Source organism: Nostocoides jenkinsii Ben 74 (assembly GCF_001046875.1).
Lineage (GTDB): Bacteria > Actinomycetota > Actinomycetes > Actinomycetales > Dermatophilaceae > Nostocoides_A > Nostocoides_A jenkinsii.
Genome location: NZ_HF571038.1, coordinates 2292553 through 2333580, shown reverse-complemented (window position 1 = coordinate 2333580; position 41028 = coordinate 2292553). Strand labels below are relative to the sequence as shown.

The following is a 41028-nucleotide window of genomic DNA, read 5'->3' as shown; positions in this document are numbered from 1 at the left end:
CCGTCGCGGCTTCATCGGCGGGGCGCTCGGCGTCACGGCGCTCTCGGTGCTCGCCGCCGTCGGTGGCCAGCTGCGCAGCGGGGCCCAGACCATCAAGAAGATCGTGCTGCCGGCCGCTGCCGATAAGGCCAAGCCGCTGCCGACCGGCCTCGAGGGCACCGTGCCCGGCATCTCGCCGCTGCGGACCCCGACCGACAAGTTCTACCGCGTCGACACCAACCTCACCGTCCCCAAGGTCGACGTCGACACGTGGACGCTCGAGATCGACGGCATGGTCGAGAAGCCCTTCACGATGACCTTCGCCGAGCTCTCCGAGATGCCCCTCATCGAGCGCGACATCACCATGACGTGCGTCTCCAACGAGGTGGGCGGCGGTTACATCGGCGCCGCGCGCTGGCTCGGCGTCCGCCTGACCGACGTCCTCGACCGCGCCGGCATCACCGGCAGCCCGGACCAGGTGCTCAGCACGGCCGTCGACGGCTTCACCATCAGCACCCCGCTCGCCGTCGTCCGCGACGGGCGCGACGCGATGATCGCCATCGGCATGAACGGCGCCCAGCTCACCGACACCCACGGCTTCCCCGCGCGACTCATCACGCCCGGCCTCTACGGCTTCGTCGGCGCCACGAAGTGGCTCACCAAGCTCACCCTGACGACGTATGCCGCCGAGCAGTCCTACTGGACGAAGCGGCAGTGGGCGACGGACGCCCCGATCAAGACGAGCGCCCGCATCGACACCCCGGAGCCGCTCTCGACGATCAAGGCGGGGATGACCGCCATCGGCGGCGTCGCCTGGGCCCAGCACCGCGGCGTCGGCAAGGTCGAGGTCAAGATCGACGACGGCGACTGGCAGGAGACCAAGCTCGGCCCGGACGTCAACATCGACTACTGGCGCCAGTGGTACCTCCCGTGGGACGCCAAGCCCGGCCTGCACCGCATCGCCGTCCGCGCCGTCGACCGCCAGGGGCGCGCCCAGATCACCGAACGCGCCACGCCCTTCCCCAGCGGGTCGAGCGGCATCCAGGAGGTGGTGGTGACCGTCGCGTGATCCCGGCCGTCGAAATCTCCTCGAAAAAACTTCTCCGACAAGCAATCCGGAGCCACAGCAGCTCCGAATCCCACATGACCGTGCACCACACAGCCACAAGGAGTGACTGACATGAAGACCATGAAGACCCGCACCGGCCTCGTCGCCCTCGCGATCGCCCTGCCCCTGAGCCTCGCCGCCTGCGGCAGCTCCAGCGACAACACCACGTCGCCCGGCGCCGGCAGCACGCCCACCGCGACGTCGTCCGACTCGATGACGAGCAGCACCCCGTCCGACACGATGACCTCCTCCGAGTCGATGGACGCCGCTGCGTCCGTCTTCGGCGAGGGTTGCGCCGCCGTGCCGAAGGACGGCGCCGGCTCGTTCAACGGCATGGCCACCGCGCCCGTCGCGACCGCCGCGAGCGCCAACCCGCTGCTCTCGACGCTCGTCACCGCCGTCAAGACCGCCGGTCTCGTCGACACCCTGAACTCGGCTCCCGAGATCACCGTCTTCGCGCCCGTCAACGACGCGTTCGCCAAGATCCCGGCCGCCGACCTCAAGAAGGTCCTCGCCGACAAGCCGACCCTGACGAAGCTCCTCACCAACCACGTCGTGGCCGGCAAGCTCTCCCCGGAGCAGCTCGCGGGTGACCACAAGACCCTCGCCGGCACGACCATCACGGTCATGGGCTCGGGCGAGAACTTCACGGTCGGCAAGGCCGGCGCCAAGGTCATCTGCGGCAACGTCCCGACCGCCAACGCCACGGTGTACATCATCGACGGCGTGCTGATGCCCTGATCGTCTCCCGACCAGGCTGACGCGGAACACGACGACGGGCGACACAATGGACCCCATGTCACGGTTCTCGGTGGTCCCTTCCGGTGATGAGTCACCGGAGGGGGCCACCCGCCCAGTCCCCCTGGAGCAGCTGCTCCGCAGAGCGGCGACCGGCGACGAGACGGCGTTCGCAGAGCTCTACGACGCAGTCTCCTCCCGGCTCTTCGGTCTGGTCCGCCGCGTCGTGCGCGACCCCGCCCAGGCGGAGGAAGTGACCCAGGAGGTCTTCCTCGAGATCTGGCGGCACAGCGCACGCTTCGACCCGAGCAAGGGTGCAGCTCTCTCGTGGATGCTCACCATCGCTCACCGCAAGGCCGTCGACCGGGTCCGGTCGGCGGAGGCCTCCCGCAACCGCGACGAGGGATACGGCGCCAGCAACCAGGACGTCACCCACGACTCCACGGCCGAGGCCGTCGTCGAGCGTCTCGATGCGGAGCGGGTTCATCGGGCGTTAGAGACGCTCACACCGGTCCAACGGCAGGCCCTCGAACTGGCCTACCTCTCGGGATACACCCACACGGAGGTGGCCACGATGCTCGACCTGCCACTCGGGACCGCCAAGACACGCATCCGTGATGGACTGATCAGACTACGAGACACGTTGGGGGTGACACTGTGAGCGAGGACATCCACGCACTGTCCGGTGCCTACGCCGTGGACGCTCTCGACGACGTCGAGCGGGCCCGGTTCGAGCGACACCTCGCCGGCTGCCCGGCCTGCCGCGCCGAGGTCGACGGCCTCGTCGCCGCCGCCTCCGAGCTGTCGGTGCTCACCGAGGCCGCACCGCCGGCCTCGCTCCGCGCCAAGGTGCTCGCCGAGATCGCGACCGTCCGTCCGCTGCCGCCCCTCACGGCCCCGCAGGCGGAGTCGGGTGACGATGCCGTCACGTCGGCGCCGCCCGCCCCATCCCAGCCCGCTGCCGAGGCCGCCCCGGCCGAGTCGCACGGCGACCAGGGCCGGCACGCCGACGAGCTCTCCGAGCGCCGCCGGTCCCGGTCGGCCCGCGGTCTCGCCCGCGGTTGGCGGGTCGTCGTCGCGGCCGCCACGGTCGCGGTGCTCGCCATCGGTGGTTTCACCGTCTGGCGCCAGATCGACAAGGACCCGTCGCGGGCCCTCGCCGACCAGGTGCTCGCCGCCCCGGACGCCACGCGCTACGGCGCACGGCTCGCCGGCGGCGCCACGGCCACCATCGTGCGCTCCACCTCGCTCCAGAAGGCCGTCATCGTCACCTCCGGCATGGCGCAGCCGCCGACGGGCAAGGTCTTCCAGCTCTGGCTGCAGGACGCGACCGGCCACATGACCTCCGCGGGGCTCATGCCCGGCGGTGGCGACCAGGTCGTCGTGCTGAGCGGCGACGCGAGCCACTCGAAGGGCGCCGGCATCACCGTCGAGCCCGCCGGTGGCTCCGACCAGCCGACCACCAACCCGATCGCCTTCGTGGCCTTCGCCTGAGGCGCAGGACCGCAACCGGTCGCCACGACGTCGGACGGTCCCGAGCTCGCTCCCGGCTTCCCCAGCTGGAGCTCGGGACCGCCCGACCTCGTGGCCGTCCGCCGATCGCGTGGACGACGTCGCCCCCGTCGGGTCACGGCAGCCTTCCGGACCTAACCTGCCACGGTGAGCTCCCACCCCGTACGTGACGCGTACTCCTCCGCGTCCGAGCAGTACATCGATCTCTTCGACGACATCCGACAGGGCGAGCAGGACGACACGGCCCTCGTGCGACGTCACCTCGGCGGACTCCCCGGACGCGTGCTCGACCTCGGGTGCGGCCCCGGGCAGTGGACCGCGTACCTGCACTCCCTGGGCGTCGACGTCATCGGCGTCGACCTCGTGCCGGAGTTCATCGCCCATGCCCGCGCGACGCACCCGGGCTCGTTTTGGGCGAGTGCTTTTCGCTGATGTGCACGATGGCAAGGCGATCATCATCTCGGCAAACGACCAGTTCCAGACGGATCCAGAGGACGCCGTCAAGTTCTCGGCATTCGTCGGCGACCCGGGCACGCCTTTCCCCGCTGACGGCGAAGATCTCGGCACCTGGGAGGTGTATGACGGGGTCCGCCCGACGCCCGCCGCGATCGCCTTCGCGGGCGCGGCAGATGCTCGCTCGGATCTGCTGGTCCTCGCTGCCCCCGGGACGAGCAGTGTCGACATCTCGACGATGGCCATTCCGGCGCCGGACGGCACGATCCAACGGCAGTGGCAGACGCTGCCCATGGCCGATGGCGTCTCCTGGTCCCGCACGGCCGACACCGGCGGTGAGACGGTGCGCTTCCGGGTGGGCACGGCATATGACGGGCCGGTGACGATCGAGGGCAAGCTGACCCGCGAGGTCACTCCCTTCTGCATGGGGTGCGCCACCGGTGAAGACGATGTGGTGACCTTCCGGCAGCGGGTCGCGTCGGCATACGGCTATGAGCTGGAGTCCTTGCAGGGCCAGATCACCTACAACGAGACGGTGCCGGTGGTGGACTTCCAGGACGGCACGGGTAATGCCACGCGCATCACCGTCGTCGATGTCGTCGAGCCAGGCGGGCGGCACTTCCGCGGCTATGTGGCGCGCACCGAAGGCAAGGAGCAGGGCACGGGCTCGCTCAGCGGCGGATCCGCATACCCCCTGAGCCCGAAGTGGAACGACAAGGCCCCGCTGGTCCTGGCCGGCGAGAACAACACGCAGGTCGTGATCGCCCCCGGTGCCGCGACGATCCGGTGGGAAGCCGGCGGCAGCCACGGGACCGAGCAGGTCAACGCCAAGGGGTATGCCGTCCTCCCCTCCCCCGCCGCCGGCCTGGCGGACCTTCGGGTGCTGACCTACAACGCCGCGGGCACCACGCTGGGCGAATACACCGAGGCGATCGACGGCGAGGTCATGGGTGACCCGCTCGACCTGCAGCCCTGAGGCGCCACGGGGGGCTTTGTAACCTCTGCTAACACCACTTAGTGAACTGTGCACACCCTGCAAGGTGTGCACAGTTCACTAACGTGTGCAAGGTTGGCGCGGCGCGGCCGTCAAGGGCGGTAGGCCACAACCTGCACAGCGTCCGGGACGAAGCCGGCCCCGCGGTAGAGATGCAGTGCGGGGTTGACGCTCTCGGTCACGATGACCCACCTGCTGGCCCCGCGCGCATTCGCCCAGGCACCTGCCTCCGCGAGCAGGTGCCGGGCGAGACCACGGCGCCGGTGGTCCAGATGGGTGCCCACCGCCTGATAGCGCGCCAGGCACGTGCAGAGCACGATCCCGAGGTATGCCGCGAGGTCGCCGTCCTCGGTGAAGGCACCAAACCACTGGGCAAGTCCCCGCTCCACCAGGTCCCGTCGGGTGGCTTGCTGGGCCACCAGGAAGGTCCGGTGCTCGTCCTCGGGGTAGCGCGCGTCGAGGCGATTCTCCCCCTCGTTCGCCGCGAGCAAGGCGCCCCAGTCCTCGGGGGTGAACGGCCGCGATGAATAGCCGACCGGCACCGGGACCTGATCCGGACAACAGTCCCGGATCAGCACCTCGTCTGTGCTGACGGCGAGCCCGAGGCGCCGATACGGCTCCCCCACCGGCAGGCGCGGCAGCCCGATCGCACGGTGGGAAGCTCCCGGGAAGGCGTGCGCGAAGGTCCGCGTCCAGCGCGCGGCGTCATCGGCCGTCTGCGGATCCGTGACCAGGACGAAATTGCCCCAGTGAAAGGTCGGATTGTGCGGCGACCGCACGATCAGGTGGTCGCCGTGGTCCTCGACCAGTGACCCGGCGTGCCGCAGGATCGCCAGATCCGTATGCCAGCCCGCCGAGAGATCGGGCAGTGGAGCCGTGGCTACTTCTTGCCCTGGTTCGCAACCGCCTCGGCGGCGGCCGCGGCGGCCTCGGGGTCGAGGTAGCGGCTCGGGCCGGTCGGCATGAAGTCGTCGCCGAGGTCGTAGACGAGCGGCATACCCGTCGGGATGTTGAGGCCGGCGATGTCGTCGTCGGAGATGCCGTCCAGGTGCTTGACCAGGGCGCGGAGGCTGTTGCCGTGCGCGGTGACCAGCACCGTCTTGCCGTCACGCAGATCAGCCTGAATGTCGTTTTCCCAGTAAGGCATCAACCGTGGGATCACGTCGGCGAGGCACTCGGTCAGGGGGACGTCGATCCCGGCATACCGCGGGTCGCTGGTCTGGTCGAACTCACTGCCCTGCTCGATCGGCGGCGGCGGGGTGTCGAAGGAACGGCGCCACAGCATGAACTGCTCGTCGCCGTACTTGTCGCGGGTCGCCGCCTTGTCGAGCCCCTGCAGCGCGCCATAGTGCCGCTCGTTCAACCGCCACGACCGGCGCACCGGAATCCAGTGCCGGTCACACGCATCCAGGGCGAGGTTGGCCGTCGTGATCGCGCGGCGCAGCACCGAGGTGTGCACGACATCCGGCAGCAGCCCGGATTCCTTGAGCAGCGCCCCGCCGCGCGCGGCCTCCGCGCGGCCCTTGTCGGTCAGGTCGACATCGACCCAGCCGGTGAAGAGATTCTTCTGGTTCCAGTCCGACTCGCCGTGGCGCAGGAGGATGAGCGTGTACGTCATACAACCAGCCTAGCCAGGCTCGCCCGGCGCCACGTCCCGGTCCAGCAACGGGCGGAACGCCTCCAGGTTGCGCAGTGACTCCCCGCGCGAGACCCGCCACGCCCACTCCTTCTTCATCGAGGAGAGGAAGCCGAGGGCGAGGAGTTCGTTGAACGGGCCGTCAGCCGCCTCCAACACCACCCCCAACACCTGATCGACGTATGCCGCGTCCACCAGCCGCGCCGGAATCCGTCCCGTCACATAGACATCGCCCGAGGCGTCGATCGTGTACGCCAGCCCGGGCAGCCGCAGGTTGCGCTGAAGCAGCCAGCGATAAACGCCGAGGTGGTTCTCGTCGGGATTGCGGATGACGAACGCCGAGACGACCAGCCACTGCCCCGTCGTCACCAAGGAGGTCACGGTCTTGAGCTTCTTTTCCCCCGGCAGCGTGACGACGAACTCGCCGTCGCGCAACCCGGGCTCCCACTCGACGCCGAGATCATCGATGGCGTTGCGGACGAGGTCGGCCAACTCGGCATTCATGAGGCGCGCGCCTTCCCAGGCGCGACCGCCTGCTCGTAGACGGAGATCAACCGGTCGACCGTGGCATCCCAGCCGAAGCCGCGGGCGTGCCCGACGCCGGCCCGGCCGAGCTGGGCTCGGTGCGCCGGGTCGCTGAGCAGATCGCCGACCACCCCGGCCCATACCGCCGGGTCGTGGCCGCCGACGAGCACCCCGCCGGGGCCGACGGCGGTCGGCAATCCCCCGACATCCGCCGCGACCACGGGCGTGCCGCACGCCAGCGCCTCGATCGCCACGAGGCCGAACGACTCGCTGCGTGAGGGCACCCCGACCACATCCGCGGCGCGAAACCAGTCGGCCAGCACCGTCCGATCGACGGGCGGGAGCAGCTCGACGGCGCCGGCCAGGCCGAGCCCGGCGATGAGGTTCGGCAGCGACTCGGGGTCTCGGGAGCCGGTGCCGCTGACCCCGCCCAGGATGACGAGGCGGGCGGAGGCCAGGTCACCGCCCTCGCGGCGCAGGCGCGCCAGCGCGCGGACGAGAACGTCGGGGGCCTTGAGCGGCTGGATCCGCCCGACGAACAGGATCAGCGGCGTCGTCGGGTCGAGGCCCAGCCGAGCCCGGGCCTCGGCACGCGGGCCGGGGGTGAACACATCCAGATCCACCCCGGGAGGCACGACATGGACGCGGGCGGGATCCGCGGCATACCACCGGATGAGGTCGCGCGCCTCGTCCTCGGTGTTGGCGACGAGCGCGTCCGCCGCCTCGACCACCTGGGCCTCGCCAATCTCGCGCCCAGGGGGTTCGGGGCGGTCATCCGCGCCGACGTGGGCGTTCTTGACCCGGGCCATCGTGTGCATCGTATGAACGAGCGGCACGCCCCAGCGCTCGGCGGCGAGGAAGCCCACCTGCCCGGACAGCCAGTAGTGCGAGTGCACGGCATCGAAGTAGCCCTCCGGCGATCGGGCCACCAGCCGCATCAGGCCGGCCGCGAACGCGCACAGCTGCCCGGGCAGGGCCTCCTTGTCGAGGCCCTCGAAGGGCCCGGCGACCAGATGCCGCACGAGGACCCCGTCGCCGATGACGACCTCGGGAGGCTGCTGCGAGGAGGTCGAGCGCGTGACGATCTCGACCTCGATCCCGCGCCGCCCGAGCCGGCGTGCCGTCTCCAGGACATAAACGTTGAGCCCCCCGGCGTCCCCGGCACCGGGCTGGGCCAGGGGCGAGGTATGCAGGCTGATCATCGCCATCCGCCGCAGGCTCGGGCTTCGGGTCATGGTTCGGAGTCTTCCACGGGCGGGCGCAGCCGGGTCAGCCCGAGTTCGGCCCTTCCCGACCAGATGTGGACATCGGTGCGGCCGGTCTCGCGCAGGTCCAGGGCGCGGTTGACATCCGCCGGGCCCATCGCCACTGACGTGCCGCGCACCGTCGTGAACACGGGAGTCGAGGCGGGCCAGAGGTTGCGCAGCCAATAGGCGCGGTTCTTGAGGTTGGTGTCGGGCACGGTCGGCGCGTAGCCGATCGTCTGCGCGTCATGGCGCAGATGGATCACGACCGCGTCGGCGCCCTTGACCGCCACGATGAACCGGAAACGGCCGTAGGCCTCGGCGATGTCGATGGTGAGCGGGCGCTCGAGGCGACGGTCATCGTCATACACAATCCCGGTGTAGCGCACCAGGTCGTCGGTCACGAGCCGCTCCGTGAGGTGGACGTTGCCGACCGCGGTCGTGAGGTTCTCGCGGCGCTTGCCGCCGGTGCCGGTGACGTCGCCGGTGAAGGCGGTGACCGGGGCCCCGCGGGTGACCGTGTCCACCAGCACGCCACCAGCATCGGCGAGGCGCAGGCCGCTCGCATACAGGGTGACGCTCGCGCCGTCGGGGAAGTCGACCGTGCCGGTCACCGCGTCATCGACCGTGAGCAACCCCGGGCGGGTGACGTTAACACCGCTGTCCTTGCCGATGAGCGGGGGAATCCAGGTGATCCCGGCAAGGACTAGGACAGCCAACATCGCCAGGGCGAAGGCCACCATGCTGCGGCTGATGTCCCGACGTGCACTCATCGGGGTCAGGCTATCCGGCGCGGCCGAGTCGGCACCGCGGTTGAGTGGGGGGCACTGGTTAGGCTCCGTCGAATGAGCGCGGGCAAGAGTTCTGCCGGGCCGAACCCGGGGAAGGTGGTCGGTGCGATCACGCGCGGCACGACGAACCCCAATCGCCTGCGCCGCTGTGATCGGTGGCTCGTCGGGCCCCAGGCGTGGCGGCTACGCGTGCCGGCGGCGGCCCCCATCGTCGTCGATCTCGGATATGGCGCGTCGGGCGTCACCGCGCGCGAACTCCGGGACCGGCTGCGCCACATACGGCCGGATGTGGAGGTGGTGGGCATCGAGATCGATCCCGCCCGCGTCGCCGCCGCGCAGCCGCTTGCCGGGGAGGGGCTCACGTTTCAGCGCGGCGGGTTCGAGATCCCCCTGCCCGGAGGTGCTCGCCCCACGATCGTGCGGGCGTTCAACGTCCTTCGTCAGTATGGCGAGCAGGACGTCCCGAGCCACTGGAACCTCGTGCGCTCCCGCCTCGCACCGGATGGGCTGTTCGTGGACGGGACGTGTGACGAGATCGGGCGCCGCGCGTGTTGGGTGGCGTTGACGCCGGACGGGCCGCAAACGCTGACGTTGGCGTGGCGGCTGCGGGATATCGGCGACCCGGCGGAGATCGCCGAGCGGCTACCGAAGGCGCTGATCCACCGCAACGTCCCCGGGGAGCCGGTGAACGCCTTCTTGACTGCGGTCTCGGATGCGTGGATCCGGCAGGCGCCGCAGGCGAGTTATGGTGCGCGCCAACGCTTTATTGCGACGGCGGGCGCGGTGGCCGCCGCGGGGTGGCCGGTGCGGCATACGCATCGTTGGCGACTGGGGGAACTGACCGTCGACTGGGCGGCCGTGGCTCCCCGGGACGCTCAGGGGGTCACGCGGGCGTGACAGCCTCGTCGTCGGCGGCGCGGGCGTAGTCGTCCTCAAGGCGGACGATGTCGGACTCATCGAAGGTGCCCAGCGCGATCTCGAGGATGCGCGCGGGCCGCTCGCCGGAGTTGCCCATGCGGTGCACGGCGCCCTGGGGAATCCAGATCTGCTCGCCCGGCTCGGCCACCCAGTCGATGCCGTCGACGTGGACGTCCATCGGGACATCGAGAACCTGCCAGAACTCGCCACGCGACGTGTGCGACTGCAGGGACAGGCGGTGGCCAGGGTCGACCGTGATGACCTTGACGGTCACCGGAGTGTTGGCGACGAACTGCTCGAACTGGCCCCACGGGCGCTGCTCGCTGAACATCGCTCCGCGCGGGTCTTGCAGACTGGACAACACAACTCCTAGCACCGAAAAGACTTTCAGTTTCCAATTGTGCCATCCTCGCGGGCGTGACCCTTGCCGACGAGGTGGCTGGCGCTGGCGCAGCTGGCGCTGGAGCTGGCTCGTCGCGCGGTGCGATTATGCTGGCCGGGGGGCGATCAAGTCGGCTCGGTGGCGCGCGCAAAGTGACGCTGGACGTGGGCGGGTCGGGGTCCTTGGAGCGGGTCGTTCGGGCGTGCACGGGGTGGTGTCCTGTGTCGTCGATGCTGGTCGTCGGGCCGGCGGATTTGCCCGTCCCCGACGGGGTTGTGCTGGTCACGGACGACCCGCCGTTCGGTGGACCGGTCAGTGGGCTGCGCGCGGGCCTGGCCCGACTGCCGCTCGGGTCTGATCCGGTCGCCGTGCTGGCCGGGGACCAGCCGTTCGTCACGTCGGCGACGTTGGAGCGACTGGTGGCTGCAGTGGGTTCTGCCGAGGTGGCGGCGTTGGGGGATGCAGGGCAGGTGGGTGACGCAGGGCAGGTGAGCTACCTCACGGCCGTATGGCGCGGCCCCGCCCTTCGCCGCCGCGTCGCCGCCGCGGGGGCGTCGATGCGGTCGGTCTACGCAGGGGCGGAGGTGGTGCTAGTCCCGGACCCGGAGGGTTGGGCCGCCGACATCGACACCCCCGACGATCTGCGCCGCGCCCGCCGCCGCGCCGCCACGGAGGGGTGATCCCCGAATCCGGACGCAATAGCCGGTGGTGGACGCAATAGCTATTGCGTCCACCACCGGCTATTGCGTCCGGCGAGGGTCGGGCGGGCAAGTGGGAGACCGATGGGGAGAGCTCCAGGCTGGTCATCCGGGCCGGCGGGGGGCGGGGGGCTCAGTCCGTGACGCGCTCGAAGCCGGAATAGACGTTGCAGCGGTCGCCGCGGGCGAAGGCGATCAGCGTCATACCGAGCGTGGCGGCAGTCTCCACCGCCAGCGAACTCGGCGCGGACACCGTGGCCACGATGGCGATACCGGCCATGGCGGCCTTCTGGACGATTTCGAACGACGCGCGCGACGTCACGACGAGTATGGCGTCCTCCCGCGGCAGGGACCCCGCCCGCAAGGCGGCGCCGATCGTCTTGTCGACGGCGTTGTGGCGGCCCACGTCTTCGGCATGCGTATGAATGTGCCCCGTGACATCGGCCACCGCGGCGGCGTGCAACCCGCCCGTCTTCTCGAAGACCGACTGCCGCTCGCGCAGCGCGCCCGCCAACGTGAGGACGACATCGGCGGCGACCCGCACCTCGCCCCGGCCCAGGTGAGTGGGCACCCGGGCGGAGATGGCGTCGATGCTGGCGGATCCGCATACGCCACAGGCACTGGTGCTCATGGTGACCCGGGAGACGCCGGTGGGGACGCGCGCGGGGTCGAGGAGATCGACGTCGAGGACGTTGTAGGTGTTCTGCTCGACGCCCTCCGGCCCCGTGGCGACCGCCCCCGCGCAGTAGCGCGCGCCCCGCACCTGGTCGGCGGCGTCGATGATGCCCTCGGCGAGGAGGTAGCCGTGGACGAGGTCGAGGTCGGCGCCCGGGGTACGCATGGTCACGGTGATCACCTGCCCGGCGGCCCGGATCTCCAGGGGCTCCTCGACTGCGAGCACGTCGGGTCGCCGCGTGCGCATGATGGCGCCATTGGAGGTATGAAGGCGCTCCACCGGCACGCGGACGGTCACCCGACCCAAGGGGTCACCAGGGCCCGTAGGGACCCATCCGGCCGCCACCGCGCGTGACCTCGTCGAGGGCGGGGCGGACGTCGGTCAGATAGACGGCCGCCGCGACGACGGCGATTAGGCCGAACAGCGTGAGCGGCGAGAAGAGCACGACGAAGCCGATCGCGGCGGCGGCCGCGAGCATTAGCGTCCAGAACTGCTTGGTCCGCTTGCCGGACGCCGCGAACGCGTCGGGGCGCCGACGCAAGGCGTCGACCAGGGCAAATACCTCAAGCCCGAACGCGCCGATGCCGAGGACGAGCGCGACGCTCTGCTGGACGGTGGCGAACATGTGCACACGATACGGGTCGGAGATTGGGGCACTGGTGGTTTTGCGATTGCTAACTCGAGCAAGCATAATTAGGGGGTATGAATCGCAATCCCCTGAGTGACCTCGGCAGCCTGGGTGACTACTTGCGGGAGCAGCGCCAGACTGCGCGGTTGTCGGTGCGTCAGCTGTCCGAGCTCGCGGGCGTCTCGAATCCGTATCTCTCCCAGATCGAACGCGGCCTGAAGAAGCCGAGCGCCGAGATACTTCAGCAGATCGCCAAGGGGTTGTCGGTGTCGGCCGAATCGCTCTATGTGCGCGCCGGCCTCCTTGACCCCGACGACGCCAGCGACCCGGGCTTGCCGGACACGAGGGCTGCGATCAACAGCGACCCGCGCCTGACGGCACGCCAGAAGGACACCCTGCTCTCGGTGTATGACAGCTTCGTCAGCGGTGCGGCCGAGGAGATTCAGGTCGCGCCGACGCCGGAGCGGAAGCCGAGTGCCTCGAAGAACGCCGCAACCGCCGACGATGCCCCGACCAAGTCCGCCACAGCTCGCAAAGCGACCACACCCCGCAAGACGACCTCAACGCGCAATCCGGCCAACCCACCTACCGACTAAAGGAGTCACCATGGCACGCAAGAAGAAGAACCCCGCCACGTCGCCGGAGGTCCACGTTTACGCCTCGATCGGCGCCACCGACCTCGCAGTCGAGAAGATCCGTGAAGCGGCCGCCGCCGCAACCGGTGCCGCCTCGAAGGCCGCCGCGCAGAGCGTCGCCGATCTTGGAAACCTGCCCGCCAAGGCCCGGGAGGCAGCCGCTCGCCTCGTCGAGCAGGTTCAGGCCGCCCCCAGCCAGCTAAAGGACGTCGCCGAGGCAGCTCAGGCCGCCCCCGCGACACTGCGCGACGCCGCGACCGAGGCGATCGCCCGCGCCGGCGAGACGTATGAGGAGTTGGCCGTCCGCGGTGAAAAGGTCGCCGGCCGGGTGCGCAAGCAGGGGTCCTCCACCGAGGCGGCGGAACAGGTGAAGTTCGCGGCGGCCCAGGCGAAGGGAGCGGCCACGACCGCGACGAAGGCCTCGTCCAAGACGGCCGCGGCAGCCAAGGACACGGTTGAGGCGGCCGCGGAGACGGCTGCCGCAACGGCGGCGCCGATCGTTCGCCGCACGCGTACCGCTGCCAAGAAGGCCGCCGCCACCGTCACCGACGACGCTACGAACGCCGCGACCACAGCAAAGCGCACGGCCACGACGGGCGCCAAGGCCACCCGCACGCGAACCAAGGCAGCCAGCACCAGCACCCGCAAGGCGGCCGCAAAGACGACTCAGGCGGCCAAGGACGCCGCCGAGAAGCTCGGCGACTGACCGCCGGCCAGTCGGCCAGCGAGCGCCGCGGCATACAACAGCAAGCGCGGGACCCGAGGGACCATCTCCCTCGGGCCCCGCGCTTTCGCGTTGCCCCCCAACGACTTCCCACCATTAGACCGACGGAGGCCACTGTGATGCCCACCACAAATGCTGCCCCCAGTTTGCAAAGTGCTAACTAGAGCAAGCATACTTGTGGCATACCCGGTGACCGGGACAGAACGTTCCGGATCACCCCCACGGACCGCATTACCGGCCCTTCACCCAAGGAGCACATCATGGCCAGCACCACCCCCGTCTTCGACATCAAGTCCGCCTTGACCTCAGGCACCCCGTTCTACGCGGCCCTCGGCATGACCGACCTGGCCGTCGAGAAGGTTCGCGAGGCCGGCGCCCGCGCCACCGAGCAGGCCAACAAGAGCGGTGCCGAGATCGGCGACCTGCCGACCCAGGCAAGCGACCGCTTCGCCGAGTTCCGCAAGCAGCTCGCCGCCGCGCCCGCCACCGTCAAGGAGACCTCGGCGCAGGCTTTCGAGACCGCGATCGAGTTCTACGAGGACCTCGCCACCCGCGGCGAGAAGGTCGTCGACCGCATCCGCAACCAGAGCGCCACCAAGGAGCTCATGGAGCAGTTCAAGAACACCGAGGCGCAGGCCAAGGGTGCCGCCACCGCGGCCCGCAAGTCCGTCGCTTCGATCGAGGAGTCGGCCAAGGCCGCCTTCACGACCGGTGCCAACGAGGTGTCCAAGGTCGCCGAGAAGCTGGTCGACGGGCTCTCTGACGAGGCCAAGTCCACCGTTGCCGACGTCAAGGCCGGCGCCGAGCGCACCGCCGCGGCGGCGAAGTCCACCGCGACGACCGCCCGCAAGACCACCAAGACCGCGACCGCCAAGGCGAAGGCCACCAGCACCAGCGCTCGCAAGACCGCTGTCGCTGCGGCCGAGGCCGCCAAGGACGCGACCGCCAAGGTCGGCGCCTGATCTAGCCCCACCGAACTGGCCGGGTCACCCATTGGGTGGCCCGGCCGGTTCGCGTTTGCCCTGTCCCTGGCTACCCTGGTCGCCGTGACTGCGACGCTGCCTTCGGACCCGCCCCCGGCACTCACGGAGGCGCCGATCCTGGCGTATGCCGTGCGCGGCGGCTTCCTCGAATCCGCTCACCGCGCGTCGCTGGTCGCCTTGGACCGCGATGGGAACGTCCTGCTCGAACGCGGTGCGATCAACAGCCCCATCTTCCCCCGCTCCAGTAACAAACCCCTGCAGGCCCTGGCGATGCTTCGCCACGGCCTCGACCTGCCCGATCACCTGCTGGCGCTGGCCTGTTCGAGCCACAGTGGCGAGGCCTTCCACCTTGATGGTGTCCGCGAGATCCTCGCCCTCGGCCAGTTGACCGATGCCGACCTGCAGAACACCCCGGACTATCCCTACAACCAGGACGAGCACGACCGCGCCATCGCGGCCGGCGAGCCCAAGTCGGCGATCTTCCAGAACTGCTCCGGCAAGCACGCGGCCATGCTGCTCACCTGCCGCGTCAACGGCTGGGACCTCGCGACCTATCGCGATGTCGACCACCCGCTCCAGCAGGCCATCGCGGCCACCCTGGCCGATGTCGCCCAAGAGCCGGTCGCGGCGACCGCCATCGACGGCTGCGGCGCTCCGGTGATGGCGGTGTCCCTACGCGGCCTCGCTCGCGCCTTCGCCAGCGTCGCCGCGGCGGACCCCGACACTGCCTGCGGTCGGATCGCGTCCGCCATGCGCGCTCACCCGGAGTATGTCGGCGGCACCCGCCGCGATGTCACCGCCCTGATGCAGGGCACCGACGGCGCGATCGCCAAGGATGGCGCGGAGGCCGTGTATGCCGTGGGCCTGGCCGACGGTCGCGGCATCGCCCTCAAGGTGGCCGATGGCGGGCAGCGCGCGCGCCCGGTCATCCTCGCCGCCGCCATGCAGTCGCTCGGGATCGACTCCGATGCGTATGCCGCGCTGACCGACGCCCCGATCCTCGGCCACGGCGAGGTCGTCGGCGGCATCATCGCCACCGGCTTCTGACCTCGTGCGCGCGGTCGTCCAGCGGGCCAATGGCGCCTCGGTCACCGTCGCCGGCGACCGGGTCTCGGGGTTCTACGGCCCGGGGCTCGTCGTCCTGGCCGGCGTCACCCACGGCGACGGACCCGACCAGGTAGCCCTGCTCGCCCGCAAGATCGCTCAGTTGCGCATCATGCGGGAGGAGTTATCGGCCGCCGACCTCGGCGCCCCGGTCTTACTGATCAGCCAGTTCACCCTCTATGCCGACACCCGTAAGGGCCGACGGCCCTCCTGGAATGGCGCCGCGCCCGGCCCCGTGGCCGAGCCCTTGGTGAGCGACCTCGGGAGGGGGCTCGCGGCATACGGCCTGGTGGTGCACGAGGGGATCTTCGGAGCCGACATGGCCGTCGAACTCGTCAACGACGGACCGGTGACGATCCTGCTCGACACCGACGGCTAGGGGGTGACGATCGTTGTCTGGGCGGCACTGATGTCGCCGACACGCAACTCCGCGTCGACCGGAGTGTTGCGCTTGATCAGGCCCAGCGCGATCGGGCCGTCCTCGTAGTGCCGGGCCACAGTGGTCAGGTGTCCCACGGCCCGGTCCCCCAGCGTCAAGGACGCGCCGCGCTCGGGGAGGGTGTGCCCCGACCCATCGAGGTGCAGGAAGACCAACCGCCGGGGCGGCCGCCCGAGATTGTGCACGCGGGCGATCGTCTCCTGGCCGCGGTAGCACCCCTTGTGCAGATGCACTGCGCTGCGCAGCCAGTCCACCTCGTGCGCGATCGTGCGGTGATCGGTCTCGAAACCCGCCCGGGGTCGCCAGTCCGCGACGCGGAGCGCCTCGGCAGCCCACATCCCGGCCAGAGGCCGGTCCCCGACGGCCGCCGCCAACTCGGCGCGCGGGACGATCAATTCTCGCCACGCACGTCCCGTGGCCGGGTGTTCCACCGGACCGTATGCCGCGGTATCCCCCACCATGTCCGGCCACGGATCGCGCCACGCGGCGACCCCGGCCGGGTCTCCGGGAACGAACTCGCGGGCGATGGGCTCGCCGAGCACGGCATACGACTCCGAGACGAGCGCGACCTCGACGCGCAGCATGAAGCGCATCCGCTCCAGCCACTCCACTAGGGCCGGTCCGGTGCCGGGCTCGACCGTGATCCAGACGCGTTCCCCGTCGTTCACAAGATGGAGATCGTGCTCGATGTGACCCTTGGGGCTCAGGACGAGGGATTCGCGCGAGGTCCACTGCGCGAGGCCGGTGAGGTGCTGGGTCGTCATCGAGTGCAGCCAGGAGAGCCGGTCCGGGCCGGACACCGTGACGACATCGCGATGGGAGAGATCGACGGCCGCGAGGCCTTCGACCAGAAGCCGCTGCTCGCGCAGCGGATCGCCGTAGTGGCTGGCTACCCCCGCATCGACGCCTTCCCCGGCGACCGCGCCGGGACGCGCGAGGAGAGGGGAGGGAGGGATCGGCATACGGCCAGTCTCTCACCGAGGTGGGCCCGCGCCACCCGAGGCGGGAGGAATGCGCAGGTTGCCGACTTATCCTGTGCCCCGTGTTGGAGCAATTCACCGACGAGGCCGACCGCTCGGACTATGACGCGCCGGTCAGGCGCCGCCGACGCGGACGTCGGGTGCTGGCCGTCGTCCTCAGCCTGCTGCTCCTGCTGCTGGCGGGCACCGCCGGCTTCGTCTGGTTCCTGAACAGCAAGCTGTCCAATATCGCCCAGGACGACCTCCTGCCGACCACGGCGGCGGGCGGCACCACTGGCGGCGATGGGGGCGACGCCGGCGGCAAGCCCCTCGTCACGGGAATGGGCGAGAACTACCTGATCATCGGCTCGGACGCCCGACCGGGCGACACCTTCAGCCGCTCGGACGTGATCATCATTGCCCACGTCACGGAGAAGAAGGACAAGGTCTATCTCATGCACTTCCCGCGAGACCTCTATGTCTCGATTCCGGGCAAGGGCAAGGACAAGATCAACGCGGCCTTCGCGTATGGCGGCTCGCCGCTGCTCGTGCGCACGCTGCAGGGGATGCTGGGCGTCAAGATCGACCACGCCGCCAAGATCGACTTCCAAGGCTTCATGAACATGACCGACGCGGTCGGCGGCGTCCGCGTCTGGGCCGAGGAAGCCAGCGACGAGGGCACCTTCCAGGTGGTCAAGGGCTGGAACGACCTCACCGGGGCGCAGGCCCTGGACTTCGTGCGCGAACGCAAGTCGCTCTCCGAAGGCGACATCTCCCGTGGCCGCCGGCAACTGGCGTTTATTAAGGCCTTGATGGTCAAGACGCTGAGCCCGGGCGTCCTGCTCAACCCGGTGAAGCTGAGCCATTTCATGGAGGCGGCCACCTCCAACTTGGTGGTCGACCGCGGGATCACCCCGAAGTTCATGCGCGCCCAGGCGATGTCGCTGCGCGACCTGCGAGCGGACGACATCGTCTTCATGACCGCACCGTTCACCGGCTTCGGCACCGCCCCCAATGGCGGCGCGATCGACATCGTGGACGAGCGCCGGATGGAGGAACTGGGCCTGGCGCTGCAGTCCGACGACGTGGCGGGCTACCTCGCGAACGATAAGTAGCCGGAGCGGGACGGCCGAGTAGGAGCTGCAGCAGGCACGAGCCGCAGACGGGGGAAGCTTGGGCGGGGCAGGAGTTTCGTCGCTGCGCTCGCTCGTGCCTCGCTCGTCTCCGCTCCTCGACTGCCCCGCCCAAGCTTCTCCCGTCCACGGCATTGTTCGGGGCCGCTTCAGCGCCTATTCGAGGCGCTTGAGCTCTGCCGAGGCGTGGCTTTGCAGGGGCTGGCCGACGGCGGCCATGTCCATTGCCCACATGAGCTTGGAATCGACGAGGCCATAGAGGCGGGTGGCGGCGTTGTATTCCTTTGCCTGCGGGCTGCGGATCACGCCGTCGGTTTGCAGGGTGATCCGGGCCGGCTCGATCGTGCCGTAATAGAGCTCGAGAATCCCGGTCGGATGCGTGAGCAGCAACTCGGCGTCGCCGTCGGGCGTCACCCGCCAGAAGCCACTCTCGCGGGCAGCCGGTCGCTCCAGATTGCCCTCCCCGTCCAGCAGCCAGGTGCGGCTCTGCCACTCCAGGAAGGGTCGGCCGTCGTGGCTGACGACGATCTCCTGCCCGAAGTTGCGTGAGGTGATCGTCGGGTAGCCCACCACCCCAGCCCCCTCCCACCGACCGACGAGCCAGGCCAACTTGGCCACATCGGGATGGATGGTGTCGTCGAGAGTGAACATGCCCGTGATGCTAGCTAGTCTCGGGCAGATGGAGCGGAGCCTCGTCGTCAAACTGACCTGTGGTCTCGATGCCCCCGAGCGCGCAAATCAGGCGTTGACCGTCGGGGCCACCGCCATCGCCGCCGGCGCCCAGGTGTCGCTCTGGCTCACCGGGGACGCGTCGTGGTTCGCCGTGCCCGGGCGGGCCGAGACCCTCGATCTGCCGTATGCCGCGCCCGCCCCCGATCTCCTCGCCTCCATCCTCGAGGGTGGCCGGGTCACGGTCTGCTCGCAGTGCGCGGCCCGCCGCGAGTTGACCACGGACGACCTGCTCCCGGGAGTCGAGATCCGCGGAGCCGCGGCCTTCGTCGAGGAGTCGCTGGCCCCGGGAGCGCAGGCTCTCGTCTACTGAGACCTCGCCTGAGCTGGCCCGCGGAACTCTCCTTGGCCGACCCGCGGGCCCAGCGCGGCCAGAGGGGACATTTGGAATACCAATGCGAGTCCGTAGGGTGCGCCGCCACCCTCCCGCGACGCTCACCGAGCGTGCACCGGGGAGGCGAGGCGCGGCATACGTATTCCAAATGTCCGGGGCGCGGGGACTTCGGCAGGAGGCTGGGCTTGTCAACCGGGGCTGGCTCAGCCGAGGAAGAGGCGAGCTATGGCGAAGACGGCGAGTCCGGGCGCGAGCAGGCCGGCCACCGCGACTGTCAAGGCGGAATCCTTGGAGACGGTTGCCCGGGCAGCCGAGGCTTGCGCCCGGGTGAGCCAGGCCGAGGACGCTCCGTCCGCTGCGGACGCGGGTGCCGGGGACGGGTGTAGGGCCGCGTCCGTCAACACCCGCCGCGTGGCCTGCGCGGTGGCGGCGGCGACGGCGCCGAGCACGGCATACGCCCAGAGGGGGGCACCCCCGGCGACGGCAAGCCCGACCAGCATGGCTCCCACGGCGCCGAGGAGGGCGGCCCCGGGGAGGAGCCACGCGGCATACGGCCCGGCAAGGAGGAGGTCGAGCAGGGCGGACACGGCGATCGCCGCCATCGCTGATGCCACGACCGCCTGCTCGGCATGGAGGTCCGTGACCGGGGCCAGGGAGACGCCGGAGGCGATGATCGCCAAGCCCAGGGCGTCGGAGGCGATCGTCCGAGCCAATTGCGGCCGGTTGTCGGAGCGGGTCAACTGCATCAGGAAGGCCACGATCAGCGACGCGGCAATCGCAACCGGAAGGAGCCGGAGCCGGGGCTCGTCCTCGATGCCGAGTACGGCGGCGGACGCCAACAGCGTAGCGAGCGCGAGCACGAAACCCGACCGATGCAGGTTGCTCGCGCCGAGTGCCGCCGGGAGGCCGATCGCGAGCAGATAACCGCCTAACGCCAAGGCCAGGGCAACGAACGGCTCGCCCGCGGCCGCCGTTAGCGCGAGGAGGCCCGCACCGACGACAGTCAGCGGCACCGTGGCGGGCAGGGCACGCTCGCGAAGCAGCGTGGGGGACGGGGCCGCACTCGACACGGCGGTCATCCTTGCATCACCTGCCTGCATCACCCACCCGCAAACGGCGGCAAGAACTCGACCTGCGCCCCGACCGGGATGACCTCCTCATCGGCGGCGGCGATCCCGTCGACCAGAATGCTGCACAGCGGCGCGACGGGCGCGAGGTCCGGATGGCGGCGGACCGCCGCAGATCGAACATCGGCAACGGTGCCGGCGGGTAGGAGGTCGCTCTCGGTGCCCGCGGCAGCCTGCGCGCCGGCCCAATAGCGGACCCTGACCCCTGCTTCGGCCGGGGTCACAGGGTGAGCGTCGGAGTCGGTGGTATTCATCAGCGCCTATCCTGCCTTGTATGGCCCGGCTACTGCTGCTGACCAATGCGCTCGCCCCGAGCGCCGAGGTTCTGCCCGCACTCGGCCTGCTCAGCCATCACGTGTCAATCCTGCCCGCGGAGGCGGCCGCGCTCGTCAACGCCCCGACGGCGGACGCGATCCTGGTCGACGCCCGCCGCGAACTCGTCGCCGCCAAGTCGTTGTGCCGGGTGCTGCGCGCCACCGGGACGTCCAATCCGGTCATCGCGATCCTGACCGAGGGTGGCCTCGCGGCAGTCACGGCCGATTGGGGCGTGGACGACGTCCTCCTTGACACGGCGGGCCCGGCGGAGGTGGAGGCCCGATTGCGGCTGGCCTCGGGGCGGGTATCTCCGGACGCCGATGACGAAGGCGTCCCGATCACGGCGGGTGCGATCACGATCGACGAGTCGTCCTATTCCGCGCGCCTGGGCAATCGCACGCTGGACCTGACCTACAAGGAGTTCGAGCTCCTGAAGTACCTCGCGCAGCATCCCGGCCGCGTCTTCACCCGGGCGCAACTGCTGCAGGAGGTATGGGGCTACGACTACTACGGCGGCACCCGCACCGTCGATGTCCACATCCGGCGCCTGCGCGCCAAACTCGGGCACGATCACGAGCGCCTCATCGGGACGGTTCGAAACGTCGGCTACCGGCTGATCAACGAGCCGACCGGCGCCGATGTCTGAAGCGCCGATGTCTGAAACGCCGACATCTAGCGGGCCGATTCCTGAGGCGCCGGCGGACCCAGATCGCGGTGAACCCAGCGAAGCCCAGCCCAGCGACGCCGACGCGATCCGGTCGTTGCTCGCCGACACCGCCGCCGTAGATGGCGTGACCCCCATGTCCGAGACCTTCCGGATGCGCCTGGGCGACCCCAGGTCCTATGTGGTCCGCGCCGCGGGGGGCGAGCTCGCGGCATACGGGGCCGTCGTGGGGAGCACCGGCGAACTGCTCGTCCACCCCGATCGGCGACGCGCCGGCGTGGGCAGTGCGGTGCTCGATCGGCTTCGCCACGCGGGGGCGACGGAGATTTGGGCCCATGGGGACCTCCCGGCCGCCCGCGGATTCGCCGAGGCCCACGGACTGCACTCCATTCGGCTGCTGCACTTGCTAGGGAGGTCGCTGACCGACGCCGATGCCGCGGCCCCCACCTTTCCGGCCGGCTTTGAGTTGGCGTCCTTCCGGCCCGGGGACGAGGACGCCTGGCTCGCGGTCAACGCCGCGGCCTTCGCCTCCCACCCCGAGCAGGGGCAGGTCGATGCCGCCGCCTTGGCCGCGTTGATGGCGCAGGACTGGTTCGATCCCAGCGGCCTGCTCATGCTGTGGGCTCCCGATGGCCGGTTGGCCGCGAGCCACTGGACTAAGGTCGACCCCGAGCAGGTGGTGGTCACCGCGGACGGCCCTCTCCCTGCCGGCGAGGTCTATGTCCTCGCCGTCTCCCCCGCCTTCCAGGGCCGCGGCTTGGCCGGCCCGATGACGGCCGCCGGCCTCGCGCATCTCACCGCCCGCGGGCTACGCCACGTCGTCCTCTATGTCGACGACGACAACAGCGCCGCCATGGCCACCTACCGCCGGCAGGGCTTCACGCCGCTGGCAACGGACCGGCAGTATGCCGTGCCTCATGCCGTGACTCGGGACCCCGGCGGCTCCCCTGCCGCCGCCGGTCCCGACCTGACAAGATGACGCGTATGCCCGTGCCGGACCCCGCCACCGTGACCTCACCTGTGCCCGGCGAGGTTGATCTCGCGGCGACCGGCGAACTCGTCATCACGGCAGCCACCGCGCCGCGGCGCACGGTCATGCGCGGGCCCGACGGGCGCTTCGTCCGCCTTGGCGACCCGCACGACGCCGATGCCGGATCGTTGCCGGCGGACCGCTTCCTCGACCGCGAGATCTCCTGGCTCCAGTTCAACGAGCGGGTGCTGCAGCTCGCGGCCGACGAGCACCTGCCGCTGCTGGAGCGCGCGCGTTTCCTGGCGATTTTTACCTCCAACCTCGACGAGTTCTTCATGGTGCGCGTCGCCGGGCTCAAGCGGCGGATCGCCACCGGCCTGGCCGTGCGCTCCGCCTCGGGCCTGGAGCCTCGGGAGGTGCTGGACCGCATCGCCGAGGTGAGCCATGACCTGTTGGCCGCCCAGGCGCTGATCTTCCACGACGGCGTGCGACCGGCGCTGGAGCGCAACGGCATACGCATCGTGCGCGTGGATCAGCTGAGCGCCGCCGAGCAGGTGCGATTCGGCACCTACTTCACGGGGCGGATTTTCCCGGTGCTGACGCCGCTCGCCGTCGACCCGGCCCACCCCTTCCCCTATATCTCCGGGTTGTCGCTCAACTTGGCGGTGGTCCTGCTCAACCCGCGCACGGGCAAGGAACATTTCGCGCGGGTGAAAGTGCCGCCGCTGCTGCCGCGGTTCATCAAGGTGGAGCACGAGCCCGACCCCGACTCGCCGTTGGCCGAGGTCACCCGCTTTGTGGCGCTAGAGGACCTCATCGCCGCGCACCTGGACCAGCTCTTCCCCGGCATGGAGGTGCAGGAGAGCTTCACCTTCCGGGTGACCCGCAATGAGGATCTCGAGGTCGAGGAGGACGACGCCGAGAACCTCCTGACCGCGCTGGAGCGGGAACTCACCCGCCGCCGCTTCGGCCCGCCGGTCCGTCTCGAAGTCGATAAGGCGATGGACGACAAGGTCATGGACCTGCTCGTGCGCGAGTTGGGCGTCAGCCAGGCCGAGGTCTATCGCCTGCCCGCGCCGCTCGATCTGCGCGGCCTCAACGTCATCGCCGACCTCGAGAACTCCGAATTGCATTTCGAGCGCTTCGTCGCCCGGACCAATGTCGACCTGGCTCCGACCGAGTCGGCAAAGGCTCGGGACATCTTCGCGGCCATCCGTCGCAGCGATGTGCTCCTACACCACCCGTATGACAGTTTCTCGACCTCGGTCCAGGCCTTCATCGAGCAGGCGGCGGCCGACCCGCACGTGCTGGCGATTAAGCAGACCCTCTATCGGACCAGCGGCAACAGCCCCATCATCGACGCCCTCATCGACGCGGCCGAGGCCGGCAAGCAGGTGCTCGCGGTGGTGGAGATCAAGGCCCGCTTCGATGAGCAGAACAACATCTCTTGGGCCCGTAAGCTCGAACATTCCGGGGTCCACGTCGTCTATGGCATCGTCGGCCTGAAGACGCACTGCAAGCTCTCGCTCGTCGTGCGCCAAGAGGCCGAAGGCCTGCGCCGCTACTGCCATATCGGCACCGGCAACTACAACCCCAAGACGGCCCGGCTCTATGAGGACCTCGGCCTGCTGACCTGCGACGAAGAGGTCGCCGAAGACCTCACCCGCCTCTTCAACATGCTCTCCGGCCTCGCCCCGCGGGCGAAGTTCAAGCGCCTCCTGGTCGCCCCGCGCACGGTCCGCTCGGGTCTGGACGACCTCATCAACAAAGAGATTTCGTATGCCGAGGCCGGTCGCCCCGCCTCGATCCGGCTCAAGGTCAACTCGATCGTCGATGAGAACCTCATCGACTCGCTCTATCGCGCCTCCCAAGCCGGGGTGAAGATTCAGGTGCTCGTCCGCGGCATCTGCGCCATCCGCCCCGGCGTGCCCGGACTCTCGGAAAATATCGAGGTCCGCTCGATCCTGGGGCGCTTCCTGGAGCACTCGCGGGTCTTCTGCTTCGGCGGCGACGGCGACCCCGTGGCCCTGATCGGCAGCGCCGACATGATGCACCGCAACCTCGATCGCCGCGTCGAGACGCTGCTGATGCTGCGCGACCCCGGCCAGATTGAGTTTGTCGAGAGCCTCATCACGCGCGGAATGAGCAATGAGTTCGCGAGTTGGCGACTGGAGGCGGACGGCCGCTGGATCCGCCACCACCTCGATGAGGAGGGTCAACCGCTGCGGGACTACCAGAAGCGGTTGATCGACTACTACGCGAAGAAGCGGCGCAAGGCGAGTCGATGAGGGACGTTCCTGCCGCCGGCACCTTGCCGTGGCGACTGTCCGGCGGGCGCTTGGAGGTCGCCCTCGTGCACCGGCCTCGGTATGACGATTGGTCCTGGCCCAAGGGCAAGCTCGACCCCGACGAGCAATTCCCTGTCGCCGGGGCGCGCGAGACGGAGGAGGAGACCGGGCTCGTGGTGCGCCTCGGCATACCCCTGCCGCCGGCGCACTACACCTTCCTCGACTACCGCGGCATCCCGGCCACCAAGGAAGTCCGCTATTGGGCCGCCCAGGTTATCGGCGGGTCCGGCCGGCTCGTCAACGAGATCGACGAGGTCGCCTGGCTGGACGCGGCCACGGCGCACGGCCGGCTGGACTACTCGCGCGATCGCGTCCAACTGCGGGCGCTGATGGCGGCCCACGACGCCGGGGCGTTGGCGACGTGGCCGCTCGTCGTCGTGCGCCACGGGCGGGCACTCCAGCGCTCGAACTGGCGGCGCCCCGATTGGCTCCGCCCGCTCGATGCCCGCGGCCGGGAGCAGTCCAGGGCGCTGATTCCGTTGCTGGGGTCGTATGCGCCGGACCGGGTCTACACCTCGTCCTCGACGCGCTGCAACGAGACCGTCGCCCCGTTCGCTGCGGCCGCCAAGCTGAAGCTCCGCGCCCGCGACGACCTGTCGGAGGAGACCTTCGAAGCCGACCCCAGCGCGACGACGGCCTTCGTGGACAAGCTCATTCGCAAGGCTAAGCCGGTCGTGGTCTGCAGCCACCGCCCCGTGCTCCCAGCCATCCTCGACCGGATGCTCGCCCACGAGTCAGCGAACCGGCCGATGGCCGCGCTGCGGGCAGCCAGCCGCGACGGTATGGCGAAGGGCGAGGCCCTGATCGCGCATCTCGTCGGCCGCGGCGACGAGGCCCGCCTAGTCGCGATCGAGCGCTATTTCGCCGAGGACGACTGACCGCACGCCTGACTGGACAGCCGGCTTCGGCTTAGCCGAAGCGGCCGGAGATGTAGTCCTCGGTGGCCTTCTCGGTGGGGTTGTTGAAGATCTTGCTGGTGGAGTCGAGCTCGACCAGCTTGCCCGGCTGGCCGGTGGCCTTGAGGTTGAAGAAGGCGGTCTGGTCCGAGACGCGGGCGGCCTGCTGCATGTTGTGCGTCACGATGACGATCGTGTAGCGCTCTTTCAGCTCGTTGATCAGGTCTTCGATGGCGAGCGTGGAGATCGGGTCGAGCGCCGAGCACGGCTCGTCCATCAGCAGCACTTGCGGCTCGACAGCGATGGCGCGCGCGATGCAGAGGCGCTGCTGCTGACCACCGGAGAGGCCCGCGCCGGGCTTGTCGAGGCGGTCCTTGACCTCATTCCAGAGGTTGGCGCCCTTCAGTGACTTTTCGACGACCTCGTCGAGGCGCGCCTTGTTCTTGACGCCATTGAGCTTCAGCCCGGCCGCGACATTGTCGCGAATCGTCATGGTGGGGAACGGATTCGGGCGCTGGAACACCATACCGACGGTGCGGCGCACGCCGACCGGGTCGACGTCCTTGGCATAGAGGTCTTGGCCGTCGAGGAGGACCTTGCCCTCGACGCGGCCGCCCGGGATGACCTCGTGCATCCGGTTGAGGGTGCGCAGCACCGTGGACTTGCCGCAACCGGACGGGCCGATGAAGGCGGTGACGGCGCGGGGTTCAATGCTCATCGAGACGCCCTCAACGGCCTTGAAGCTGCCATAGAAGATGTCCAGGTCGCTGACGTCGATGCGCTTGGCCATGGTGGGGATCGCCCTTGTCTGGGTTGGGGGTCGGGGTCAGACCTTGCTGAAGCGGCCCGCGAGCCGGCCCAGCAGGTTGAGCAGAAGGATGAGCAGGATCAGCGTGAGCGCGGCCGCCCAGATCCGGTCGTATGCCGGGAGCGTCACCGCCTGGTCGCGGTCCTGGTTGATCATCGTGGGCAGCGTCGCCATATTGCCGCCGAAGAGATCGGTGGCAATGGCCTTGGTGTAGGGCCCGAGGATCAGCAGCGGAGCCGTCTCGCCCATGACGCGGGCCAGGCCGAGCAGGACGCCGGTAATGATGCCGGAGAATGCGGTCGGCAGGACGACCGAGAAGATCGTCTTCCACTTCGGCACCCCGAGCGCGTAGGCCGCTTCCCGCAACTCGTTGGGCACGAGCTTGAGCATTTCCTCGGTCGAGCGAACCACGACGGGGATCATCAACAGTGTCAGCGAGAGGCAGACGAAGATGCCGGCCCGGGTGAAGCCGAAGGTCGTGATGAAGACGGCGTAGATGAACAGGCCGGCGACGATCGACGGCACGCCGGTGAGGATGTCGACCATGAAGCTGACGATCCGGGCGAACCGGCCGCGGCCATACTCCACGAGATAGACCGCGGTCAGCACCCCGATCGGAACTGAGATCAGCGCGGTCACCAAACCCTGAATCAGCGTGCCCTGGATGGCGTGGACGGCGCCGCCGCCTTCACGCCTGGCGGTGATGCCCTGCTGCGAGTTGGTCCACCACGTGGAGTCAAGGATCAGGTGGCCGCCCTTGACCGCGACCGTCAGCAGGATCCACACCAGCGGGATGACCGCGATGGCGAAGGCAGCCCACATGACGGCGGTGGCGACGGAGTTCTTCAGCGCGCGGCTGCCGCTCTTGCCGCGCAGGTCGAGGTCCCGGGGTTCGGACAGCATCCGGTCCCGCGGGAGGCCGTTGGTGATGGCGGTCATTCGGTGAAGGCCTTCCGACGCTCGATGACGATGCGGGCGATGGCGTTGACGATGAAGGTCAAGATGAAGAGCACCAGGCCGGCGGCGATATAGGCGCCGGTCTTTTGCGGGGTGTCGAACTCACCGGCGCCGAGGGCGATCTTGGAGGCGAAGGTCTCGCCGCCGTCGAAGAAGCTGAACGAGAAGTCCGTGCCCTGGGCGAGCGAGGAGATCAGGATCATCACCGCGACCGTCTCGCCGAGGGCGCGGCCGAGGCCGAGCATCGCGGCGGAGATGACGCCGGGCTTGCCGAAGGGTAGGACCGCGGTGCGGATCATCTCCCACTTCGTGGCGCCGAGGGCCAGCGCCCCCTCCTTGTGAGTGGTCGGCGTCTGCGCGAAAACCTCGCGCGACAGCGCGGTGATGATCGGCAGGATCATGATCGCCAGCACGAGGCCCGCAAGGAAGATGGTGGTGAAACTCCCGACCGTCGTTTCTTTGAAGAGCGGGAACCAGCCGGCCTTCTCGCGCAGGAAGTTCTGGATTCCCTCGGTTCGCGGTCCGAAGACCCGCAGGCCCCACAGGCCGAAGATGATCGAGGGCACGGCCGCGAGCAGGTCCACCGTCGAGGCCGCTGGCTTCGAGAGCCACTTCGGCGCGTAGTTGGTGATGAAGAGCGCGACGGCGATGCCGATCGGCACCGCGATCGTCAGCGCCAGCAGCGAGGACAGGACGGTCACCCACAGCAAACGCAGGATGCCGAAGCGCGGGTGGTCCCCGCCAACGCTCCACTCGGTGGAGGTGAGGAAGTTGGCCTCGTTCTTCATCAGTGAGGGGATCGCCTGCGAGAGCAGGAACACCCCGATCAAGGTGACGAGCCCGACGACAACGGCCCCGGCACCGATGGCCGCGCCTCCGAAGAGTCGGTCGCCGAGGCGGCCGGTGCTAGCACCGTCCCCGGACAACGGCGACTCGCCGTGTGACCCGGGCGTCTTGTCGGCGATGGATACGCCGGTCACGCTTTGCATGTCCTGGCTCACCTTCCATTCGTGGAGATAGGCACGTTGTGCGTGTGTGCGACGGGCCCGGCCGGAGAGATCCGACCGGGCCACATCGCCCGTGCACGTGCTTCGAGGTATGCCGCCCGCTCGGGTGAGCGGGCGGCATACGGAAAATCAGGACAGGGCCGCGACCGCGGCGGCGACCTTGGTCTGGACCTCGGCCGGGAGCGGGGCGTAGCCGATCTCCTCGATCAGGCTCTGTGCCTCGGACGAGGCGAAGAAGGTGAGGAAGGACTTGATCTCGTTCTGCTTCGCCGCGTCCTTGTTGACCGAGCAGACGATCTCGTAGGTCACCAGGCCGATCGGGTAGGCCCCGGCCTCTTTGGTGGCGTAGTCGAGCTTCAGGCGCAGGTCGTTGCCCTCGCCGTCGGCGGCGGCGGTCGCGATGAACTTGCCGATCGAGTCGCTGGTCAGCTCGACCGCGCCCGAGCCGTTGTCGATCTGGGCCATCCCGAGGGCGTTGTCCTTGGCGTAGGACAGCTCCACATAGGTGATGCCGCCGGCGGTGGCCTTGACGGCGTCGGCAACGCCCGAGGACTTCTCCTTGCCCTCACCCTTGCCGGTCCAGGACTTGGCCGGCTCACCGGCCCAGGCGTCGCCGCCCGCGGCCTTGAGGTACTTGGTGAAGTTCTCGGTGGTGCCCGACTCATCGGAGCGGAAGAACGGCTTGATCGCGGTGTCGGGCAGCGTCACGCCCGAGTTGAGGGCGGCGATCTTGGGGTCATTCCAGGTGGTGATCTCGCCCTGGAAGATGGCGGCCAGGGTCGGCGCGTCGAGGACCAACTTGTCGACGCCGTCGAGGTTGTAGGCCACGGCGATCGGGCCGATCACCATCGGGAGGTTCCAGGCCGGGGACTCGCAGCGCTTCTGCGCCGCGTCGACCTCGATGACGCCGTCCTTCTCCTCGGTCTTCAGCGCCGAGTCGGAGCCGGCGAAGTCGACCTGGCCCGCGTTGAACTGCTTGATCCCCGTGCCGGAGCCGGTCGGGTTGTAGTTGATGGTCAGGTCGGCGCACTTCTCGTTGTATGCGGTGACGACCTCCTCGAAGGCGTTCTTCTGAGCAGAGGAGCCTTCGGCGTTGAGCGTGCCGCTGGGGCAGTCGGTGGCCGGCGCGGACTCGCTGGAACCAGCGGCGCTGCTGGAGCTCGCGGAGCCGGCGGTGCCCGTGGTGGTGGTAGCGGTGTTGTTGTCGGAACCACAGCCAGCCAGGGCGAGGCCGCCGATGGCGGCAAGGGCAGCGAAGCGAGCGCCTCGGGTGTTCTTCACTGTCGGAGTACCTCTCACGTCCAATTTCGATGCGAGCAGGTGCTCGCGAAACTGAAATTAGGGAGCCCGTATGGCGCGTTGAGGCTGCCTTCGTGAACGCCGGGTGAACGCGTGAGGGATTCTCCGGGCTGCGTTGACTCCCACCCGGACAGTGTTCAGGTGAGGACGAGCGAGACCGCGGCCGCGATGATGCCGGCCGCCGGGAAGGTGAGCACCCAGGCACCCACGATGTCGCGCACGAGCACCCAGCGGATCGCCCGGGCGCGCGTGGTCGCGCCCACCCCAGTGATCGCGCTGGCAATGCTGTGCGTGGTTGAGACGGGGGCGCGGAGTGCGGTCGCGGCATACAAGAGGACGGCGGCGGTGACTTCGGCCGCGAACCCCCGGGGCGGGTCGAGGTCGATCAGGCGGCGCCCAAGAGTGCGCATGATCCGCCAGCCCCCGGCATACGTCCCCGCACTCAGCACGAGCGCGCAGACGGCGAGCACCCACCACGGTGGGGTCGCATCCGCAACGTCGTGGTGGCCCGCGACGGTCAGCGCGAGCGCGATGACGCCGGCGGGTTTGGCGGCGTCCTGCATGCCGTGGCCGAAGGCCATCGCGGACGCGGACACGGTCTGGGCCAGTCGGAAGCCACGGGTCACCGAGGCGGGATGCGCGTTCCGGAAGGTCCACAGGAGGGCGAGCATCACGGCATACCCCCCGGCGAAGCCGATGATCGGCAAGGCCAGCATGGGCAGGACAACGCGGTCCCAGACCCCCTGCCAGTGCACGGTCGAGCCCGCCGCGAGCGCGGCACCGCCGAGGCCGCCGATGAGGGCGTGTGAGGAGGAGGACGGCAGGCCGCGCCACCAGGTGAGCAGATTCCAGGTCGTGGCGCCGATGAGGGCGGCAGCACAGATGGCCAGGCCGCGGCCCCCGGTCGGCGCGTCGATGATCCCAGCCCCGACGCTCTGGGCGAGGTGGGCCCCGAAGAAGGCGCCCACGAAGTTGGCGATCGCGGCCATCGTCAACGCGATCCGCGGGGTCAGCGCCCGGGTCGAGACCGAGGTCGCGATGGCGTTGGCGGAGTCGTGGAAGCCGTTGGTGAAGGTGAAGGCCAACGCGAGTGCCACCACCGCCAGGATGCCGAGTTGATCCACCCCGAACTGATCCAAGCTGAACTGAGCCACGCCGAACTGATGCACGGGCTCAGGATTCCTTGAGGGCGATGCTTTCGATGGTCCGCGCCAGCTCCTCGAAGGCGTCGACGGCGCGCTCCAGCTCGTCCGTGATGACCTTCAGCCGAAGCATCCGCGGCACGTCCGCCGCGTCATCGACGAGCAATTGGCCGAGGAGTTGGCGGTGGAGTCGGTCGCCGGCGTTCTCCAGTCGGTTGATCTCCACGACGACCTCGGCGAGGGCGCGCAGGTCGGCTAACCACGGCATCGCCTGGACGACGAGCTCGGCCATCCGGCCGAGGAGGGCGACCTGCTGGCCGATCTCTTTGGGGATCTCGCTGGGGCCGAGCAAGTCGATCAACTCGGCAGCTGACGCCATCAGATCCATGCAGTCATCCAGCGACCCGGCCAGCGAGTGGATGTCGGTGCGGTCGAAGGGGGTGATGAAGGTGGCCGCGGCCCGTCGCACGACCTCGTGGCACGCCTCGTCCAGGGACTGCTCCAGACCGGCAAGTCTCGCGACGGCACTGGCGCGCTCGTCGGCGTCATGGGCCAGGGTGGCGGTCAGCTCGCGCGAACCCTCGACCAACAGCGCCGCGCACTGATTGAAAAGGTCGTCGAAACCGGGGTCACGCGGCACGAGGCGCAGGGCCACGACGACCTCCGGGGAAAGGGTGGCGAAACGACAGGTGACGCCAATGCTACGGGCAGACGGAATTGTGTCTTTTCAAGCAACACGCTTTCGGGGACTGGCCGGGTCCTGGTCGCTAATCTCTGACGCTATGGCACAGGACGCGGATGACGTCGACTTCGAGTCGACCCGCGCTGAGAAGGGTCTCGTCCAAGGGCTGGTCTCGGCGCTGCAGGCCCACGAGGGTCCGATGGATCAGCAGGAGCTTGATGCCGCCCTCGGCGTGACGCACGTCGACGGCACTATCGACGACAACAGCTCCAACACGGGGTGACGTCCGGCACGGGCTGGCGAGGTGTCGGCGTCAGCGGCCGAACAGGCAGCTCTCCTGATCGCTGGCCGCTGCCGGTCGGTTGAGTCGATCGAGAACCGCCAGCAGCAACGCCTCCCGCAGGGGTATGCGCGCGCACTCCAAGAGCGCATTGATCGGCGCCATTCGTCGGGGTAGGGCCAGTCCCGATCCATCGGTGGGAGCCGACACGCCGGATGCCGCGAGGAGACCGTCGAGCATCGCATCGGTGAGGCTGGCCGGGTCCAGGGCCGCAAGCACGCCGGCGATGCCCGGGCCGACGGTGAGTTGCGGGCCGCTCGAGACTGTGTCCGCGGCCTCGGCGAGGGCACTGAGGAACTCGGGCACGAGCGGGGCGGTGGCCGCCGACAGGCTGAGATGAAGGGTGGCCGGGGACGCGGCATACGGAAGTTGGGGTTGGACGAACCAACCGCGGTCGGCGAGTTCGTCGGCCAGGAGGTAGACGTCGCCGGAGCGGGTCGAGGAGAGGGCGAGCAGGGTGGAGTCCGGGGTGGCGACGACGTCGATCCCGGGTATGCCGCCCACTCCCCTCGTGATGTCCAGGCAGGCTTGACGGGCAGAGCGGGCGAGCGCGGCATACCCCTCGTGGCCGAGCACCCGGGCGACCGCCCAGGCGGCGGCCACGGGCCCGCCGGACTTGGTCGACTGGGCGGTGGTGTTGAGCATGGTGTAGCCCGGCCAGTCGGCCGTGGCGAAGTAATGGCCGCGCCGAAGCGCCGGAGTGCGGTGCAGGAGAAGGGAAATTCCCTTGGGCGCGTAGCCGTACTTGTGGAGATCGACCGAGACGCTGGTCACGCCCTCAACCGCGAAGTCCCAGGGGCGGACGCCGTCGAGGAAAGGCAGGATCATGCCGCCGATGCAGGCGTCCACGTGGCATCGCACGCCCCGGGTCGCCGCCGCGGCCGCGATGGCCGGGACGGGATCGATGACGCCGTGGGCGTATGAGGGAGCCGACGCGACGACCAGGATCGTCGTGTCGTCGATGGCGCGCGCCATGGCCCCGGGCTTGGCCCGGTAGGTGACCGGATCGACGTCGACGACGACCGGGCGGACCCCGAAGTAGTGCGCGGCCTTGCGGAAGGCCGCGTGCGCGGTGCTTGGCAACACCATCGAGGGGCGGGCGGCGGCCACCGAGCCGCGCGGGCTCGCGTCACGCGCGGCGAGCACCGCCATCAGGATCGACTCGGTGCCGCCCGAGGTCGCCGTGCCGACCGTGGTCTCCGGGCCGTGCAAGAGGTCGCGGGCGAAGGCCACGAGGTCCTGCTCCATGGCGAGGATGCTCGGGAACGCGGTCGGGTCGAGACCGTTCGTGCCGCCGAACTCCGCGAGCGCCGCCCGACCGGCCGCATCGGCCTCGGCAACCCCGAGTCGTAGACGTAAGCGAGCGTGCGGCCCCCGTGCACCGGCAGGTCGCGTGCTCGCAACCGCTCGGCATCGGCGAGGACGCCCGTCAGCATGCTGGGGCTCGATATCGTCCGGCTGAGGTGGGTCCGGCTAGGGACGGTCGGACGCCGGGTGCGGGCTGGTCGGAAGCAGGCTCGGGAGGATGTCCGCCAAGGTCACGACCCCGACCAAGCGGGACCCGGCACGGACCACGACGAGTTGGCTGCTGGCCTCGCGCATGCGGGCGAAGGCCTCGTGGAGCGGGGTTGCGCGGTCGAGTTCGATGACAGGCCGGGCGAGGGAGACCGCAAAGGCCTCCGCATCCGCGACGGTCAAGGTGTCCCGGACGTGCACGACTCCGCGCACGGTGTCGCCGTCGCGCACCAAGACGCGCAAGTGACCACTGCGCCGGGTCGCCTCCAGCACATCGGCGATGGTGGCCGAGCCCGAGACGGCCGTGACGTGCGCGTCCGCGGCCACCATGTCCTGCAGGGTGATGTCGGCGAGGGTGAGGGCGCGGGTTATCGAGGCGCTATAGCTCGCCTCCAGCGCCCCGACGTTGGCCGAGTGCTCGACCAGTGCGCGCAGCGCCTGCGGGTCACCGGCGATGCTGATTTCGTCGACGGGTTCGACACCCGCGCGGCGGACGAGCGCATTGGCCGCCCCGTTGAGCAGGCGCAGCATCGGCCGGGTCAGCACCATGAACGCGCGCATCGGCAGGGCGAGCGCGGTCGCCGCGAATTCGGGGTGCGCGATCGCCCACGACTTCGGCGCCATCTCGCCGATCACGAGATGCAGGAAGGTGACGATGAAGAGGGCCAGCACGAAGGAGACGACGTTGGCGGTGCCGTGGGGCAGGCCGAGTGACTCCAGGGCCGGCGTGATCGCGTGGTGGACCCAGGGCTTGGTGATGGCGCCGAGCGCGAGGGTGCAGGCAGTGATGCCGAGTTGCGATCCGGCCAGTAGCAGGGTCAGCTCCCCCGAACTCCGCACCGCGGCACGCGCCGACGCCGAGGTGGCCGCCCGTTCTTCGAGCCGGTGGCGGCGCGCGGCCATCAGGGCGAACTCCACGGCGACGAAGAAGGCCGACAGCGCGATGATCGCGATCGTCAGGAGCAGGACGACGGGGCCGCTCATCGGCCGGCCTCATCATCCGCGCTTGGCAGGGTGTTCGGCAGCGTGGGGAGGGTGAGCCGCAACCGACTCGGCACGTAATGGTCAACGGCGAGCACTTCGGCGCGGAGCACGCGGGGCGCGTCCTCGTCGGGCTCGATCCCCTCGACCGGGGCGGGCAGGTCGATGTCGACGACGTCGCCGACGCTGGGCAGCGCCCCGACGGCCTCAATCACCAGGCCCGCGATCGTCTCGTAATCCCCCGTCGGGAGGTCGATGTGCAGGGCACGGTGGATCTCATCGAGGTGCACGTCGCCGCCGACCACCCAGATCCCGTCTCCAACGACCGGGACGTATGCCGGTTCGGCCGGGTCGTGCTCGTCAGTCAACTCCCCCACGACCTCCTCGGCGAGGTCCTCGCGGGTGAGGATGCCGGCGAAGCCGCCGTATTCGTCGACGACGCAGGCCAATTCGTCCCCGGTCTCGAGGAGCCGCGCCAGCGCGGCGGGCAATGGCATCGCCCCGGGAACGACCAGAGCCGGGCGCGCAAGGTCGACCACCGGGCTGGCCAGGTCGGGTCCGGCGTGGTTCGGGCCGGCACCGAGGATGTCGCGCAGGTGGACGACGCCGCGGATGCGGTCGTCGGCGTCGAGCACCGGATAGCGCGTATGGCCGTGCGCCATCAACGCCCGCACCTGCCCGATCGTCGCGTCCACCCGGACGAAATCGACCCGCGAGCGCGGCATCATCGCGTGCTCGACGTCACGGCTGGGGAAGTCGATGATCCGATCAAGCAGGGCCGACAACTCCGGGGTGATATCGCCGCGCTCGCGCGACTCCTGCACGACATGCTGCAGGTCGATCGCGGTCGCCGAGTGCTCGACGTCGTGGACCGGCTCCATGCGCAGGCCGCGCAAAACGAGTTCCGCCGACTTGTCGAAGATCCAGATCAGTGGGCCGAGCACTGCCAGATAGAGACGGGTCGAGCCGGCCAGCCGATCGGCGACCTGCTCGGACCGCGCGATGGCGTAGTTCTTCGGGAACAACTCCCCGAACAGCATCTGCACGAAGGTCGAGAAGGTGAGCGCGATGACGCTGCCCAGGGCGAGGGCGATCCCCATACTCAATCCGGCGCCGCCGGCAGCATCGGCGAGGGCGACGCCGATCAGGGGTTCGGCGACGTAGCCGACCAGCAGGCCGGTGACGGTGATGCCGAGTTGGGCACCCGACAGCATGAACGAGGTGCGCCGGGTGATGCCCAGGGTCCGCTGGGCCGCCGCATCACCGGCCGCAGCGCGGGCCGTGAGCCGGGCCCGGTCGACCGCGAGATAGGCGAACTCCTGCGCAACGAAGTAGCCCGTCGCCACCGTGATGGCCAGGACGATCAGGATGCCGGCGAGCAGCGATAAGACGGTCTCCATGGAGGTGTCCACCCTAAATGGCCCGTGACACCCCCACGACCGTGGCGAATGTGGGGTCCGTCGCCATCGCGGGCACTACTGGCGAGTAGCGTGCCAACCATGGACTCCAGTGGCCTCGTGCGCGGCGCACCCCAGACGGGCCACCCGCTCGTCGCGGCGGCGGTCGATGCGGGCGCACGAACGGCGTTCACGCTCTCCGGCGCGCACATCTTCCCCCTGTATGACGCGGCCTTGCGCGGCGAGCCCACCCTGCGCCTGATCGACGTCCGGCACGAGGCGAGTGCCGTCTTTGCCGCGGAGGCGGTCGGAAAACTCACCCGCACCCCGGGTTTCGCGATGCTGACGGCCGGTCCGGGGGTCACCAATGCGCTCAGCCCGATCACCCAGGCTCACTTCAGCGGCGCGCCCCTAGTGGTCCTCGGCGGCCGGGCCGCGCAACTCTCCTGGGGCCGTGGCTCGTTGCAGGAACTCGATCAACCGCCGCTCTTCGCGTCGGTGACGAAGTCGGCCGCCACCATCACGGACCCGGCGTTGGCACGGGCAGCGCTGACCGGCGCGTTCGCCGTGGCCGGGGCCGCGCACCGCGGCCCGGTTTTCCTCGACATCCCGCTCGACCTGGTTTTTCATCCGGAGGTGCCTCAGTCGGGCGGGGCTGAGTCGGTGGCGGGGGCCGAGTCGTTGTCGGGGGCTGGGGCGGAGTCGTCGCGGCAGCCCGATCCCGAGGCGATTGCCGAGATCGCGCGGCTGCTGCGGCAGGCGCGGCGGCCAGTCCTCGTCCTGGGTTCCGATGTGTGGGCCGACGGCGCGGAGACGGCCGCCCTCGGCGTGGCCGAGCAGCTCGACATCCCCGTCATCACCAACGGTATGGGGCGCGGCATCGTCCCGCGGGGCCACCGGCTCCTGGCGACCAAGGCCCGCCGTCTCGCCCTCGGCAAGGCCGATCTGGTCATCGTGGCCGGAACCCCCCTGGACTTCCGCCTCGGGTATGGCGCGTTCGGGCCGGGCGGGACCGCGCGGGTCGTGCACCTGGCCGACACGCAGGAGCAGGTATGCCGACATCGGGGGCTGGCCGGCGCGGCATACGGCTCGCTGGGGGTGATCTTGGCGGCGATCCGGGAGGCGAGCACGCCGGGATCGTGGCGGGAGTGGACCACGCGCGTGGCGGGGGAGGCGGCGGCCGGAGCCGCCCGGGATGCGGAGTTGATGCGCGCCGGGGGCGACCGGATTAACCCGGCCCGCGTCTATGGCGAGCTCGCCCCCCGACTCGCCGACGACGCGGTCGTCATCGGCGACGGCGGCGACTTCGTCTCGTGGGCGGGCAAGCTCGTCGAGCCTGCCCGGCCGGGGTGCTGGCTCGATCCCGGACCCTTTGGCTGCCTGGGCGCGGGCCTCGGCGCGGCGATCGGCGCGCGCACTGCCCGGCCGGACAGCCAGATCGTCCTCCTGCTCGGCGACGGTGCCGCCGGGATGTCTCTGATGGACCTCGACACCCTCGTCCGGCACCAGCTGCCGGCTGTCATCGTCGTCGGCAACAACTCCGCGTGGGGGCTGGAGAAGCATCCGATGCGAGCCCTCTACGGCTACGACGCGCTGGCCGACCTGGGCGAGCGCACGGCATACGACGCGATTGCCCGGGCGCTCGGCGGGGCCGGGGAGACGGTCGAGCGACCCGAGCATCTCGGGGCTGCGCTGGATCGCGCGTTCGCCGCTGGCGTGCCCTATCTGGTCAATGTGATCACCGACACTGACGCCGCCTATCCACGCTCGACGAGCGGCATCTGACGCGCCGTCAACCAAAATGGAATCGCGTCGAACCGACCCGGTCGGTGAGAATCGGGAAATGCGCCAGATCCGCCAGTCGACCAAGCTACAAAACGTCCGTTATGACGTCCGGGGACCCATTCTCGTGGAGGCTCAGCGACTGGAGGCCGAGGGCCACCGCATCCTCAAACTCAACATCGGCAACCCGGCGCCCTTCGGGTTCGAGGCGCCCGAGGCGATCCTGCAGGACATGATTCACAACCTGCCGCAGGCGCAGGGCTATAGCGACTCCCGCGGCATCTACTCGGCGCGGACCGCAGTCATGAACTTCTATCAGTCCGAAGGCATACGGGATGTGACGGTTGAGGACGTCTTCATCGGCAATGGCGTGTCCGAGATGATCACGATGGTGCTGCAGGCCCTCGTCGACAATGGCGACGAGATTCTCGTGCCCGCGCCGGATTACCCGCTCTGGACCGGGGCGGTGTCGCTGGCCGGCGGGTCGCCGGTGCACTACCTCTGCGACGAGGACAACGGCTGGATGCCCGACCTGGCCGACATCGAGGCCAAGGTCACCCCGGCCACCAAGGCGCTGGTGATCATCAACCCCAACAACCCGACGGGCGCGGTCTATTCGAAGGAGATGGTCGCGGCCCTCGCCGACATCGCGCGCCGCCACGAACTCGTGCTGCTCGCCGACGAGATCTACGAAAAGATTTTGTATGACGGTGCGACCCACCATCACGCGGCGCTCGCCGCGGGCGATGACGTCGTATGCCTGACCTTCAGCGGGTTGTCGAAGGCCTATCGCGTGGCCGGCTTCCGCAGCGGCTGGGTCGTGGTGACGGGGCCGCGCGAGCGCGCGGCGGACTTCCTGGAGGGCCTGACCCTGCTCTCCAATATGCGCATGTGCGCCAACGTCCCGGCGCAGCACGCCATCCAGACAGCTCTCGGCGGCTACCAGTCCATCAACGAGCTGATCCTGCCTGGGGGGCGGCTGCTGGAGCAGCGGGACACGGCATACAAGCTGCTCAACACGATCCCCGGAATCACCTGCGTGGAGCCGAAGGGCGCGCTCTATTGCTTCCCCAAGATCGACACCGAGATGTACGGCATTGAGGACGACGAAGCCTTCGTCATCGACCTGCTGCGGGCCAAGAAGATCCTGATCACCCACGGCTCGGGCTTCAACTGGCCGGCGCCCGATCACTTCCGGCTTGTGATCCTGCCGAGCGTCGAGGACCTGACCGACGCCATTGACCGGATCGCCGGCTTCCTGGAGGCCCGCCGCCGCTGACGCGGCATCCGGGACTGCCAAGGCATCCGGCTGGGTGAGGCGTGCGGGTCGGTCAACTAGACTCGCCCACCGATATGTCCTCCTCCGCCCCGCGCCACAATTCCGTATCGCTGCTGCTGATCGCCCTGATCGCGGCCGCTTTGGCGATCCTGGCGCTGCTGGTGCCGTCGGTGCGCGCCGCGATGAGCCGCGAGGCTCCCCCGGTGACCGCGGTGACCATGCGCATCGCGCCGGTGTCGGCGCAGACCCCGGACGACTGCCCGGAGTTGACCGGCGCCCGGCTCAACCGCGCGACGACGGCGGTGCTGGGGACGTTCCAGTTCAACAGTGCGGGCGTCGCGAATTTCACTGCGCAGCACTGGTTCCGTGGCGGTCCCGCCGACCTGGTCCGGGTCACCTCCACGACCCCGGTCGACCTCGAGCAGGCGCTGGCCGCCGCGAAGTTGGACTCCGGCCAGGTGCTGCTGGCGTCGCGCTCGGGTGAGGTATTGCTGTGCGGCGAGACCGCGCCCTACTCCGCCGGGCAGGCTGCGAAGTTCTATTCGGTCTTCGAGCAGTCCGGGACCCCGTCAGCGTCGCCGTCGTCCTGACGCTCCCACCTGGTCCCACCTGATACAGCCCGGGCGACCTCGATCTCGGTGCCATAGCTCCACCCGTCGGCCAGCGGCAGGGTGTCGCCGCTCCAGAACCGCCCCGGATCGAACCAATTCGACGGCGCGTCGATCCGCAGGATTCCTATGTCCTGCAACGTGGTTCCCACGATCTCGGCGCAGTATGCCGCGCTGGGCCGCCCCCTTCCCCGCGTGATTTCGCGGGGCGAAAGGTAGCCATCGCGACCCCGCAGCCACTTCCCCGCGAGCCGCACCGTCGAGGGGAAGGCGACCCCGTCCAACCGCTCGATCGAGAGCAGCGCGCGATCCTCCAGCGGGCGCGTGACCGTCGGATGGAGTTGGCGCAGGAAGGCGCGCTGGGCGTACTTCTCCTGCCAGCGGCATACAGACTCGCGCAAGTCGTGGACCTGCGCCCCCCGGTGATGAGTCGCCGACCAGAGATCGAGGCTGGAGCGGCCGAGTTCGGCGTGCCACAACAGGGGTGGGAGGTCGTCGAGAACCAGCGCCATCCCGACGTGATTGACCGGGCTGTTTGTGGCCGCATGCATGACCTTGTTGACGACGGATCGACCCCGGAACGTCCAGATGTCGCCGGTGCGCGCCATCGCGATCCCCTCCTCGAGCGGGATGGTGGCGGGTGCGTCGGGCATGGGAGGAGTCTGCCGCAGCCGGTCGCCTAAGGTGTCGCCATGCTGTCCCGCAATCGCGTGCGCAAGCTCTTGGGCGTCAGCGCCGTCGTGGGCGTCGCGGCAACCGGAGTCGCGGTCGCGCGCCGGGAGCGAGCGGTGCGGGCATACACCCCGGGGCAGGTCCACAACCGCCTTCGGGAGCGGTATGCCGAGGCCCTCGCCACCGCGCGCGACGCCGCCGACGGCACGTGGGGGTCGGAGTAGCGCTGGCGGGTCGGGATTAGTCGAGGGCTAGTCGGCGGAGCGCAGGTAGTCGGACAACACCCCGAAGACCTCGTCGGTCACGGTCGCGCGACCGCCGACGACGGTGATCGAGTTGGGATTGAGGCGGCGAAGCTCCGCGTCGATGACGGCCGGGATCGAGTTGGTGTCGAGCAGCAGAAGCGGCGCTTTCTTCATCCCCGCGATCGGTGCGGCCGACAAGGCGTCGGGGAAGACGCGGCCGGAGGAAATGAAGACCGCATCCGCTCCGTTGGGGAAGGCCGCCTTGGAGATGGCGGCCGAGGTGGCAAAGCGATCCGAGCCCGACCAGCGGGTGACTGCCCCGGCATAGGTGCCAAGTTGGCCTTCGACACCCGTGCCGACGGTGGCGGATCCGCCCAGGACGACGACTTCATTGGCGCGCAGGCGCTGAAGTTCGGTGCCGATGGTGCTCGGGAGCCAGTCGGGACGGGTGAGCAGGACGGGGCCACCTTGCGCGCCGGCGGCGGGCGCCCCGGACAGCGCGTCCGGGAAGGTCAAGCCAGAGGCGACGAACACCCGGTTTGGGCCAGGGGCGAAGGTCGCCGCACTCATGGCTGCGGAAGCCGAGTAGCGATCCGGGCCGGACCACCGCGAGACGGAACCCGTTGTGAGAGTGGCGAGTTCGGCATAAACCTCGGGAGAGACCGAGGCGGG

The 41028-nt window shown here is 69.5% G+C and carries 47 protein-coding genes; 24 read left to right on the top strand and 23 right to left on the bottom strand.

Annotation, left to right across the window (positions count from 1 at the left end; translation table 11 throughout):
• The 6 genes from BN13_RS11060 to BN13_RS11035 form a co-directional block, all read left to right on the top strand.
• On the top strand, positions 1–1048 hold a 1048-nt coding region (locus BN13_RS11060), incomplete at its 5' end, for a molybdopterin-dependent oxidoreductase (RefSeq protein WP_048546838.1).
• A 111-nt stretch (positions 1049–1159) separates the two neighbouring features.
• The gene (locus BN13_RS11055) at positions 1160–1828 is read left to right on the top strand and encodes a fasciclin domain-containing protein (protein WP_048546836.1); all 669 of its coding nucleotides are present in this window, start codon (positions 1160–1162) and stop codon (positions 1826–1828) included.
• A gap of 46 nt (positions 1829–1874) precedes the next feature.
• Positions 1875–2486 carry an ECF RNA polymerase sigma factor SigK gene (gene sigK / locus BN13_RS11050; RefSeq protein WP_157038556.1) on the top strand — a complete coding sequence of 204 codons (612 nt, stop codon included), beginning with the start codon at positions 1875–1877 and terminating at the stop codon, positions 2484–2486.
• Entirely contained in the window at positions 2483–3319 is an 837-nt protein-coding gene (locus BN13_RS11045) for an anti-sigma factor (protein WP_048546833.1), read from the top strand. The genes sigK and BN13_RS11045 overlap by 4 nt, the downstream gene beginning before the upstream one ends.
• 165 nt (positions 3320–3484) lie before the next feature.
• Positions 3485–3769 carry a class I SAM-dependent methyltransferase gene (locus BN13_RS11040; protein WP_053079774.1) on the top strand — a complete coding sequence of 95 codons (285 nt, stop codon included), beginning with the start codon at positions 3485–3487 and terminating at the stop codon, positions 3767–3769.
• On the top strand, positions 3756–4766 hold the full coding sequence (locus BN13_RS11035) for a hypothetical protein (protein ID WP_157038555.1): 1011 nt from the start codon (positions 3756–3758) through the stop codon (positions 4764–4766). The genes BN13_RS11040 and BN13_RS11035 overlap by 14 nt, the downstream gene beginning before the upstream one ends.
• 110 nt (positions 4767–4876) lie before the next feature.
• On the opposite strand, the gene BN13_RS11030 is transcribed toward BN13_RS11035, so the two are convergent.
• The 5 genes from BN13_RS11030 to BN13_RS11010 form a co-directional block, all read right to left on the bottom strand.
• A complete protein-coding gene (locus BN13_RS11030) occupies positions 4877–5563 on the bottom strand; it encodes a GNAT family N-acetyltransferase (RefSeq protein ID WP_048546828.1) in 687 nt (228 codons plus the stop codon).
• Positions 5564–5664: 101 nt separating this feature from the next.
• Positions 5665–6402: a phosphoglyceromutase gene (locus BN13_RS11025; RefSeq protein ID WP_048546826.1), complete on the bottom strand. Its 738-nt coding sequence runs from the start codon at positions 6400–6402 to the stop codon at positions 5665–5667.
• 9 nt (positions 6403–6411) lie between these two features.
• Positions 6412–6924: a type III secretion system chaperone family protein gene (locus tag BN13_RS11020; RefSeq protein WP_048546824.1), complete on the bottom strand. Its 513-nt coding sequence runs from the start codon at positions 6922–6924 to the stop codon at positions 6412–6414.
• A complete protein-coding gene (gene mshA / locus BN13_RS11015) occupies positions 6921–8180 on the bottom strand; it encodes a D-inositol-3-phosphate glycosyltransferase (protein WP_048546822.1) in 1260 nt (419 codons plus the stop codon). Before mshA ends, BN13_RS11020 begins: the two co-directional genes overlap by 4 nt.
• Positions 8177–8962: a hypothetical protein gene (locus BN13_RS11010; protein ID WP_157038554.1), complete on the bottom strand. Its 786-nt coding sequence runs from the start codon at positions 8960–8962 to the stop codon at positions 8177–8179. The genes mshA and BN13_RS11010 overlap by 4 nt, the downstream gene beginning before the upstream one ends.
• A gap of 72 nt (positions 8963–9034) precedes the next feature.
• On the opposite strand from BN13_RS11010, the gene BN13_RS11005 reads away from it, so the two are divergent.
• The gene (locus BN13_RS11005) at positions 9035–9877 is read left to right on the top strand and encodes a methyltransferase domain-containing protein (RefSeq protein ID WP_048546817.1); all 843 of its coding nucleotides are present in this window, start codon (positions 9035–9037) and stop codon (positions 9875–9877) included.
• On the opposite strand, the gene BN13_RS11000 is transcribed toward BN13_RS11005, so the two are convergent.
• Positions 9864–10259 carry a phosphomannose isomerase type II C-terminal cupin domain gene (locus BN13_RS11000; RefSeq protein ID WP_048549090.1) on the bottom strand — a complete coding sequence of 132 codons (396 nt, stop codon included), beginning with the start codon at positions 10257–10259 and terminating at the stop codon, positions 9864–9866. The genes BN13_RS11005 and BN13_RS11000 overlap by 14 nt on opposite strands.
• Before the next feature lie 128 nt (positions 10260–10387).
• Between BN13_RS11000 and mobA the strand changes: the two genes are divergently transcribed.
• Positions 10388–10960, top strand: a complete 573-nt coding sequence (gene mobA, locus BN13_RS10995; RefSeq protein ID WP_084733704.1) for a molybdenum cofactor guanylyltransferase — start codon at positions 10388–10390, stop codon at positions 10958–10960.
• A 151-nt stretch (positions 10961–11111) separates the two neighbouring features.
• On the opposite strand, the gene fdhD is transcribed toward mobA, so the two are convergent.
• Together fdhD and BN13_RS10985 are read right to left on the bottom strand one after the other, a co-directional pair.
• Entirely contained in the window at positions 11112–11951 is an 840-nt protein-coding gene (gene fdhD, locus BN13_RS10990) for a formate dehydrogenase accessory sulfurtransferase FdhD (protein ID WP_321162907.1), read from the bottom strand.
• Between the two features lie 13 nt (positions 11952–11964).
• Positions 11965–12279, bottom strand: coding sequence for a DUF2516 family protein (locus tag BN13_RS10985; protein WP_048546811.1), 315 nt, complete (start codon positions 12277–12279; stop codon positions 11965–11967).
• Positions 12280–12356: 77 nt separating this feature from the next.
• On the opposite strand from BN13_RS10985, the gene BN13_RS10980 reads away from it, so the two are divergent.
• The 5 genes from BN13_RS10980 (at position 12357) to dtd (ending at position 16107) form a co-directional block, all read left to right on the top strand.
• A complete protein-coding gene (locus BN13_RS10980; protein ID WP_048546809.1) occupies positions 12357–12878 on the top strand; it encodes a helix-turn-helix domain-containing protein in 522 nt (173 codons plus the stop codon).
• A 10-nt stretch (positions 12879–12888) separates the two neighbouring features.
• Positions 12889–13623: a hypothetical protein gene (locus BN13_RS10975; RefSeq protein WP_048546808.1), complete on the top strand. Its 735-nt coding sequence runs from the start codon at positions 12889–12891 to the stop codon at positions 13621–13623.
• Positions 13624–13901: 278 nt separating this feature from the next.
• Positions 13902–14603, top strand: a complete 702-nt coding sequence (locus BN13_RS10970) for a hypothetical protein (protein ID WP_048546807.1) — start codon at positions 13902–13904, stop codon at positions 14601–14603.
• Between the two features lie 84 nt (positions 14604–14687).
• On the top strand, positions 14688–15671 hold the full coding sequence (locus BN13_RS10965; protein ID WP_084733703.1) for an asparaginase: 984 nt from the start codon (positions 14688–14690) through the stop codon (positions 15669–15671).
• A gap of 4 nt (positions 15672–15675) precedes the next feature.
• Positions 15676–16107, top strand: a complete 432-nt coding sequence (gene dtd, locus BN13_RS10960; protein ID WP_048546806.1) for a D-aminoacyl-tRNA deacylase — start codon at positions 15676–15678, stop codon at positions 16105–16107.
• Here the strand turns inward: dtd and ygfZ are convergent.
• Positions 16104–17129 (bottom strand): CAF17-like 4Fe-4S cluster assembly/insertion protein YgfZ, encoded by a 1026-nt coding sequence (ygfZ, locus tag BN13_RS10955; RefSeq protein WP_048546805.1) that lies wholly within the window; start codon positions 17127–17129, stop codon positions 16104–16106. The two genes, dtd and ygfZ, sit on opposite strands and share 4 nt — an antisense overlap.
• An 80-nt stretch (positions 17130–17209) precedes the next feature.
• Here ygfZ and BN13_RS10950 point away from each other — a divergent pair, with 80 nt between their 5' ends.
• Positions 17210–18241, top strand: coding sequence for an LCP family protein (locus BN13_RS10950; protein WP_048546804.1), 1032 nt, complete (start codon positions 17210–17212; stop codon positions 18239–18241).
• A 174-nt stretch (positions 18242–18415) separates the two neighbouring features.
• On the opposite strand, the gene BN13_RS10945 is transcribed toward BN13_RS10950, so the two are convergent.
• Entirely contained in the window at positions 18416–18910 is a 495-nt protein-coding gene (locus BN13_RS10945) for an FABP family protein (RefSeq protein WP_048546803.1), read from the bottom strand.
• 28 nt (positions 18911–18938) lie between these two features.
• On the opposite strand from BN13_RS10945, the gene BN13_RS10940 reads away from it, so the two are divergent.
• Entirely contained in the window at positions 18939–19301 is a 363-nt protein-coding gene (locus BN13_RS10940) for a DsrE family protein (RefSeq protein WP_048549088.1), read from the top strand.
• A 224-nt stretch (positions 19302–19525) separates the two neighbouring features.
• Here BN13_RS10940 and BN13_RS10935 read toward each other — a convergent pair whose 3' ends face one another.
• Together BN13_RS10935 and BN13_RS10930 are read right to left on the bottom strand one after the other, a co-directional pair.
• Positions 19526–20392 carry a hypothetical protein gene (locus BN13_RS10935; RefSeq protein WP_048546802.1) on the bottom strand — a complete coding sequence of 289 codons (867 nt, stop codon included), beginning with the start codon at positions 20390–20392 and terminating at the stop codon, positions 19526–19528.
• A gap of 29 nt (positions 20393–20421) precedes the next feature.
• Positions 20422–20703, bottom strand: coding sequence for a MoaD/ThiS family protein (locus tag BN13_RS10930; protein WP_048546801.1), 282 nt, complete (start codon positions 20701–20703; stop codon positions 20422–20424).
• 20 nt (positions 20704–20723) lie between these two features.
• Between BN13_RS10930 and BN13_RS10925 the strand changes: the two genes are divergently transcribed.
• The 4 genes from BN13_RS10925 to BN13_RS10910 are packed head-to-tail and all read left to right on the top strand — an operon-like array spanning position 20724 to position 25624.
• On the top strand, positions 20724–21410 hold the full coding sequence (locus tag BN13_RS10925; RefSeq protein ID WP_048546800.1) for a response regulator transcription factor: 687 nt from the start codon (positions 20724–20726) through the stop codon (positions 21408–21410).
• 7 nt (positions 21411–21417) lie between these two features.
• A complete protein-coding gene (gene mshD / locus BN13_RS10920) occupies positions 21418–22407 on the top strand; it encodes a mycothiol synthase (RefSeq protein ID WP_048546799.1) in 990 nt (329 codons plus the stop codon).
• 5 nt (positions 22408–22412) lie between these two features.
• Complete coding sequence (locus BN13_RS10915) at positions 22413–24686, top strand: RNA degradosome polyphosphate kinase (RefSeq protein ID WP_157038553.1); 2274 nt, start codon at positions 22413–22415, stop codon at positions 24684–24686.
• Positions 24683–25624 (top strand): NUDIX hydrolase, encoded by a 942-nt coding sequence (locus tag BN13_RS10910; RefSeq protein WP_048546798.1) that lies wholly within the window; start codon positions 24683–24685, stop codon positions 25622–25624. Before BN13_RS10915 ends, BN13_RS10910 begins: the two co-directional genes overlap by 4 nt.
• A 31-nt stretch (positions 25625–25655) precedes the next feature.
• Here BN13_RS10910 and pstB read toward each other — a convergent pair whose 3' ends face one another.
• From pstB to BN13_RS10880, 6 genes are all read right to left on the bottom strand, one after another.
• The gene (gene pstB, locus BN13_RS10905; protein ID WP_048546796.1) at positions 25656–26432 is read right to left on the bottom strand and encodes a phosphate ABC transporter ATP-binding protein PstB; all 777 of its coding nucleotides are present in this window, start codon (positions 26430–26432) and stop codon (positions 25656–25658) included.
• Between the two features lie 36 nt (positions 26433–26468).
• On the bottom strand, positions 26469–27389 hold the full coding sequence (pstA, locus tag BN13_RS10900) for a phosphate ABC transporter permease PstA (RefSeq protein ID WP_048546791.1): 921 nt from the start codon (positions 27387–27389) through the stop codon (positions 26469–26471).
• Positions 27386–28396, bottom strand: a complete 1011-nt coding sequence (pstC, locus tag BN13_RS10895) for a phosphate ABC transporter permease subunit PstC (protein ID WP_048546789.1) — start codon at positions 28394–28396, stop codon at positions 27386–27388. The genes pstA and pstC overlap by 4 nt, the downstream gene beginning before the upstream one ends.
• 147 nt (positions 28397–28543) lie before the next feature.
• Positions 28544–29695 (bottom strand): phosphate ABC transporter substrate-binding protein PstS, encoded by a 1152-nt coding sequence (pstS, locus tag BN13_RS10890; protein ID WP_048546787.1) that lies wholly within the window; start codon positions 29693–29695, stop codon positions 28544–28546.
• Positions 29696–29850: 155 nt separating this feature from the next.
• Complete coding sequence (locus tag BN13_RS10885) at positions 29851–30882, bottom strand: inorganic phosphate transporter (RefSeq protein WP_407667857.1); 1032 nt, start codon at positions 30880–30882, stop codon at positions 29851–29853.
• Between the two features lie 4 nt (positions 30883–30886).
• Positions 30887–31510: a DUF47 domain-containing protein gene (locus tag BN13_RS10880; protein ID WP_048546784.1), complete on the bottom strand. Its 624-nt coding sequence runs from the start codon at positions 31508–31510 to the stop codon at positions 30887–30889.
• 127 nt (positions 31511–31637) lie between these two features.
• Between BN13_RS10880 and BN13_RS10875 the strand changes: the two genes are divergently transcribed.
• The gene (locus tag BN13_RS10875; protein ID WP_048546782.1) at positions 31638–31820 is read left to right on the top strand and encodes a hypothetical protein; all 183 of its coding nucleotides are present in this window, start codon (positions 31638–31640) and stop codon (positions 31818–31820) included.
• A gap of 30 nt (positions 31821–31850) precedes the next feature.
• Here BN13_RS10875 and BN13_RS10870 read toward each other — a convergent pair whose 3' ends face one another.
• From BN13_RS10870 to BN13_RS10860, 3 genes are all read right to left on the bottom strand, one after another.
• Positions 31851–33125: a pyridoxal phosphate-dependent decarboxylase family protein gene (locus tag BN13_RS10870; protein ID WP_235434018.1), complete on the bottom strand. Its 1275-nt coding sequence runs from the start codon at positions 33123–33125 to the stop codon at positions 31851–31853.
• A 225-nt stretch (positions 33126–33350) separates the two neighbouring features.
• The gene (locus BN13_RS10865) at positions 33351–34376 is read right to left on the bottom strand and encodes a CNNM domain-containing protein (RefSeq protein ID WP_048546779.1); all 1026 of its coding nucleotides are present in this window, start codon (positions 34374–34376) and stop codon (positions 33351–33353) included.
• On the bottom strand, positions 34373–35773 hold the full coding sequence (locus BN13_RS10860) for a hemolysin family protein (RefSeq protein WP_048546778.1): 1401 nt from the start codon (positions 35771–35773) through the stop codon (positions 34373–34375). Before BN13_RS10860 ends, BN13_RS10865 begins: the two co-directional genes overlap by 4 nt.
• A 99-nt stretch (positions 35774–35872) precedes the next feature.
• Here BN13_RS10860 and BN13_RS10855 point away from each other — a divergent pair, with 99 nt between their 5' ends.
• The 3 genes from BN13_RS10855 (at position 35873) to BN13_RS10845 (ending at position 39421) form a co-directional block, all read left to right on the top strand.
• Positions 35873–37555, top strand: a complete 1683-nt coding sequence (locus BN13_RS10855; protein WP_048546775.1) for an acetolactate synthase — start codon at positions 35873–35875, stop codon at positions 37553–37555.
• Positions 37556–37613: 58 nt separating this feature from the next.
• Positions 37614–38831: a pyridoxal phosphate-dependent aminotransferase gene (locus BN13_RS10850; RefSeq protein ID WP_048549085.1), complete on the top strand. Its 1218-nt coding sequence runs from the start codon at positions 37614–37616 to the stop codon at positions 38829–38831.
• 74 nt (positions 38832–38905) lie between these two features.
• Positions 38906–39421 carry a hypothetical protein gene (locus BN13_RS10845; RefSeq protein WP_048546773.1) on the top strand — a complete coding sequence of 172 codons (516 nt, stop codon included), beginning with the start codon at positions 38906–38908 and terminating at the stop codon, positions 39419–39421.
• Here BN13_RS10845 and BN13_RS10840 read toward each other — a convergent pair.
• Entirely contained in the window at positions 39370–40092 is a 723-nt protein-coding gene (locus BN13_RS10840) for a hypothetical protein (protein WP_201329083.1), read from the bottom strand. The two genes, BN13_RS10845 and BN13_RS10840, sit on opposite strands and share 52 nt — an antisense overlap.
• A gap of 39 nt (positions 40093–40131) precedes the next feature.
• Between BN13_RS10840 and BN13_RS10835 the strand changes: the two genes are divergently transcribed.
• Positions 40132–40335 (top strand): hypothetical protein, encoded by a 204-nt coding sequence (locus BN13_RS10835; protein ID WP_048546771.1) that lies wholly within the window; start codon positions 40132–40134, stop codon positions 40333–40335.
• A 27-nt stretch (positions 40336–40362) separates the two neighbouring features.
• On the opposite strand, the gene BN13_RS19630 is transcribed toward BN13_RS10835, so the two are convergent.
• A partial coding sequence (locus BN13_RS19630; protein ID WP_048546769.1) for a cell wall-binding repeat-containing protein occupies positions 40363–41028 on the bottom strand: 666 nt, incomplete at its 5' end.

Bases quoted from the DNA above. Each gene is read 5' to 3' on its own strand.
- BN13_RS11055 (WP_048546836.1), top strand. From the start codon at position 1,160: ATGAAGACCATGAAGACCCGCACCGGCCTCGTCGCCCTCGCGATCGCC.
- sigK (WP_157038556.1), top strand. From the start codon at position 1,875: ATGGACCCCATGTCACGGTTCTCGGTGGTCCCTTCCGGTGATGAGTCA.
- BN13_RS11025 (WP_048546826.1), bottom strand. From the start codon at position 6,402: ATGACGTACACGCTCATCCTCCTGCGCCACGGCGAGTCGGACTGGAAC.
- BN13_RS11020 (WP_048546824.1), bottom strand. From the start codon at position 6,924: ATGAATGCCGAGTTGGCCGACCTCGTCCGCAACGCCATCGATGATCTC.
- mshA (WP_048546822.1), bottom strand. From the start codon at position 8,180: ATGACCCGAAGCCCGAGCCTGCGGCGGATGGCGATGATCAGCCTGCAT.
- BN13_RS11010 (WP_157038554.1), bottom strand. From the start codon at position 8,962: ATGAGTGCACGTCGGGACATCAGCCGCAGCATGGTGGCCTTCGCCCTG.
- BN13_RS11005 (WP_048546817.1), top strand. From the start codon at position 9,035: ATGAGCGCGGGCAAGAGTTCTGCCGGGCCGAACCCGGGGAAGGTGGTC.
- mobA (WP_084733704.1), top strand. From the start codon at position 10,388: ATGCTGGCCGGGGGGCGATCAAGTCGGCTCGGTGGCGCGCGCAAAGTG.
- BN13_RS10985 (WP_048546811.1), bottom strand. From the start codon at position 12,279: ATGTTCGCCACCGTCCAGCAGAGCGTCGCGCTCGTCCTCGGCATCGGC.
- BN13_RS10980 (WP_048546809.1), top strand. From the start codon at position 12,357: ATGAATCGCAATCCCCTGAGTGACCTCGGCAGCCTGGGTGACTACTTG.
- BN13_RS10975 (WP_048546808.1), top strand. From the start codon at position 12,889: ATGGCACGCAAGAAGAAGAACCCCGCCACGTCGCCGGAGGTCCACGTT.
- BN13_RS10970 (WP_048546807.1), top strand. From the start codon at position 13,902: ATGGCCAGCACCACCCCCGTCTTCGACATCAAGTCCGCCTTGACCTCA.
- ygfZ (WP_048546805.1), bottom strand. From the start codon at position 17,129: ATGCCGATCCCTCCCTCCCCTCTCCTCGCGCGTCCCGGCGCGGTCGCC.
- BN13_RS10945 (WP_048546803.1), bottom strand. From the start codon at position 18,910: ATGTTCACTCTCGACGACACCATCCATCCCGATGTGGCCAAGTTGGCC.
- BN13_RS10940 (WP_048549088.1), top strand. From the start codon at position 18,939: ATGGAGCGGAGCCTCGTCGTCAAACTGACCTGTGGTCTCGATGCCCCC.
- BN13_RS10930 (WP_048546801.1), bottom strand. From the start codon at position 20,703: ATGAATACCACCGACTCCGACGCTCACCCTGTGACCCCGGCCGAAGCA.
- BN13_RS10925 (WP_048546800.1), top strand. From the start codon at position 20,724: ATGGCCCGGCTACTGCTGCTGACCAATGCGCTCGCCCCGAGCGCCGAG.
- mshD (WP_048546799.1), top strand. From the start codon at position 21,418: ATGTCTGAAACGCCGACATCTAGCGGGCCGATTCCTGAGGCGCCGGCG.
- BN13_RS10915 (WP_157038553.1), top strand. From the start codon at position 22,413: ATGCCCGTGCCGGACCCCGCCACCGTGACCTCACCTGTGCCCGGCGAG.
- BN13_RS10910 (WP_048546798.1), top strand. From the start codon at position 24,683: ATGAGGGACGTTCCTGCCGCCGGCACCTTGCCGTGGCGACTGTCCGGC.
- pstB (WP_048546796.1), bottom strand. From the start codon at position 26,432: ATGGCCAAGCGCATCGACGTCAGCGACCTGGACATCTTCTATGGCAGC.
- pstA (WP_048546791.1), bottom strand. From the start codon at position 27,389: ATGACCGCCATCACCAACGGCCTCCCGCGGGACCGGATGCTGTCCGAA.
- pstC (WP_048546789.1), bottom strand. From the start codon at position 28,396: ATGCAAAGCGTGACCGGCGTATCCATCGCCGACAAGACGCCCGGGTCA.
- BN13_RS10875 (WP_048546782.1), top strand. From the start codon at position 31,638: ATGGCACAGGACGCGGATGACGTCGACTTCGAGTCGACCCGCGCTGAG.
- BN13_RS10870 (WP_235434018.1), bottom strand. From the start codon at position 33,125: ATGGAGCAGGACCTCGTGGCCTTCGCCCGCGACCTCTTGCACGGCCCG.
- BN13_RS10865 (WP_048546779.1), bottom strand. From the start codon at position 34,376: ATGAGCGGCCCCGTCGTCCTGCTCCTGACGATCGCGATCATCGCGCTG.
- BN13_RS10860 (WP_048546778.1), bottom strand. From the start codon at position 35,773: ATGGAGACCGTCTTATCGCTGCTCGCCGGCATCCTGATCGTCCTGGCC.
- BN13_RS10855 (WP_048546775.1), top strand. From the start codon at position 35,873: ATGGACTCCAGTGGCCTCGTGCGCGGCGCACCCCAGACGGGCCACCCG.
- BN13_RS10850 (WP_048549085.1), top strand. From the start codon at position 37,614: ATGCGCCAGATCCGCCAGTCGACCAAGCTACAAAACGTCCGTTATGAC.
- BN13_RS10845 (WP_048546773.1), top strand. From the start codon at position 38,906: ATGTCCTCCTCCGCCCCGCGCCACAATTCCGTATCGCTGCTGCTGATC.
- BN13_RS10840 (WP_201329083.1), bottom strand. From the start codon at position 40,092: ATGCCCGACGCACCCGCCACCATCCCGCTCGAGGAGGGGATCGCGATG.
- BN13_RS10835 (WP_048546771.1), top strand. From the start codon at position 40,132: ATGCTGTCCCGCAATCGCGTGCGCAAGCTCTTGGGCGTCAGCGCCGTC.